The sequence below is a fragment of the Carboxylicivirga fragile genome, assembly GCF_050589805.1.
Lineage (GTDB): Bacteria > Bacteroidota > Bacteroidia > Bacteroidales > Marinilabiliaceae > Carboxylicivirga > Carboxylicivirga fragile.
In genome coordinates this window covers 1-57,671 of record NZ_JBNGOY010000027.1, presented here as the reverse complement: position 1 = coordinate 57,671, position 57,671 = coordinate 1, and the positions used below count along the sequence as shown (strand labels likewise).

The following is a 57,671-nucleotide window of genomic DNA, read 5'->3' as shown; positions in this document are numbered from 1 at the left end:
AATTACACCACCAGTAGTACCAAAAATAACCGCTGCACCAGTTGACTCACCCATTGGTTGATCGAAATCATCATCCTCAAGTGCTTCAAAGTTCAAGTTAGCGTTACGTATCATCTGAGCTAACTCACGCGTTGAAATCGATAAGTTAACATCAGGGTCACCATCTACCTTGAATTCATCACGCGAACATTCGTATTTCTTAGCCAAACAAGGCATAACAGAAACAACAACAATTTCTTCACGTTTCTTCTCCAACTGATCAGCAAAATAAGTTTTTGCAATGGCTCCAAACATCTGCTGAGGCGACTTAGCAGTTGATGGAATATCTAACATATCTGGGAATTGGTGCTCGAAGAAATTCACCCATCCCGGACAACAAGATGTCAAGATTGGTAATTTCACATCCTTATCACCAGCTAAATGTTTACCTAAACGGCCAAGTAACTCAGTACCTTCTTCCATAATGGTAAGATCGGCTGCAAAATCCGTATCAAATACATGATCGAATCCAAGCTTACGCAAAGCAGAAACCATTTTACCTGTTACCAAAGTACCAGCTTCCATGCCGAACTCTTCACCCAAAGCAGCACGTACCGCAGGAGCAGTATTCACGATAACTGTTTTAGTAGGATCAACAATGGCATCCATTACTTTAGATGAGCTATCGCGCTCGGTTAAAGCTCCAGTTGGACAAACAGCTACACACTGTCCGCAGAAAGTACAATTAGAGTGATCTAAATCCATTTCGAATGCAGGAGCTACAACTGACTCAAAACCACGGTTGATAGCCGAAAGTGTACCTACAGTTTGTACCTTGTTACATGATGTTTCACATCTGCGACACATGATACATTTCTCCATCTCACGGATGATTGCCGGAGACTCATCACTCTTATATTTATTTTTCTCACCTTGGTATCTAATTTCGCGAATACCTAGGTTCTGCGCCATCGACTGTAACTCACAATCGCCTGACTTAGCACATACCAAACAGTCAAATGGGTGATCTGATAGAATCAGTTCCATTACCGTGCGACGTGCATTCACAACGCGTACCGAGTGCGTGTTAATATTCATGCCTTCGTCACACTCCGACTTACAAGCTGGAGCTAAATTACGACGACCTTCAACCTCAACTACACACACACGACATCCGCCTGGCTTGTTTTCGAAGTTTGTATCATGAAGCTTCATGTGACAAAGCGTAGGTATATCAACCCCGATTGTTTTAGCAGCTTCTAAGATAGTTGTGCCTTTTTCAACAACTACCTTTTTATTATCTATGGTTAATTGAACGATTTCCATTCTTTTATTCTTTTACAGTTCAAAACTACTTTGTAAACTACTGGATGCTGATTGCAGCAAATTTACACTTATCATAACAAGCTCCACACTTAATACATGTTTCCTGATTGATGATATGAGGTGCTTTTTTATCACCTGTTATAGCATCTACCGGACAAACACGAGAACAAAGTGTACATCCCACACATGTTTCTTCACTAATAACATACTGCATCAATGACTTACACTGACCAGCCGGACATTTATCCTCTTTAACGTGAGCAACATATTCATCCCAGAAGTTTTCCATAGTAGAAAGAACCGGGTTAGGCGATGTTTGTCCTAAACCACAAAGAGAAGTATCCTTAATCACGTTACTTAAATTACGTAAGTGACCTAAATCTTCTTCTGTTCCTTTACCTTCTGTAATTTTGTCAAGCATTTCGTACAAACGCTTGTTACCAATACGACATGGCGCACATTTACCACACGATTCTTCAACGGTAAAGTCAAGATAGAACTTAGCCATCGAAACCATACAGTCATCTTCGTCCATTACAATCATACCACCCGATCCCATCATAGAACCACATGCCAATAAGTTATCGTAATCGATTGGAATATCAAGGTGTTTCTCAGTTAAACAACCTCCTGATGGACCACCTGTTTGAACAGCTTTAAATCCTTTTCCATCTTTGATACCACCACCAATGTCGAAGATTACTTCGCGAAGTGTAGTACCCATAGGTACTTCAATCAAACCTACGTTATTTACTTTACCGGCTAAAGCAAATACTTTCGTACCCTTACTTTTTTCAGTACCAATGCTGCTGAACCACTTAGCACCTTCCAATAGGATAACTGGGATATTTGCATAAGTTTCAACATTGTTAACATTGGTTGGTTTTCCTTTGTATCCGCTTTCCGATGGGAATGGTGGCTTAACAGTAGGCTCACCACGCAAACCTTCCATTGAGTGAATCAAACTTGTTTCTTCACCACAAACAAAAGCACCAGCTCCATAACGCATTTCAACATCAAAATCGAAACCAGTACCCATAATATCCTTACCTAATAAACCATACTCACGAGCTTGCTCAATAGCAATTTTCAAACGTTCGATGGCCAAAGGATACTCAGCACGAATATAAATTAAACCGATTGATGCACCAGTACAATAACCATTAATGGCCATTGCCTCAAGCACAGCATGTGGATCACCTTCAAGAATTGAACGGTCCATAAATGCACCTGGGTCACCTTCATCGGCATTACAAACTACGTATTTTTGATCAGCCTCAACTTTACGAGTCAATTCCCACTTCAATCCTGTAGGGAAACCTCCTCCACCGCGACCGCGAAGTCCCGAATCAAGAATCTCCTTGATTACTTCTTCAGGCTTCATTTCAGTTAATGCTTTACCTAAGGCAGCATAACCTTCACGAGCGATATACTCATCAATATTTTCAGGGTTGATAAAACCACAATTACGCAAGGCAATGCGAATCTGCTTTTTGTAGAAACCCATGTCTTTTGATTCTGAAATACGTTCTTTTGTTTCAGGATCGGTAAATAATAAACGCTCAACTTGACGCCCTTTAACCAAATGCTCCTTAACTATTTCAGTTGCATCTTCAGGTTTCACTTGTACGTAAAATGTATTATCAGGAACCATTTTCACAACTGGTCCTTTCTCGCAAAAACCGAAACATCCAGTTCTTACTACCTGTACATCATTCTCAATTCCATTCTCTTCAATGACTTGATTTAAATTCTGTACAATTTCCTCTCCTTGAGAAGCACGACAACCTGTACCGCCGCAAACAAGGACATGATTTTTATATTTAGCCATAGTGTTAAAATACTAGTCGTTCTTGTTTTCTTTAACAGTCTCGTAATTCACTGGTATGATACCATCAACCAGTTCTCCTCTGATAATGTACTTATTGATTATTTCTTCAGCCCTCTTTTGATCAACATGGCCATAAACAATTGGTGCATTATTAGGCAAAGTCACTTCAATAGTTGGTTCTGCATGGCAAAAACCCATACACCCAGTTTGAGTAACAAGCGCTTCGATGGCTTGGTTATCCATCTCATCAATCATATAGTTCATAATCTCTTTAGCTCCGGAAGCAATACCACAGGTAGCCATAGATACTTTTACTTGAACTAATTTCTCCGGGTTGTCACTTTGTTCCCGCAGATGAACTTTACTCTGCAGCTCATCCTTCATTTTACGAAGATCAGCTAGTGATTTAACTTTAGACATAGCAATTGGTTATTATTAATTACACATTCGTTTTATATAGTTGTATTCAATTCTTTTAAATTCTCAGCAATCATTTCTTTCAAAAAACTTGTTACCTGCGGTAAACGGATATCTACATCTCCCAATATCTCCTTCACTTCTCGACTATCCAATACAAACTTCTCTTCCTCCTTATTATAGGTGAAAATCATTTCCGTTTCAGGATTACCCGTAATAAGCATGGCTACTGTTGAAGGTAAATCACCCATGGGTGGTCGATCGATGTGATTTAATCCTAGCCTCACCTCAACAGTGGTTCCTTTACCAATAGTGGAACTAATCTTCAATTCGCCTCCTGTTTGCTCTGCACTTTGAGTAAATAAAGGGATTCCCAAACCAACCTTACGGGTTGTTCGTGAAGTGTAAAACGGATCGCTTACTTTCTTAACCGTTTCCTCATCCATGCCGCAACCATCATCCACAAAGGTAAAACTGAGTTGATCGCCAGTTTCATTTATAATGAGTTCAACCAATTTCGCTTTTGCTCTTACCGAGTTCTGAACAATATCAGTTATATGCATCGACAAATCCTTCATCTACCTACTTTTAAACTAAGCGTTTTACGTTTCTTCCATTCAACTTGTGCAAAGCCATTTTCACTTCTTCGAAACTGGCCTTTTCTAACTCTAAAACAGTATAGTGCGAACCTATGAGGTCTGGCTGATGTGCATCAGAACTTCTAATTAATTGCAACTTATTTAGTTCAGGATGCTTTTCCAATTCCTTGTCGATTTTAGCATTGGGACTCATCCCTATGGCGTCAGGCTGTAAATCAAATGGCATAAATCCGAGTTGACTGTACAAACTATTGCGAAGTTTATCAACGTGAGCTGGAATAAATAAACCATCTAAAGATTTAACTTTACGTTCTACCTCCTCAATCGATTGGTCAATGGCACTAATTAATAAGCGATCTTCTTGTCCCAGAATCTCCTCTTCTTCATTCACCCATACCTGATGTCCAAAATGATCCACATCATTCGGCACATTTGGTAAATGCTCATCCAGATACTTCTGGAAAGCTTCAAGTTTTTCAAAATTTTCAAAGAACGTTAAACAATGTACTTCTTCACGTGTAGTTACCTCGGCTCCACACAATACCGTTATTCCTTTTTTTTCTCCAACCAGCACTACCTCTTTACACTGATGTGTTGTGTTATGATCGGTAATACCAATAATATCTAATCCTTGTTTTACTGCTGATTCAATTATTCCAAGCGGACTCATCTCCAAACTTCCGCATGGCGATAAAACCGTATGAATATGGAAATCAGCTTTAAATAATTTCATACCTTACTGCAACAACTCGTATAGCTGCCCCGATAATTCAAACGTTTCCAAATCTGAGCTTAACAAAGGAATCCCTTCATCATTACTTTGACTAATGGTGCTTTCCTCCGCTTCTAAGCCTTTTACTATAATCACCGCTGCAACATCCTTTAGCGAAGCAACTGCCATTACATTACGATGTGTTTGGAGCGTTATCCAAACTTGCCCTTCATTGGCATTTCCCATTACATCACTTAACAAGTCTGATGTATAACCACCAACTACCTCATTCTGCAATCCTTCGGAACCACCAATTACTTTCAAATTCAGCTTTTCTACTATATCACAAACTTTCATTCTTTGCTCCCTTTTTTTTACAATCCTTATCCAAACGATCCTTACCCCATGTTTTTTCAATAATTCTTATGGAGTGCATCGGATCTAATTTCTTTGTTTTTTCCATCATGCGCTGCAGAAATACACAATTAGATAAATGTGCATCCTTCATAACAATGTCTCGTGCCAGGCTTTCACAATTGGGTGCTCCACAGGCTCCGCAATCAATACCTGGCAAATAACACATTATGCGACGAACCCGCTCCATTTTCTTTAGAGCTGTTCCCATATCTTCATCAAGGCTCATTACCGAACGAGGCTCAATTTTACCTAACTGTAAAGTATCCTTGATAAATTCTTTATGAACTGGTGTAATCTCAGTATAATAATCCTTCGTTTTCTCAAGGCGTTCAGCTCTTGTTTTCAAACGTTCTACCGTTAAAAATCGATTCTCAGTTAAAAGCACTCCACCTGCACAGCTTTGATCGCATGCACGTAGTTCGAGAAAATCTACATTAATGACCTCATCGTTCTCAACTTTCTCAAGAAAAGAAATAACATTATGAATCTCATCAATGGCCAAACAACGGCCTTTCATGTGATCTGATTCTCCATCTGTAAGGCTCCACTTTAAACCTTTAGGTGATATATATGGTACATTTTCGTCTTTCTGAGTATATTCTTCGCCACGTGTTTTAAGCACGTGGTATACTTTATTATATAAAAAATCCATATTAATGACCCCATCAACAAATGATGTGGATTCACCAACAGGATCTTTCACCGTTGCAATTTTTGATGCGCAAGGCGTAACATAAAAAATACCAATATCTTCAGCCTTCTTACCTTCATCTAAAAGTAACTTACGATAGTAGATAGCAGTACTGTCAATTGGTGGTTTTGTTGCTATTATATTATTTACAAGTCCCGGAAACTTAACTTGAATCAAGCGCACGATTGATGGACAAAAGGAACTAATCAGTGGTTTCTCATGATCGGCGTTATGAACCTCCAACATGGCTTCATTTAAGCTATCAACGGTTGCTTCGGCAGGCACAACGTGTGTAAAACCTAAACCTTTTAATACGTCGATTATCTCACCTTCACTTATTTGCTTCGAAAACTGACCAATAAATACTGAAGGTAAAACAGCCACTCGATACTTGTAATCAAATATATTCTGAAAATCATCCTGTTCCACAAAAATAGCTTCAACCGGACAAACCTTCATACATTCGCCACAATCAACACATAAATTTCGATGGATAGATGCAATGCCATCACGAATACGAATGGCATCAGTCGGACAGACATTCATACAATGCGTACAACCAAAGCATAGTTGCTCATCTACTTTTAATGCATGATAAAAGTGTTGTTTACGCATATCTAATATCCTTATTTTGACAAGTTAGTTGTGAGTTCTACAATTGTTCCTTCACCAACCTTACTTGATAATTTTAAAGAATCTGCATTTCGTTTCATATTTGGTAAGCCCATACCTGCTCCAAATCCCATTTCCCGAACCATAGCCGAAGCTGTTGAATAACCAACAGTCATAGCCAAGTCAATATCAGGAATACCTGGCCCTTCGTCTTGAATTCGAATAAAAATACGAGCAGTGTCAATATCCACCATGATATTGCCTTTATAAGCATGTGCCACCACATTCACTTCGCCTTCGTATAAAGCCACAACCACACGTTTGATCACCTTAGGATCAACATTAAGCTGCTTTAGCACTTTTTTAACACTGCTGGCTGCGTTTCCCGCTTTTGCAAAATTGCCGCCTTCAACTTCGTAGTTAAACTCCATACAAATAATTAGATCAATAAACAGGCTGTAATCCGGCCTGAAATAACATTCCTATGGTATTAAACATCGAGTACTTACACTCTAATAATACCATATCATTCTCTGCAGCTACTTCTCGCATTTCAGGGCTCACAATTTTATTGCGAACAAACACAATGCAATTTACATCAGCCATTTCTGCAGTTCTAACCACTTGCATATTCGCCAAACCCGTAATTAATGCCAAGTGCTCTGAATCCAATGTCAATACATCGCTCATCAAATCACTCGCAAATCCACAATTAATATCTCTATCAATGGATTCCTCGCCACAAACTACTCGTGCATCTAAAATTTCTGCTATTTCTCGTATCTTCATTAGCAACATCTGTTTTTTTCATGAAATGGCTAAAATAAATCCAACCATTAAAGAAAATTTTCCCGATTGACAGGACAAATGAATACTATTAATATCAAAAAAAAAAATGAAGAAGTCCATTTTCGATAATCCATATCAAATCTAAATTAAATTGCATCAAATCAACGACAATCAAGGTCGAATTGATTTCAAAATCTAAGATTTAAACAGACATTAGCGATAATTTAAAAGCAGACAAGGTTTATGATTTTTATCAGTGAATAAACTAACATTTTACATGTATTCAATATTCACTTCTTTCAGGAATTTTTCTTCCAATAATTTGACGATGCGTTTCACTACAGTACGCCTAATTTCAAGCTCTACAGGTAAGTTTGGATCTTGATGAGCTACATTAATTCTCGTTCCATTTAAAACATGGATTTTATCACTCTCGAGCAACATCTTAATTATCTGATCAGCAGGCCCTCGACCCAACCTTGTCTCATTATTATACTGCTCTAACAGTGTCGCAACTTTTCCAAGCGTTAAAATACCTTCGGTTACCAAATCAATTCCCTGCATAAAGGAAACCGGTGGTAAATCCGGATCATCAGACTCTAGTCCAGCATCAAATTTAAGTGCTAATTCACGGGCAATAACCTCGGCAGTTGTTCCTCCGGCAATAATTTTTTTGCCCTTATAATGTTGTACTTTTAAAGAAAATTTAAAATCGCTTTCATCTTCAAATGGAGGGCCGGATATGAGCAGTAATTTACGAGGCTCTCTGAAATAAATTACCCCACACGAAGAATCATCCTTTGGTTTGTCACCATCGTGCAACATCGCCATATTTACAACCTTATTAGCAATCTTTATGGCAGATGCAAAAGGCGTATAATTAACTATTTTCTTGACATATTCCCCAACAGCTTCTTCTCCCCATCCAAATGGAAATGCTCTTGACCCCATACCGGACTGCACAATACCATCAGACCAGAAAAAAACTCTGTCTTCTCGCTGTGCTTTAAACTTACAAGTTCTTATTTTTTTACCCTTATTTTGTTCACTCTGCAACTCAATGTAAGACCATTTTGGATCAAACATTTTTGCTCCACGCATGACTATGCATTGCGGATTATCATACTCCACAATGGTAGTCGTTCCATCATCATCAATATCGATAATTGTAAAAGTGCTATAGCTCACCTTGCGAACACTACACACAGGTAATGTATTCATGATAATTTCAGCAGTTTTACGCACTTCCCGATGCTCAACCGTAAAGTTCATTGCCATGGATGCAGTAAGCGTAGCAAGCACATTAGCCTTAACTCCACTGCCCATTCCATCAGACAATACAGCAATAGTTCGTCCTTCCTCCTTAATACGCTTAGAGAGGAATACATCGCCACAAATCAACTCACCAACATGGTTATTTTGACGACACTCGATATCGATATAGAACCTATTGTCCTGATTCATTTGAATCGCCTAATTTTTGAGCTTCAATTATACTATTTAGGGTCTTTTCAGTCTTGGAAGCACTCTCGCCAAGCAAGAATGCTATTTGCTGCACAGTTTGTAGATTTTCTTTAATCACGTCACGCGCACGCTTTATTACCTCTTCCTTTCTAACCTCTGGTGTTACTAAATCGCGAATAATACCACCAACTATTCCATTCTTCTTAATGGTAAAAACCGAAACATTAAAAATTGAATTTTTAAATGCAACGTCTCTATCCAACACATCTTGCCCCGATTGCAATACGGTTGTGAATACTTTATGAAAATCAACCAAGGTACTCAATTTAGCACCCTTTAAACCAGGCACCAATTCAGCAATTTCACTTGCATCGTCTCCTAACATTTCAATAAACTTAGCGTTGGCTTCGATCACATCCAACTTAGCATCCACAATCACCACTCCTGCCCTTAATTTATTGAGCATTGAAGTAGTAGTTTCAGAAGCAGCACGAGCAGCTCGCTCCTCCAGCCGTGCTTTCTCTTCACTTTTTAATAAAGCATCTTGGGTAACCCTATATTTTTCATTGGACGCATTAACCTTCTTCACATAACTACGAAGCGTTTTTAAAGAATAGGTATAACATTGCTCGTAATCCGTTAAACCTTGAAGGTGAGCAACAGCAAATTCGCGACACGTAGGATAACCACACGCACCACATCCTAACTGATCTTCACGCTTCTTCTTTCCCATGTCTTCCAAAACCTTATCAACAGCCTCATCTTCTGGATTAACCAATCGTAAATCAACCGAACGAAAATTTCGAGTTAAATCAAGGTTTTTAAATTCTTCCACATCAAGTCTCCATTGATAAACATCAATGTCTTTCATGCGTTTATTTACATATTTAATTACCTGCGATCGTCTTGTAAACTTCTTACCTCCACTCGACATACCAGGCCCCATGATACAACCTTTGCAATAAAACAGATCAAGGTGTTGCTTCAGCTCTTTCTCCGCTTTAAATTCTCGAATAGACTGTAAAAAATTAGTTCGCCCTTCTGTTATTAAGATATTACCTTCTAACAAGCCCTGATTAATATCGACTGCCTGAAATAGGCCATGAGCAATTGGAAATAAACCGCCTTTACGCCCCAACGGAGGATCAAACTCACTATATTCAACCGTATTTTCAGATATACGTTTCATGGCAAATAGCTCTCGTAATTCCAGAAATGTTATAACAGAATCAACCTGACCATCGCTACCATAGAAACGCTTTGCATCATCCTTAGAAGCAGTACAGGCAGTTAAATACACAACCTTAGTGTCTGTTCCATATCTTTTCTTAACCACTTTTGCCATTGCAATATATGGCGGAACAATAGTCGCTAAATTCTCAACTAAATCCGGCTCGTGTCTCTCAATGTACTTAACAACTGCCGGACATTTGGTGGTAATAAAATGCTTACCTTGAAAGTTTTCAACCAAATTCTCATAACGATAAGCAATTAAATCAACTGCAAAGGACATTTCAGTTACATAATCAAAACCTAACTCTCTGATCATCGCTACAAACTTTCGATAATCAGTAACATCAGTAAATTCGCCAGATATAGCTGGATCACAAATAACTGCAACTTTATCTTCAGATTTGATTAACTCCAACACTTGCGTCTTCTCATCCCTAAAGCTAATTGCTTCTTGCGAACACATAGTTACACAATGCCCACATCCAATACATCTGTCTGGCAATATCTGAGCATGCTTATCCGCTATTTTAATGGCTTTAGCGGGACAAACCCTAACACAGGTATAACTTAGGTTACACTTATCCTTATCACTTACTATTAACTGACTCATATCACTAGAAACTTAGCTGCTAATTTTCATTAATCTCAAAATACCCACTCAAAATATCGAAAACATTATCCACTTGAACATTCGAAAATAGTTGTTCATCGATCTTAAGAACCGGGCCTTCGGCACAGTGACCATTACATAAATCACCATGAAAAAACACATCAACACTAAGCTGATGCTTGTCAATAAATTTCTTAATCACCTCCAATACTTCCTTATTACCACGCGAAAAACAAGAGCTTCCGAGGCATATAGTTATTTCATGTTTTGCATCCATATTCAAGGTTTAAAAAATATAATCGAATTTAAATTAAGAAAATAATTCGTTAATGAAGAATGCTATTCATCAGCTCATTGCAATTTATAGCCATCCTAAATAACTCAAGCCTTTATTTATCAATATAATAGATTTAAATCTAAGCCTAATACAACATTTGTTCTTTTAACAAATTTAGTTATTTTAGAGCACCTTTAAATCGCCAAATAATGAATTCTTTTTTATCATCTGTACTCGTACTTGTGCGCAGAAATGATAATGATGATCTTGTCATTGAGCAAGGCCTAGCATTATCTGAAGCACTAAACCAGAACATTGCAATCATTGCCATTATTCCGGATCAAAGTTCTCAAGAGGCCTCTGATGCAATTGTTGACTACCTTCAGGACCTAAAAGATCAGCTGAGACTAAAAACACGATCGAGCATTACCACCATTGTAAAGCAGGGGCGCATAATGCCTGTTTTATCAAGCCTTTCTGACGAACTAGAAGCGGCATCCATCGTTATGGAAATGCCCCAGGAATCAAAACTCAAATTCTACAAGGACGTTCAATTAATGAAACAAAGCAGGCAATTTAAAATGCCTTTCCTCATGGTTCGTCCAAACACCAAAGCTCCGAACTACAATACCATCTATATTCCAATCAGCTTTAGAAAGGAAGAAAAAGAAAAATTCATTTGGGCAAGTTACTTTGGTCGATTCAACAATTCGGACATTGTATTAATTCCGGCTCATGAAAAAGATGTGACAGCGAGAAACATCATCAAGAATCATTTATTATTCGCACAAAACCTACTCACTAAATTAAATCTTTCATATAAAATCATTCCGGGCTGCTACAATAGCCTTTCGATAGCCCGTGAAGCAACAGAATTAGCTGCCGCGAATAAAAATGGCATTGTACTGATTTGCTCAACAAAACACTATGGGCCTGATCAGGAAATAGTTGGTCCACCAGAGCTTAAGGCTATTAAAAACCGGGAACAAGTCCCGGTTCTATGCATTAATCCTCGAAAGGATTTATATGTACTTTGCGAATAATCAATACCTGTTTCGCTTAGTATAATGCGTATGTAGTAGTTCGTGTGATTTTTCACCCAAAGGTTCTTTCAAGAATTCCTCATAAATATGGATCACTTCTGGATTCTCATGCGATTTTCGAATTGGCTTCAACGAATCCTCTTCGTATATGGCCTTACTTCTTTGCTTACGAATTGCCAGTGAAGTTGGTATTGGCTGACCACCGCCACCTAAACATCCACCAGGACAGGCCATAATCTCAATGAAATGATATTCTGCCTTACCATCACGTACTGCTTCCATCACTTTTTTAGCATTACTAAGGCCGTGTGCTACACAAGTCTTTAACTCTGCTCCTTCTAAGAAACTCCATTCAGGCAATACATTTTCTATCTTGATAGTTGCTTCCTTTACATCTTCCATTCCACGAACGGCGGTAATATTCAAATTCTTGAAAGGCACTTCGCGCCCAGTAACAACCTCGTACGCTGTTCGAAGGGCAGCTTCCATTACTCCACCTGTAGCACCAAAAATAACGGCGGCTCCGGAAGATTCACCCATGATGCTGTCATATTCATCATCAGGAAGAGAGCTAAAATCAATACCTGCCTGCTTAATCATTAAAGCCAACTCTCGAGTAGTCAACACATAATCAACATCCTTATAACCACTACTGCGCATTTCTGGTCGATCGGCTTCGTATTTTTTGGCGGTACACGGCATAACCGATATACTCACCATATTTTCTGGCTCAACACCAATTTTCTTTGCATAAAATGTTTTAGCCAGGGCTCCAAACATCTGCTGAGGCGATTTAGCTGTAGAAACATTTTCGAGGTACTCAGGAAAAGCATGTTCAATAAACTTAACCCAGCCAGGAGAACAAGATGTGGTTAAAGGTAACTTAACACTTGTATCGCCATCAACCAATACTTTCTTAAGGCGTTGTAATAACTCGTTACCTTCTTCAATAATGGTTAAATCAGCTGTAAAGTCAGTATCTAATACAGAATTAAATCCAAGACGACGTAGTGCAGCAACCAATTTACCCGTTACAATTTCACCAACAGGCATGCCCAAAGCTTCACCAAGAGCAATACGAACAGCAGGTGCTGTTTGAACCACAACATGCTTCTTTTCCGAATTAAGTGCCGACCATACTTCATCAAAATAGGTCTTTTCGGTAAGAGCACCTGTAGGACAGCGATTAATACATTGTCCACAATTGGTACAAACCACTTCGTACATCGGCTTTTCGTAGAAAGATGATATTTTCATATGCTCTCCCTTATAGGCTACTGAAAGGGCGCCAATGTTCTGTAATTCGTTACAAGTTCGAACACAACGCTGACAGCGAATACACTTACTATCATCTTTGATGATTGACGGTGAGAAGTTATCGATGCTATACCCTTTTAATGGAATTAAATCGATGTAGCCATTTTCACCAACAATATATTCCGAAGACAGATCCTGCAATTCGCATTTACCATTTTTATAACAACGAGTACATTCTGCACGGTGTTCGCTCACAAGCAACTCAACCACTTGCTTTCGAGCACTGCGAACTTTTAAACTATTGGTCATTATCTCCATACCTTCAGATACAGGCATGGCACATGATGGTATCAAACGATCGCTTCCAACTTGCTCCACCATACATACCCTACAATTACCTGCCACACATAAATCTTCGTGATAGCACAATGTAGGAATGCGAATATTTATTTTTTGTGCTGCTTCCAATATCGTTGAACCCTCATCGATATTTACAGCGATATTATCAATTTTTAAATTAATCTTTTCAGCCATGATTCTTCATGTTAGGTTAGTAAATCATTTCCTCTTTAAAGTTCTCAACAATTGATGAGAAAGAATTTGCCACTGACTGGCCTAAACCACACTTGGCGGTTATTCTCATTGCTTCGGCCAAATCCATTAACTTATCGAGGTATGAAGATGGCTGCTCACCTTTTTTAACAGCTTCAACACCTAATAATAACTGCTGGGTTCCAACCCTGCATGGTGTACATTGCCCGCATGATTCTTCCACAAAAAAGTCGAGGTAGTTATGAAGTACGTTATACATCGAACGTGAAGAATTAAAAATCATCATTGATCCCCCTGTTGGTAAGGAAGTACCACGTAATTTTCCCTGGTAACCTATTACAGTTTTATCAAAACGCTTACGAGGTACACAGAAACCTGATGCACCACCCACTTGCACAGCTTTTGCATCACCATCGGCAAAATCATCAACAAACTTCTGTAAGGACATACCAAATTCCAATTCGTAAATACCAGGTACAGGGGTATCTCCCGAAACAGAAAACACCTTTGAACCTCTTGAATCTTGAATTCCTAAATCGCGGAACTTCTCCGGACCATATTTAAATATTGAATAGGTGTGCGCTAAGGTTTCTACATTATTAATTACAGTGGGTTTATCTTTATAGCCCTGAGCAGTTGGGAAAGGTGGTTTATTACGTGGTTCTCCACGTTTACCTTCCATACTTTCAAACAAGGCACTTTCCTCGCCGCAAATGTAAGCTCCGCTACCCAAGAAAATTTCAACTCTAAAATCTACTTTCATTTCATCTAACAAGCTGTGAAACTTATCAATGGCTTCTAACAATTGAGGTTTCAAGAATAAATACTCGCCTCGTAGATAAATAAATCCTTTTTTCGCCCCAATAATACGAGCACATACCGCCATTCCCGCTAATACTTTATGCGGAACGCTAGACAAAATCTCACGGTCTTTAAATGTTCCAGGTTCTCCTTCGTCGGCATTACAAATAACATATTTAACTTCTGTCTCTTCTTCTGATGCCAGTTTCCACTTTAATCCTGTTGGAAATCCAGCTCCACCCCTGCCTTTTAAACCAGAACTTATTAAGTCATTTATAACGTCATCGTTACTTCTTTTAAAAGTTTTCTCCAGTATAGCTTCTGTGTCATGCTCATTCTTAAAGATTAGGTCGAGCCTTTGCAGATGTTTCTTTTTCATATGATTATGTTTTCTTTTAATTACCATATGGAACTCGCCTAAGAAATAATTGTCTTAGTATGAAAATATTTTCTCACGGCTCGTTTCATAGCTTTAGGTTTAAAGGTTAGTTGGCACGAACTTCTTCGTGACGATACATCATAATTATTTCTCGTACCTTCTCAGGGGTAAGTTGTGTATATGGCTTATCGTTGATAAGCATGGCCGGACCTTTGTGACATTGTCCCAGGCAATTAGTCTCAAGTAAAGTGAACTTTCCGTCATGGGTAGTCTCACCTAAATTAATTTTCAGAACCGTTTCCAGTTCTTTAATGATTTGATTTTTTCCGTGCATCATACAAGTTATGGTCTTGCATACACGAATTACAAACTTTCCGAGCGGTTTAGTATGTAAAAACGAATAGAAGGTAGCAGTACCATACACCTGAGCCGCTGAAATATTCAACTCACGGGCTACCTCGACCATCGCATCCTCGGAAATGTGTTGCTCCTGGCTCACTATTCCTTGAAGAATTGGTAAAAGACTTTCTTCATTTCGACCGTGTTGTTCGGCCAAACCTTTTACCAGTTGTTTCACTGCTGTCATAATAGCTAAAATTTAAAGGTGATAAACCTCTCTTAATTAGAGATTCTTTTCTGTAATTTAATATTTTTTAACGTTTTTTACACATGACAATTATCATATTCTTTACTTTTAAGTATTATCAAGACTTATTCTTAATAGCTACGCTTCAATATTTTAAGCACTAACAGGTATTTGTAAGTCCTAATAACACTGACAATACACGATATTATCAAAATTTTAAACCTAACTAGTTTTTTACGACCTTAGCGCAAAATATAAAGCTGTGAGTTCAAAAGAATTATTAAATATGATTGGGCAGGGAGAACACCAAACCCAAGATTTCAAATTTGCTATTACCGACTCCAAGAAAATAGCCAGATCCTTAGTCGCTTTTGCCAATACCGATGGTGGCCGACTTTTGATTGGTGTAAAAGACAATGGTAATATTGTAGGCGTTGAATCAGACGAAGAATACTACATGATTGAAGCTGCAGCTAAAAAACATTGCCAACCTGCCATTCCGTTTGATACGATTAAATGGGAAGTGGAAGGTAAAACAGTACTTGAAATAGTCGTTAAGAAGAGTAAAAGAAGACCGCACAGAGCACCTGATCCCGATGGGCAAGCAACAGTCTACCATAGAGTAAAAGATATGAATATGGTTGCCAACCGTATTTTAATTGAAGTTTGGAAGAAAGAACGCGAAGGAACCGGTGCCTTACTAAAAATTAAATATGCCGAGAGTAAACTTTTAACCTACCTCGAAATCAATGGCTACATCACATTTTCAAAGTTTTGCGGAATGGCCAATATCAGTCCGCGTAAGGCCGAAAAAATACTTGTTAACCTCATTCACATGAAGGTGCTGGAAATGGACTTTACTGAATCACAAGTGTTTTATAAAATAAATACCAAACCTCAATTACCTGATTCGAACGAAGATGTGATTTTAGGTGATTTTTAAAAAAACGTATTAGTTTAGTTTCTCTTGGCCAAAGCATCGTAAAATACTTGCTGTATGGATGGCCTGATATTTTTTTGATAGATCAAACGATTCTCTCTTGTTGGATAGACTCTGTTCGACAGAAAAATATACATAAGTTTCTTGTCAGGATCTAACCACACAAATGTACCTGTAAACCCACCGTGTCCAAAACTAGTGATACTCACTGCAGGTGCAGGATAGCTATTTTCAATACTTAAAGTATCATTTCCAAAAAGAGGTTTATCAAAGCCTAGTGCCCGACGATTGTTATTTTCAGGAAACTGCACGCGAATAAATTCCTCAACAACTGCTTCATCGAGGTATCGTTTGCCAGCATATTCACCTTTTTGCAAGTACATCTGCATCAGTTTAGCCAAATCATTTGCTGATGAAAACAAACCAGCATTACCCGAAACTCCACCCATTACTGCCGCAGCTTCATCGTGCACAGTTCCTTGAATCTGTTTTTTACGATAATACTTATCATACTCCGTCGGCAAAATCCTGTTCGCACTCATTCTATCTAATGGATTATAACAAAGCGACGATGCCCCCAGAGGTTCAAAAAATGTTTGGTACAATAGTTCAGAGTAATCAGTTTCAAAAAGCTCAGTCAGCATTTCAGGGTAAATCATGAAAGATAGCCCACTATACTTGTACGCCTTCTTATCAAGTAAGGGCGATTTCCTAATGCTTTTATATATCTGCTTCTTAAACTTAGAATTTAAATACAGGTGCTCATCAATCTTTAAATTGTATGTTTCATCGGCTGAACTACTGTAATACTTCGACTTGTATTTACCGTGCTTCATGGTTGAAGGGTAATAATTTATATAAGGCGTCAATCTTCCTTGATGAGCTAAAATCTCGCGAAAGCTAATATCCGATTTATTTGAAGGATGAAGAAAGCCCTTCTTCCAATCAGACCAGGCCTCAGAAAAAGGCTGATCCAAGTCAATTAAACCCTGTTCGTAGGCTTTCATTAGTAAAGGAAGTGGTCCACTTATCTTAGTCACAGATGCCAAATCAAATACATCGTTCTGATGTACCTTCTTTCGTCTTTCATAAGTATGAAAACCATATGTCTTATTAAAGATTACATTTCTATCGTAAGCCACTAAGACATGACAGCCAGGAAAAGCCTTCATATCAAGCCCCGCAAGTACAACCGAATCAACTTTATTATTAATCCAATCCGAATCTAGTCCACTTGCTTCAGGTAGGGTATAGTGCAAACGACCTAAGGCTGAAACTTCAATGCCCATGCCTTCTTTATAGTTAGCATTTATACCGACTGGTAAAACACCATTTGCAGGAATAGCTCCGAACAACATTTGTGTAACTAAATCACGTGTATTTGCATTATTCTGATAGCTTAAAACCAAAGCATTCGTTTTACTCAAGTTATTTAGCCTCGTTAAATCATAAGGACTACCTCCATAAACCAAGCAACATTTACGTGAATCAATTAAGCTATCCAATTGAGATTGATACTTTTTAATAGTAGCCAAATCCTCAACAAGCAATAAAACTATAGTCTCACTTTTGGTATCAAGAAGTAAATCGTTTATTGCTTCTTGCCCTTTTAGATCAATGGCTGTATAACGCCAAAGTAAATCTCGCCATTCCGCTTTATTCTTAAAGCAAACAGCCGTTACATCAAGAGATTCAAGCTTATTAAATGGTAATATTGAATCCTTGTTCTCAAGTACCGTAATAGACTGTGCAAACAACTGACGAATCAGCAATTGAGCTTTATTATTTTGAAGTTTGGCTTTATTAAGGCGAACAGGCGTATATTCTGATAATCCGCACCAATACTTGGCAGCCAATACCTTTTTACATTTCTCTTCCAGCTCAGCCTCATTAAAATTCCCTTCCTCGATGGCCGCTTTAACAGTTTGAATAGCAAGAGGCAAATCCTTAGTAAATTCAACAACATCGTTTCCAGCCATCAAACATTTGAGATCAACCACACCGGGCTTATCGTAATTACTAAGCCCACGCATATTAACTGCATCAGTTATAACCAATCCCTTAAAATGCATCTCTTTTTTCAGTAAATCGGTAACAATAGCTTTTGATGTACTCGAAGGTTTATTTGGCTCAGGTTCCAACTTAGGAACATTTAAATGCGCAGTCATTACCCCCATAATACCATTATCAATAAGCTGGCGAAATGGATACAATTCTATGGAATCTAATCGCTCTTTTGTGTAAGGAATGACAGGCAATGCTTTATGTGAATCCACATCGGTATCTCCATGACCAGGAAAATGTTTGGCTACCGCAATAATGCCTTCACTTTGCATACCTTGTGCATATAACAAAGCTTTATTAGCCACTTTAACCGGGTTTTCACCAAACGATCGTTTACCAATAACAGGATTATCCGCATTATTATTAACATCAACAACGGGCGCAAAATTAACATGGATCCCCATTGCACTAAGCTGCCTCCCTACTTCCTTACCCATCTCAAAAATTAAGCTATCATTAGCGATAGCCCCTAAGGTCATTTGATAAGGAAAGGATAATATTGAATCGAGTCGCATTCCCAAGCCCCATTCGCCATCGATGGCAACCATTAGTGGAGTTTTAGATAAGGATTGATAATGGTTGTTTACGCTAACTAACTGCTGAGGATTTGTTTTAAAAATTACAATTCCACCTGGCTGGTGCTGCTCAATTAGTTTTTGGTATTTATAATTCTGGGTAAGGTTTTCCGAATTTTCAATGGCTATCCAAAATAACTGGGCAATACGTTCCTCCATATTTAGGGAAGCATAAACACTATCTACCCAAAGTTCAGTCTTTGGTGATACTTGAAATAAATGATTAGCCGAATGATTTTGTGCTTGAATAAATAGAAACGAATGCAAAAACAGAATAAATGCAAAATATCTCATACTAAGGAAATAATTTAATTTGGGTACAATAAGTATTTATTACGAAGTTGCGAATAAGCTTCTAACTCCTCTTGCCAACTCTCAACTATCTCCTGTTCTGTCCAAGCGCTGTTAACTTTTTCCAATAATCGATTGTTACCAGCCAATAGATTAAACCATCTTTCATTTGTTAATATTTCATCCTGTTCAACACAAGCATTCAGGAATTGAAGAAAATAGCTTAAGGTAAATTGATGACTAAGTTCCTCTTGACGTAAATCAAGCCCATAACATGTAAGCCCTTTCTGTGGCGGATGTTTTGACATCCCTTCAATACTTTTCGGCACAAAACTAAACTCCCCCATACAGCTATCCGGATAACCTATCACCTGAAATGGCATATATGTACCGCGCCCAATGCTTACCGTTGTTGCCTCGAAAAAGCACAATGAGGGATACAAACGTATTGATATGTCATTAGGTAGGTTTGGAGATGGTTTCACAGGTAAGGAATAAGACAGTTTATGCGTGTAATTCAACATTTCTATTACCTCCAAATCACATTGAACACTATCATTCAGCCAATACTCATTATTAATCATTAGAGCCAGCTCCCCAACAGTTAAACCATGAACTACAGGAATAGGATGCATACCAACAAAAGATTGAAACGCCGTATCCAAAACTGGCCCATCAAAATAGTCTCCGTTTGGGTTTGGGCGATCCAACACTATGAACCTAACGTTATTTTCAGCACATGCCTCCATCATATAATGCATGGATGATATATAGGTGTAAAAACGAACGCCAACATCCTGAATATCGAAAATAACAACATCTAAATCAGCGAGTGATTCAGCCGATGGTTTCTTCGACTTACCATACATCGAAATAACAGGTAATCCCGTTAAGGCATCCACATCTGAATTAATGTGCTCACCAGCATCAGCAGTTCCTCTGAAGCCATGCTCAGGAGCAAATATCTTTGTTACCGCAATGTTCTTTGCCAACAAGGTATCAATAAGGTGAGTACTATCAATTAATGAAGTGTGGTTCACCAATACGCCCACACGTTTATTTAGGAGTTGTGGTATGTACTCCTCAAAGCGTTCGCATCCTAATGATAGCTCAATGTGCTTTTCATTAGTTCGCGCTTGACACGAAAACAATGTTAATAAACCAAGAAGTAATAGGAAGCTAGTTGAACGTAAGTAAAGCATACTTTTTTTAGTAAAAATAAAAAAAACGGAGCAATAATGCTCCGTTTTTCCTTATGCTTGTCCTGTAGGACCAAAATTCATTGGCATGGGTGGAGCCGAACCATTGTCGGTTTGTTTGATAGGGCCATGTATCGACTCATATCGAACAATATTGTCTTTTAAGGCATTCATCAATCGCTTCGCGTGTTCAGGTGTGATAACAATACGAGATTTCACCTGTGCCTTTGGAACTCCTGGCATTATACGAACAAAATCTAATACGAATTCTGATGGTGAATGTGTGATTATGGCCAAATTAGAATAGGTCCCTTGAGCTACTTCCTCATTAAGCTCAATATTCAACTGATTTTGATTTTTCTTATCTTCCATACTATTTTTTTCAAAAAAGGGGAAGTCACAAACCGTGCTCCCCCTCATTCATTTATCTCAATAAAGTTTTATTCTTGCTCTTGCACTGATTCTTTGCTTACAAGACGATCAAACTCTTCTTTAGAACCAACAACCATCTTACGGAACTTGCGTAAACCTGTACCTGCTGGTATTAGGTGTCCACAAATAACGTTTTCTTTCAGTCCAACTAAGTTATCAATTTTACCTTGAATAGCGGCTTCATTAAGTACTTTAGTTGTTTCCTGGAAGGAAGCGGCTGACATAAAGCTCTTGGTTTGAAGTGCAGCACGAGTAATACCTTGCAGTACCTGACTCGATGTTGCTGGAACCGCTTCACGAGCAGTCACCAATTTCAAATCACGACGCTTCAACTGAGAGTTTTCATCGCGTAGACGACGAGCTGTAATTATCATACCTTCTTTCAAAGATTGAGAATCACCCGCATCTTCAACGACTTTCTTGCTCCAGATATTATCATTCTCAGCCATAAACTCTAGCTTGTCAACAATCTGTTTCTCTAGGAATTTAGTATCCCCTGGATCAGCAATGTCAACTTTACGCATCATCTGACGAACAATAATCTCGAAGTGCTTATCATTGATCTTCACACCCTGTAAACGATATACATCCTGTACTTCATTTACAATGTACTCTTGAACAGCAGTAGGCCCTTTAATTCCAAGTATATCAGAAGGTGTTGTTGCACCATCAGACAATGGTGTTCCAGCACGAACATAATCATTCTCCTGAACCAGAATCTGTTTAGATAATGATACTAAGTACTTCTTAACTTCATCATTTTTCGTAGTCACCAAAATTTCGCGGTTACCACGTTTGATTTTACCAAAAGTAACTTCACCATCAACCTCAGAAACTACTGCAGGGTTACTTGGGTTACGCGCCTCGAACAACTCAGTTACACGTGGCAGACCACCGGTGATATCACCCGCTTTACCAACTGCACGCGGAATCTTCACTAAGATCTGACCCATGGTTACTGAATCACCCTCTTCAACTGACATATGGGCACCTACAGGTAAGTTATAAGTCTTCAGAACTTCACCATCATCACTTAAAATACGTAATGCAGCATTCTTGGTCTTATCACGCGTTTCGATAATAATCTTTTCGCGGAAACCAGTTTGTTCATCAGACTCTTCCTTATAAGTAACACCATCAATCATATTATCGAAAGAAACCTTACCAGTTTTTTCAGTAATAATCAAGGCATTATATGGATCCCACTCACAAATCACATCACCTTTTTTGACCTCTGCACCATTCTTAATGAATAGTTTAGCACCATAAGGAATCGGGTTAGTTGTCAACGCAATATTTGTATTCTTATCGATGATACGTAATTCAGCCAAACGCCCAATTACAACATCAACTTTTTTACCTTCTTCTGTTTTCGCAGGAACAGTACGTAATTCTTCAATTTCAACAACACCATCGTATTTTGCAAGGATGTTATTCTCTGAAGTAATGTTACCCGCTGTACCCCCTACGTGGAAGGTACGAAGTGTTAACTGTGTACCCGGTTCACCAATCGACTGAGCTGCAACAACTCCAACGGCTTCACCAATCTGCACCATGCGTCCAGTAGCCAAGTTACGTCCGTAACATTTACCACAAACACCTTTCTTCGACTCACATGTTAACACCGAACGAATTTCAACACGTTCTATTGGAGAACTATCGATAATTCGAGCATGTGTCTCAGAAATCTCCTGACCAGAACTTAAAATTAAGTCTCCAGTACTTGGATGGTAGATATCGTGTACCGATACACGTCCTAAGATACGCTCATATAAAGAAGCAACAACTTCTTCGTTATTCTTAATATCCGTAGCTGTCAAACCTCTTAATGTTCCACAATCATCTTCATGTATTACAACATCTTGAGAAACATCAACCAAACGACGCGTTAGGTAACCCGCATCGGCAGTTTTAAGAGCCGTATCCGCAAGACCTTTACGAGCACCGTGAGTAGAAATAAAGTACTCAAGTACCGATAGACCTTCTTTAAAGTTCGAAAGAATAGGGTTTTCAATAATCTGACCACCTTCAGCTCCAGACTTTTGAGGTTTGGCCATCAGACCCCTCATACCAGATAACTGACGAATCTGCTCTTTCGATCCCCTCGCACCTGAATCAAGCATCATATAAACAGAGTTGAAACCTTGTCTATCTGAACTTAACTGATTCATTAAGGTCTGAGTCAATTTCGCATTAACATGCGTCCATATATCGATAATCTGGTTGTAGCGTTCATTGTTGGTAATGAAACCCATGTTATAGTTATTCACTACATCAGCAACTTCAGCATAACCTTCGTTAACCAATGTTTCCTTTTCAGCCGGAATAATTACATCACCAAGGTTAAACGATAGTCCACCCTCAAATGCCATACGGTATCCAAGGTTCTTGATATCATCAAGGAAAGCAGCTGTACGTGGTGTACCACATACTTTATGTACTTTACCAATAATATCACGAAGTGCTTTCTTCGTTAATAACTCATTGATATATCCAGCTTCAGTAGGAACAAACTCGTTAAACAAGATACGTCCAACAGTAGTTTCAATCATTTGAGTTTCTATCTCACCAGCTTCATTTAAGTCCTGCGTTTTAACTTTAACGATGGCATGTAAATCCACACGTTTCTCATTAAATGCAATCTTACTTTCTGCAGGCGAATAGAATACTAAACCTTCACCCTTAGCACCTTCACGTGGCTTGGTCATGTAATAAAGACCCAAAACCATATCCTGAGAAGGTACAGTAATAGGTGCCCCATTAGCAGGGTTTAATATATTTTGAGAAGCCAACATTAACATCTGTGCTTCCAAAATTGCTGCATTACCTAATGGTAAGTGAACAGCCATCTGGTCACCATCAAAATCGGCGTTAAATGCCGCACAAGCTAATGGATGTAATTGAATTGCTTTTCCCTCAATTAATTTAGGTTGGAATGATTGAATACCTAAACGGTGAAGTGTAGGAGCACGGTTTAACATTACCGGATGCCCTTTCAACACATTTTCCAATATATCCCAAACCACTGGGTCTTTACGGTCAACAATTTTCTTTGCTGATTTAACCGTTTTTACCACCCCACGCTCAATAAGCTTACGAATGACAAATGGTTTATACAGCTCAGCAGCCATATCCTTAGGAATACCACATTCGTGCATATTCAACTCAGGACCTACAACGATTACAGAACGTGCTGAATAATCAACACGCTTACCAAGTAAGTTCTGACGGAAACGACCTTGTTTACCTTTCAAACTATCACTTAATGATTTTAAAGGACGGTTTGAATCAGTTTTAACGGCATTTGATTTACGTGAGTTGTCGAACAATGAATCAACAGCCTCTTGTAACATACGTTTCTCATTACGTAAAATCACTTCAGGAGCCTTGATTTCGATCAAACGCTTCAAACGGTTATTACGGATAATAACACGACGGTAAAGATCGTTCAAATCTGAAGTCGCAAAACGACCACCATCCAAAGGTACCAAAGGACGTAATTCTGGTGGAATTACCGGAACTACTTTTACGATCATCCACTCAGGACGATTAATACCTTGTGAATCACGGAACGAACCTACCACTTGCAAACGCTTCAAAGCCTCATTTTTACGTTGCTGTGAAGTTTCTGTATTTGCTTTGTGACGTAAATCGTAAGATAATGAATCCAATTCAATGCGGCTAAGAAGCATATGCAAGGCATCAGCTCCCATTTTCGCGATGAATTTATTTGGATCATCATCATCTAAATGTTGATTGTCTTTTGGAAGCGCTTCAAGAATATCAAGATATTCCTCTTCTGTCAAGAAATCCATTTTATTGACACCATCTTCAGCCTTAATACCAGGTTGAATTACGACATAACGTTCGTAATAGATAATAGTATCCAATTTTTTGGTTGGTAAGCCCAAAAGGTAACCTATTTTATTAGGTAACGATTTGAAATACCAAATATGTGCTACAGGTACAACCAATGAGATATGTCCCATTCGTTCGCGACGTACTTTCTTCTCCGTTACTTCAACACCACAACGGTCACAAACAATGCCTCTATACCTGATACGCTTATATTTACCACAGTGACACTCATAATCCTTTACAGGACCGAATATTCTTTCACAGAATAAACCATCACGTTCAGGCTTATAAGTACGGTAGTTAATAGTTTCAGGTTTAAGCACCTCACCACTTGACGACTCCAAAATTTCTTCTGGAGAAGACAAACCTATGCGGATTTTGCTGAAACTACTTTTTGTTTTCTGATCTCTTCTAAATGCCATACTGCGTAGAGTATTATGTAATTTATATAATATGGATATGAAGAGAATGGTGACCAGCACCAATCTCTTCGATCAGACTATTAATCTAGGTTCACGCTAAGTCCAAGACCTCGCATCTCGTGAAGCAATACATTCAATGACTCCGGTATTCCAGCTTGTGGAAGTGGATCACCTTTTACAATCGCTTCATAAGCTTTGGCTCGTCCTATAACATCATCTGATTTCACAGTTAAGATCTCTTGTAGGATATTAGCGGCACCAAAAGCCTCTAATGCCCATACCTCCATCTCACCAAAACGCTGACCACCAAACTGAGCTTTACCACCCAATGGTTGCTGCGTAATTAATGAGTAAGGTCCGATTGATCTAGCATGCATCTTATCTTCAACCATGTGCCCCAGTTTAAGCATATAAATAATACCTACTGTTGCTGGCTGATGGAAGCGCTCACCTGTTCCACCATCGTACAAGTATGTACGACCATAGCGAGGAACTCCTGCTTTATCAGTCCACGAATTCATATCATCCATAGAAGCACCATCAAAAATTGGAGTGGCAAATTTGACACCCAAGTTCTTTCCGGCCCATGCTAATACAGTTTCATAAATCTGTCCAAGGTTCATCCTTGAAGGCACACCTAGTGGATTCAATACAATATCTACTGGCGTTCCATCTTCAAGAAATGGCATATCTTCGGCACGTACAATTTTGGATACAATACCCTTGTTACCATGACGACCAGCCATCTTATCTCCGACAGTAATTTTACGTTTCTTAGCGATATAAACTTTAGCTAACTGAATAATACCAGCTGGTAGCTCATCTCCAATCGTCACATTGTATTTCTGACGTTTTTCGTGGGCTTCCAATTCTTTGTATTTCATACGGTAATTATGAATTACCTTAGAAATTAGCTCGTTTCTATCTTTATCAGTTGTCCACTTATTTGGATTAACATTTAAGTACTCAATGTCGTTCAGAATTTTCTGAGTAAACTTGGTACCCTTTGATACGATATCAACTTCAAGATAATCCTTAACACCTTGCGATGTTTTGCCATTAACCTGAGTAAATAACTTATCTATTAATCTTCCTTTAAGTTCATCTGCTGATCTTGCAAAATCCTCATCAATCTTCGTAATCTGACTTTTCTCAGTAGTACGCGATTTACGATCTTTAACAATACGAGAGAACAACTTCTTATCTATTACAACTCCTTTTAGCGATGGAGAAGCTTTTAATGATGCATCTTTTACATCACCAGCTTTTTCACCGAAAATAGCACGAAGTAATTTTTCTTCTGGTGTTGGGTCACTTTCACCTTTTGGGGTAATCTTGCCAATTAAGATATCACCAGGCTTAACGTGAGCTCCAATACGAATTAATCCGTTTTCATCAAGGTCTTTTGTAGCTTCTTCACTAACGTTAGGAATATCTGAAGTTAATTCTTCCAATCCACGTTTAGTGTCACGCACTTCTAATGAGTACTCATCGATGTGTACCGAAGTAAATACGTCATTTCGAACAACACGTTCAGAAATTACAATCGCATCCTCAAAGTTATAACCTTTCCAAGGCATAAATGCCACTTTCAGGTTACGTCCTAATCCAAGTTCACCTTTCTCGGTTGAGTAACCATCAGTCAATATCTGACCTTCAGCAACTCTGTCGCCTTTTCTAACTAAAGGCTTAACATCGATACAAGTGTTCTGGTTAGTTTTTTGATATTTAATGATAGGATAACGCTTAGTATCACCTTCGAAGGTTACAAAGCGATCATTATCTGTTAAATCATAACGAATTACAATCTCATCAGCATCCACATACTCTACAACACCCTCGCCTTCAGCAACAATATGTGTACGTGAATCTTGAATCAACTTACCCTCTAGTCCAGTTCCAACAATCGGTGACTCAGGCTTCAATAAAGGTACAGCCTGACGCATCATGTTAGATCCCATCAGTGCACGGTTGGCATCATCGTGCTCAAGGAAAGGAATTAGAGATGCAGCAACAGAAGCAATCTGGTTAGGTGCAACGTCCATCATGTGAACCTTAGTCGGTTCTACAACCGGGAAGTCACCTTCTTCACGTGCCTTAACTCTTTCGTTAATAAAGAATCCATCCTCACCCACTGGCGCATTTGCCTGTGCAATGATTTTTTCTTCTTCCTCTTCTGCCGTTAAATATGAAACGCCTTCGTTAGATAAATCAACTTTACCTTCCTCAACACTTCTATAAGGTGTTTCGATAAAACCTAGGTCGTTAATTTTAGCATAAACACATAATGAAGAAATCAAACCAATGTTTGGTCCCTCAGGTGTTTCAATCGGACATAAACGGCCATAGTGTGTATAGTGAACATCACGTACCTCAAAACCTGCTCTTTCACGAGACAGACCTCCAGGCCCTAATGCAGACATACGACGTTTGTGTGTTATCTCGGCAAGTGGATTGGTTTGATCCATAAACTGAGATAAAGCATTTGTTCCAAAGAAACTATTAATAACCGACGAAAGTGTCTTGCTATTAATCAAATCAATTGGAGTAAATACCTCGTTGTCACGTACATTCATTCGCTCACGAATAGTACGTGCCATACGTGCTAAACCAACACCAAACTGATTAGACATTTGCTCACCAACAGTACGTACACGACGGTTACTTAAGTGATCAATATCATCAACATCAGTTTTTGAGTTAATTAACTGAATCAAGTGTTTAATAATCGCAATGATATCATCACGTGTTAACACTTTATTTTCAGCTGGTGTATTTAGATTCAATTTCTTATTCAAACGGTAACGACCTACTTCTCCTAAGTCATAACGCTTGTCTGAAAAGAATAATTTATCAATAACGTCACGTGCTGTAGCCTCATCAGGTGGCTCAGCATTTCTCAACTGTCGATAGATGTGAACTACAGCCTCTTTTTCAGAGTTACAAGGATCTTTCTGTAGTGTATTATAGATGATTGCAAAATCAGACAAATTCTGATTTTCCTTGTGCAATAGAATGGTTTTTGTACCGGAGTCAATGATTTCTTCAACGTGTTCTTCAGCAATAACTGTTTCACGATCGATCACAACTTCATTACGCTCGATGGAAACAACCTCACCTGTATCTTCATCCACGAAATCCTCAATCCAGGTTTTCAAAACACGTGCAGCCAGCTTACGGCCAACCACTTTTTTCAAACCTGCCTTATTGACTTTAATTTCATCTGCCAAGTCGAAGATGGCTAAGATATCCTTATCCCCTTCGTATCCAATGGCTCTTAATAGTGTTGTAACAGGAAGTTTTTTCTTTCTGTCGATGTAAGCATACATCACACTATTTATATCGGTAGCAAATTCAATCCATGATCCTTTAAAAGGTATAATACGCGCAGAGTACAATTTAGTACCATTGGCATGTACGCTTTGGCCAAAGAATACACCAGGTGAACGGTGTAACTGACTTACAACAACACGCTCTGCACCATTAATGATAAAGCTACCTTTATCGGTCATGTAAGGAATTGTGCCCAAATATACATCTTGTACAACTGTATCGAAATCCTCATGTTCAGGATCGGTACAGTACAATTTTAATTTGGCTTTTAGAGGTACACTAAAAGTTAAACCTCTTTCTATGCACTCTGAGAGGCTATATCTCGGGGGATCAATAGAGAAGTCAAGAAATTCTAAAACGAAGTTATTTCTTGTATCCGTAATTGGAAAATTCTCATTGAAAACCTGATATAAACCCTCAAGTTTCCGCTCTTCCGGGGTGGTTCCCTTTTGGAAGAATTCGCGGAAAGATTTTAATTGAACCTCCAACAAGTCAGGGTAATTCAACCTATTCTGTATGGAAGCAAAACTAATCCTCTCGGTAGTATTTGGAGTCATCTATCAACAAATTTATTGAACCTAAAACATTAAAGCACAAAAAGGTTTAGGAGCCCAAAAGGGTTCCTAAACCGTATCCTTATATAGGAATTTGATTACTTAAGTTCAACTTCTGCTCCTGCCTCTTCTAATTGAGATTTTAATGCTTCAGCTTCTTCTTTAGTGATCTTTTCCTTCAATGCTGTAGGAGCTTTGTCAACTAATTCTTTAGCGTCTTTAAGACCTACACCAGTCATTTCTTTCACTAACTTAACGATAGCTAATTTAGAACCACCAGCAGAGTTTAAGATTACATCAAACTCAGTTTGCTCAGCAGCAGCATCACCTTCGCCACCAGCAGCAGGACCAGCAACAGCTACAGCAGCAGCTGCAGGTTCGATACCGTGTTCCTCTTTTAATACTTCAGCAAGTTCGTTAACTTCTTTAACAGTCAAATTTACTAATTCTTCTGCAAGCTTTTTGATATCAGCCATTTTTCTATTTATTAAATATTGTTTGTACTTTTTTTATTCTCTTTCTCCTAAGGTCTTCAATACACCGTGAATAGTGTTTCCGCCTGATTGTAGTGCAGATACAACATTCTTCATTGGTGACTGAAGTAATCCAACGATTTCGCCAAGTAGCTCATCCTTAGACTTGATATTACATAGTGCTTCAAGTTGATCTTCGCCAATGTAAAGACATTCCTCTACAAATGCACTCTTAAGCGTTGGCTTAGCGTTAGCTTTAGCAAACTCTTTAATCAACCTAGCAGGAACATTTCCAGTATTGGAGAATAATACCGCTGTAGTTCCTTTAAAGGTGCTAAACATTTCTTCGTACTCACCATCCACTTCTTCCAAAGCTTTGCGTAAAAGGGTGTTTTTAACCATCACCATTTTTACTTCTTTCTTAAAACACTCACGACGTAAGTTACTACTTACCTCAGCGTTTAAGCCTCCAGCTTCAGTTACATAGAAGTGACTGAACTCATTAATGTTAGCAACTAAATCGTTGACAACCGTATTTTTATCTTCTTTTCTCATGATTCCTTCTTTCTTTAAAGATTAAACATTAAGCATCAACCGATTTAGGTTCGATGCGAAGACCAGGACTCATGGTACTCGAAAGACTAACACTCTTAACGTAAGTTCCTTTTGCCGATGACGGCTTAAGCTTCATGATCATTGCCATGAATTCTTTTACGTTTTCAACGATTTTATCTTCAGTAAACGATACCTTACCAACAGATGTGTGGATAATTCCGTACTTGTCAACTTTAAAGTCAATTTTACCTGCTTTAACTTCGTTAACAGCCTTTGCTATATCCATGGTTACAGTACCACTTTTCGGATTCGGCATTAGTCCACGTGGGCCTAATATACGTCCTAAAGCACCTACCTTAGCCATTACACTTGGCATGGTTATAATCACGTCCACATCGGTCCAACCACCTTTGATTTTTTCGATGTATTCGTCTAGTCCAACATAATCAGCGCCTGCTGCCTTTGCTTCTTCCTCCTTATCAGGAGTACACATCACAAGTACGCGAGTTACTTTTCCCGTTCCGTGAGGCAAAGTGACAACACCTCTAACCATTTGGTTCGCTTTACGCGGGTCTACACCCAAGCGAACGTCAACGTCTAGTGATGCATCAAATTTGGTAGTGGTAATTTCCTTAACCAATTTTGCTGCTTCTTCAATCGTATACTGTTTTGAGGCATCGATTTTTTCTAACGCTAACTTTTTATTCTTTGTTAGTTTTGTCATTTTCGCAAAAAGGTATTAATTAGTTACTACCAGGGAATTCGCCTTTCATGGTGACACCCATACTTCTGGCGGTACCAGCGATCATCCTCATTGCAGATTCTACTTTAAAACAATTCAAGTCAGCCATCTTATCCTCAGCTATTGTACGTGCCTGTTCCCAGGTAATAGAACCAACTTTCCTACGATTAGGTTCCGGAGAACCACTCTTAAGTTTTGCCGCTTCCAAAATTTGCACAGCTGCCGGAGGTGTTTTAATGATAAATTCAAATGATTTATCTTTATACACCGAGATGACCACAGGTAAAACTTTACCAGCTTTTTCCTGTGTTCTGGCATTGAATTGCTTACAGAACTCCATAATGTTCACCCCTTTTGCACCTAATGCAGGTCCAACCGGAGGTGAAGGATTCGCAGCGCCACCTTTTATCTGAAGTTTGATAAAAGCTTCTACTTCTTTAGCCATTGTAGCAATTCGTATTTATTAATAAAAAATGAGATAAAATAAGATTGATTACTTGTAGATGCAAACATTACGTTTACATGGAAGTCTTTATACTACTAAGCAACTACTCTTTTTCTACCTGCATAAAACTCAATTCCAAAGGTGTTTTTCTTCCGAAAATTTTCACCATTACTTTTAATTTCTTCTTCTCTTCGTTGACCTCTTCGATTAAACCGTTAAAGCCATTGAATGGACCATCAATCACCTTCACTGTTTCACCAACAAAATAAGGCACATTGAGTTCTTCGTCTGTTTCATTCAATTCATCAACCTTACCTAATATACGGTTTACTTCGGATTGACGTAATGCTACAGGAACATTTTTATTGTCACCCAAGAAACCAATTACATTTGGTAAATTACGTAGAATATGTGGTATCTCACCTACCATTGCAGCTTCAACCAAAACATAACCCGGTAAATAAGGACGTTCTTTACTTACCTTTTTACCATTACGTATTTGATAAACCTTTTCAGTAGGAATAAGTACTTGATTGACGTAATCAGTCAGTTTTAAGCCAACTATTTCGCTTTCCAAATACTCTTTTACCTTCTTCTCTTTTCCGCCAATTGCACGGAGCACATACCACTTCTTTTCGACTTCGGCCATTATAAAAGTACTATATGATTAGTAAAGACGTGAGTAAACAAATTCAGTAAGTTTCTCAAAAGAAATATCCATACCGAAAATAATACCCGCAACGATCAAAGAGGCCACCATAACAACAATTGCGCTGTTAGTAAGCTCAGGCCATGTTGGCCATGAAGTCTTATGGATCAACTCATTTTGAACGTCTTTAAAATATGCTGTTATTTTACTCATAATCTTGTTTCATTAATTGGCCGATTTCAAAACAATAATGATTCGAAATCGGCTTTTTTGCACGGGAGGAGAGGCTCGAACTCCCGACACCTGGTTTTGGAGACCAGTGCTCTACCAACTGAGCTACACCCGTAAAATAACCGGAAACAAGGTTTCCGGTTACATATATATTAAACTAAATTAGTCCATAATTTCAGTTACCTGACCAGCACCCACTGTACGACCACCTTCGCGAATAGCGAAACGAAGACCTACGTTTAATGCTACTGGGTAAATCAAGTCAACAGTGATTGTAACGTTATCACCAGGCATAACCATTTCAGATCCTTCAGGAAGAGTGATCTCACCAGTTACATCAAGCGTACGTAAATAGAACTGAGGACGGTACTTGTTGTGGAAAGGAGTGTGACGACCACCTTCTTCTTTCTTCAACACATAGATCTCACCTTTAAACTGAGAGTGAGGATTGATTGAACCTGGCTTAGCTAATACCATACCACGCTTAATCTCAGTTTTGTCGATACCACGTAGCAATAAACCTACGTTATCACCAGCTTCACCACGATCAAGAATCTTACGGAACATCTCAACACCAGTACATACAGTTTTCTTACCTTCTGCACCTAAACCAATGATTTGCATTTCCTCTCCAGAGTTGATAACACCTGTTTCGATACGACCTGTAGCAACAGTACCACGACCTGTAATAGAGAATACATCCTCAACAGGCATTAAGAAATCTTTCTCAACATCACGTGGAGGAAGTGGAATCCACTCATCTACCGCGTCCATCAATTCCATAATTTTGTCAACCCACTGAGGATCGTTGTTCAATCCACCAAGAGCAGAACCCATGATAACAGGAGACTCATCACCATCAAACTCATAAAAGCTTAATAGATCACGAACTTCCATCTCAACAAGCTCTAACAATTCTTCGTCATCAACCATGTCAACTTTATTCAAGAAAACAACGATTTTAGGAACGTTTACCTGACGACAAAGTAGGATATGCTCGCGAGTCTGTGGCATAGGACCATCAGTTGCAGCACATACTAAGATAGCGCCGTCCATTTGGGCAGCACCAGTTACCATGTTCTTCACATAATCCGCGTGACCTGGACAGTCAACGTGTGCGTAGTGACGATTTGCAGTTTCGTACTCAACGTGAGCAGTGTTAATAGTAATACCCCTTTCCTTCTCTTCAGGAGCATTGTCGATTTGATCAAAGTCTTTAACTTCACAAAATCCTTTTGATGCCAATACAGTTGTAATTGCAGCAGTCAATGTTGTTTTACCATGATCAACGTGACCGATGGTTCCGATATTAACGTGAGGCTTCGTCCTTTCAAATTTTTCTTTAGCCATAACTCGAAATATTAGACAATTAGATATAAATTGTTTCTTAAACTAACTCTTATTTATAGGATTGTCAAACAAATTTGAATAATCCCTAAATTTTATTCTTTCCATTCTACTCATGTAAAAGTAAAAGAGCGAAAGACGGGGCTCAAACCCGCGACCCTCAGCGTGGAAGGCTGATGCTCTATCAACTGAGCTACTTTCGCATTCACAAAACCACATCGAATTACTTCAATTCAGTTTGAGAAGTAGAATTTCAATACAAAAATTCGTGGGGAGAGCAGGATTCGAACCTGCGAAGACATAAGTCAACGGAGTTACAGTCCGTCCCAGTTGGCCGCTTTGGTATCTCCCCAATATTATTTTTTAAAAGCAAATGCACTTTTGCAAGCTTTCTTTCATTTCAATAGGCCGATCACCTCAGTCAATCAGCCTATTAAAATCGATTTTAAAACGCACTGGACGCACTATCCTAAAAACGGTGTGCAAATGTATAATTTATTTTCAACAACACAAAAAAAACACTTTTTTTTTTGCCTATTTGGCACGCACCTTTTCTTTCCATTTTATCAACTGTTTACGCAAGGCATCAACAGATAAATCTACGGCTGCTTCAAAAGTTTTTGATTGTTTTTTCGCAAACAAATCACCACCTGGTACATTTAAGCTAATTTCAGCCACTTTATTCTCTGTTGAATCAGACTTCTCCAACTTCAAAATAACTTCCGCAGCTACTATACCATCAAAAAACTGATCCAACTTATTTACCTTTTGTTGAACAAATTGCTCCAACTGTTCTGAAGCAGTAAAGTGTACAGATTGAATTGTTACATTCATATGCAATCCTCCATCTTTTTAAGCTCTCGGATGAGCTTGTTTATAAATAGCATTTATTTTCTCATAAGAGTTGTGTGTATAAATTTCAGTCGCAGCTAAATTAGCATGCCCCAACAACTCCTTTATTGCATTTAAATCAGCACCTCGATTTAACAAGGCTGTTGCAAAAGAATGCCGAATAACGTGCGGACTCTTCTTTTGTACAGTTGATACAACATTTAAATATCGATTTACAATTCGATACACCATTTTATGATATATCGGCATTCCTTTATCTGTTAAAAACACGTACACGTTTTCAACATTAGGAAAACAATTGTTTCTCTCCTTTATATAACCAACAATCGCAAGCTTTAGTTCTTTAGTAATCGGAATAATTCTTTCTTTCTTGCGCTTACCATAAACCTTAATAATATCACCCGCTAAATCTATCTGAGACAATTTCAAATCAACTAATTCAGACAAACGCATACCGGTGAAATAAAAAACATCTATAATCAAACGATTACGAACACCCTGATACCCCTCTTCAAATTTCACTCCATCCAAAAGATTATCCATTTCCGTTTCCTTTACAAACACAGGCAAACGTTTTGGAATCTTCGGAGTAATTACTTTCTCAGCAGGATTTAACTCAAGTACTTCTTCCCGAATTAAAAAACGAAATAAAACTTTTAATGTTGAAACCTTACGCTGAACAGAACGAGCAGAAACACCTTTGTCCAACATATTCACCATCCAGAGACGGATGACTTTCGAAGAAACATCTTCCCAAAGCTTGATTCGCTCATCTTCCAGATATTGACAAAATTGACCAACATCATTCTTATAAGCCGTAATGGTGTGAACCGAATTACGCCTCTCAAACTCCAGATATTTATAGAATGAATTTAAATGTTGCATTAACAGAGGGTGCCATTTTAAGCTTTAAACGAATATACAAAAAATCGCAACAACAGACACCCCCAAAAGGAAATTAATCCTCCTCGCGCTGTAATTGCTCGATGTATATTGCTTTTTTAACTTGTTCTCTTCTTACAATCGAAGGCTTAGTAAATGCTTGACGAGATCTTAACTCACGCATAGTACCAGTTTTTTCGAATTTTCTTTTAAATTTCTTTAAGGCTCTTTCAATGTTTTCGCCTTCTTTCATTGGAATTACTATCATAACACTGTTCTTTTTTATTCTGATCGCAAAATTAATCAATAATCATTCAAAAATCAACCATATGCACTTTAATCAAAACACACCTCTGATTTTTGCAGGTGCAAAGAAAATGAAGTTTCGCGACTACAGCAAATTTTATTCATCCTTTTTTATAACAATAAATTAAAAAGATAACTAATCTTCGAAATAAACATAGCGCTTTATTAGCGAAGTATCTTTATTGGCAAACGAAGCGAGGTTAAAAACTGAATGAAAAGTATTTATAACACCGTCTTTCTTTCGCAATTCATAAATATCTTTGGCCATATAAAAATCAATATATGGATGATTCTTCATGCTTTTTAAACTTGCCTTATTAATATTAACAGGCTTTATCTGATCCGGATCAACCTTAAGATGCTCTTGGTTATCACTAAGAACCACTGGCGATACCCCTTCTACTTCCAATAATTGCTTAACATCGTAAAAACCACCAAGTCGATTTCGATAATATACAATACGCCTGGCCAATACCGAACCAATGCCGCGCAATACAACTAATGCTGCTGTATCAGCCTCATTCAATTCAATTACAAACTCATCGTTGAGCGAATCAACGCGCTTTGACACTATACTGCCAGCCTTAATCTCGTGCCATGTTGCAAGAGAGTAGCCCATTAGTGAATCACGACTATAGCGTTGTGTAAAATAATTGTTTTGTCGGGATGAGAGAATATCATTAACTAACAGAGGATGAATTGACCATTTGATTAGCTTAGCCGAATCAACACTATTCAGATCAATGTAAAAATCAGCATAACTCTTTTTGTAATCTTCTTGTTGATCAACTTCGACTTTATCAAATACGATGTACGATTGAATCCTACGCAAATGAGAAGAGTCGACACCATAAATACCTTTAAACTTGGAAAAACTACTGATCTTACCTCCAGCATCGCGATACTTAACAAGATTAGCTATTGCGTACTCGCTAAACCCTAATTGTTTTAATTGCTTTGCAGAAGCCTTGTTTGGATTAAATGCAAAGAACTCAATGCGAGAAGACTCCACAGCAATTGTTCTATTCAGCTCATTCACCTCCGAGACCCATGCGTCCAATTCGGGATCTTGAATTATTTCAGCCTCATCAGATCGTAAGAAAAATACAACGATAAGACAGAAGAGAATAACGATTAAGCTTAAAAAACCTACTTGCTCGCGCCGTGATAAAGTAAAATAGTCTTGCCGTAAACCCATAGTCTGTTACAATAACATGAGAATATCAGCTTAATTTACAACAATCCGATGCCATTTAAAAATACAATTCCAATGGCAATTGGTGCTATCACCTTAAGTATAATCATTAAAAAACCAACCAAACGTGCCTTACCCCCATGCGCTTCTAACTCATCTTTCGTTTTGGCTTTACCCAAAACCCATCCTACAAAAATGGCAATAAAAATACCGCCAAGAGGTAGCAATACATTTGATGATGTTTTATCGAAGAAAGTGAATACTTTATCATAAATAACACAAACCACACCTAAACCAGTAATAACGGAGGCAGCGATTACAGTTGCTAACTTACGATTCATCTTTAACTCTTCTGAAAAATAAGCAACTACAACTTCCAACAATGAAACCGAAGATGTTAAAGCTGCAATAACCAATAAAAGGAAGAAAGCTACCGAAAACAGATAACCCCCAGACATCTGGTTAAAAACATTCGGTAAAGTCTCAAACACCAAACCCGGACCGGCACTTGGATTAATACCAAATGCGAAAACTGCAGGAAATATTGCTACACCTGCTAACACTGCAATCAATGTATCTGCAATAGAAACAGAGATAGCCGTATTTAATAAATTTTCTTTCTTTTGAATATACGAACCATAGGTAGCGATAACTCCCATACCAATACTTAGCGAAAAGAATGCCTGACCTAAGGCTTCAAGAATAACTGATCCTGTGACCTTTGAGAAATCAGGTTTAAACAAAAAAGCAAAACCTTCGCCAGCACCCGGTAACATCGCTGAATTGATACACAACACAACGATTATCACAAATAGAATAGGCATCAATATTTTAGTATAACGCTCAATACCTTTTTTAACTCCGCCAATAACAATACCAGCTGTAAGCGTCATAAATAAAACCATCCATCCAATGGGGCCTGCGGTAGATTCTGAAAAAGATTCAAAAAAAGCCGACAATTCAGCCGATGACTTATCTAATAAATTATCACCAATGGCCATATAGGTATATTCTAATGTCCACCCTGCTACAACTGAATAAAATGCCAAAATCATAAAAGCTGCACCAACCCCCATAATTCCAACAATCATAAAAAATGGTTTATCTGGTGCCAATGTTCGAAAGGCTCCAAATACATTTTTTTGTGATCGACGACCAATCAATAGTTCCGAAACCATAACTGGTATTCCAATTGCAAATATGAATAAGATATAAACCAACAAGAAGGCTCCACCACCATTTTCACCAACCACATAGGGAAAACGCCAAATATTTCCTAATCCAACTGCAGAACCAGCAGCAGCAGCAATTACACCAAATTTACCTGTAAAACTATCTCGTGATGTTGTAGTCATGATTTCTTATTCAAGGTTAGACTTGCCCAAAATATAAAAAAAGAGGCACATTGTGTAAACAAGTGCCTCTTAATATTTTGTTTTGTAATAATATTACAAACGATCGATGCAATTTAAGTCTTCAAAAGCAACCTTCAAACGGTCAACCAAAGTAACCTGACCAGCACGTAACCAAACACGTGGATCGTAGAATTTCTTATTTGGCTTATCAGCTCCATCAGGGTTACCAATCTGTCCTTGCAAGTAGTCATGATTTTTAGCTTCAAAAGCACGGATACCGTCCCAAGTTGCCCACTGCGTATCAGTATCAATGTTCATTTTAACAACACCATAACCGATTGCTTCGCGAATCTCTTCTAAAGAAGATCCAGAACCGCCATGGAAAACAAAATCAACTGGCTTTTCAGCAGTATTGTATTTGTCTTGGATATATTTTTGTGAAGCATCAAGAATAGCTGGCTTTAGGACAACGTTTCCTGGCTTGTATACACCATGCACGTTACCAAACGAAGCTGCAACAGTAAAACGAGGAGATACTTTTAAAAGCTCTTCGTAAGCATATGCTACTTCTTCCGGCTGAGTGTATAACAATGAGTTATCTACATCAGTATTATCAACTCCATCTTCTTCTCCACCAGTAATACCAAGCTCAATCTCAAGAGTCATATCGATTTTACTCATACGAGCTAAATACTCTTTACAAATACCAATATTCTCTTCAATTGGCTCTTCAGATAAATCTAGCATGTGAGAACTAAAAAGTGGCTTTCCTGTTTCAGCATAATGCTTTTCACTAGCATCAAGCAATCCGTCGATCCATGGTAATAATTTTTTAGCAGCATGATCGGTATGAAGTACTACAGGTACACCATAAGCTTCAGCCATTGTGTGAACGTGCTTTGCAGCAGAAATAGCTCCTAAAATCTGAGCCTCTTGTCCTTCTAATTTAAGACCTTTACCAGCATAAAATGCAGCACCACCGTTTGACAACTGAATCATAACAGGTGAATTCACTACTTTAGCAGCTTCTAAAATACCATTAATAGAGTCTGTTCCTACAACATTTACTGCAGGCATTGCAAAACCTTGTTCCTTGGCTATCGCAAATAATTTAGTTACATCATCTCCAGTAACCACTCCAGGTTTTACCACGTCTAAAACTCGTTTCATTGCTTTTATTTTATAGTTCGAATTAATATTAAACTCTGAAATTCATTACGAAATTAATAAAAAACATTGGATATTAATTTCATTTTTTATCGATACGATTGATTTCACTTTCAATTAGTACTGACTTTCGTCAATGATTTAAATCACAAAAACAAAACACAACCAATCCATCACTCTAATTACCAATACATCCAAAACAAACCGATGTGCTTTCATTCATTTTTATGGCTGCAAATTTACACTCTTTAAAGAGGAAAATCAAATTTCGATTTATTAGTTATTAAAAATATTTAACGATTATTCACAGCAAATCCTTATACAATTAAGCTGTTTAATGTTCTAGAATGGATAACCAATTGCAAAATTAAAAGCCGTATCAGACCATGTTAAACTGCGTGTACCTAGAATCCACCTTTCACCAGATGGAAGTGATGGATCACGTGCCTTAACCCCCATATCGAGGCGAAAAACAAAATAGTTAAAATCAAGACGAGCACCCGTACCTACTCCAATGGCAATTTGCTTATAGAAATTATTAACCTTAAATAAACCCTGCTCATCAAAAGATTCATCTCCAGAAGGTTTAATCGTCCATATGTTACCCGCATCCACAAAGAATGCACCTTCCAATAACCAAAACAATTTAAAGCGATACTCAGCATTGGCCTCTAACTTAATATCTGCCGTTTGATTATAATAGGTCGAAACTTCGTCCTTGAATGAACCCGGCCCTAATCCTCGAACCGGCCAAGCTCTCAGACTATTGGCTCCACCCGAGAAATACTGTTTAATAAATGGCATTGCCTGCGAATTACCATATGGGTATGCTGCACCTGCAAACAAACGATAAGCAAAGGAATTTATTCTGTTCATCCTAAAATGGTAACGAATATCTATATCTGCCTTAACATATTGGGCATAACGAATTCCGAAAATTTCATGATAACCCTTATTCCCCGTGGTGTTAAATGCGCTTACGGCAGCATTAAGAATATTACCTGAAGTTTCGAGGTTAGTTTGGAAATACCAATAATCAGACGATTTTGCAATAACCTGTTCATTGTAAATATATGAATAGGACATACTACTTATTAGGTGATCTTCATAACTATAACGCAAATATGTATCCTTAATATTGTTCCAAAAATCATCATCAATAACAGGAACATTAACCAAACTTAAATCAAAAGGTGCGAAAAAATGCGACACCAATCGGGATGAACGCCAATCGTAGCCCAATCGACCGTTAACCAAGATACGCGTATAATCAGGTCTACGCTGGTAATTATAAGCTGTCGAAAAATTTGTGGTAGGATTATACTTCTTTCTAAAACTCTCAACCTTCAATGGAATTAAAAACTTTGGAATGGTTAAGGCTGCATCAACACCAACCTCAAGGGTATTAAAATTATTGGCACTATTTTCCGTAGTTGTTTGATTCTCCATCGCCGTTCTCAAACGCATATCAAACACCTCGCCACCCCTCATAAAATTCTTATGCTTGTACTTAAAATTACCAGCCGCCCCCAGGTTACCGGAAGAGTTAGTGCCCTCAATTTCGAAAGTATAACCTTGTCGTTTAGATGTAGACAATTGAATAAAACAATCTAACAGATGGTTACCATGCTCATCATACTCTCCTTCGATCTGCTTAAAACGAATATTAATGAAACGAAATAACTGCAAATCGGACAATAGATCCTGAGTTCTCTTAACCTGATCATCGTTATAGTACTGCCCCGGGAATATGTAGTTTGAATTAATAAGTACTTCGGCTCTAAACTTCAAATCTTCACCATATAAGATATGACAATCTTGATACATCAGAGTATCAAAAGTGCTCATGTAATCATCTCTGTTCTCAAGTGCTTTTTTAGCATCGAAACCAACTAAAAAATAAACGTCCTTTATTTTTGACTTACGGTGATTTACCAAAGTATCTTGACCATCGATAAATTTTTGCTGATCTTTTACAATTATCAAAGAATCATTAATCGAATTATTTCGCAACGAGCTATCGGCCATGAAATAAATATACTCTTTACTAAAGTCGTAATACCCATCGTTTCGGATTAATCGCGTCAATCGCTCTCGTTCCTTATCATGCAAGTCTGAATCGAAGGGCTCACCTTTTTTTAATAAGCTATTAATTGTATCAGAATAAACAATGGAACGCAAGGAATCATCATCCACCTTAAAGTCAACACGATTTAAATGGTAGCGCTCTCCTGGATTCACGGTGTAACGTACCTTTGCTTTTTTAGCAGATGTATAAATAACAGTATCGCTGACCGTGGCATTGAAGTAGCCTTTACTATTTAGAAAAAGGGCTACTTGTTCTTTGGATTTTTCCTTGAGTATTTCATCATACAGAACAGGAGCTTCTCCGATACGGCGTAACCATTTATTGAAACCCTTTTCATCATCTCTACCAGAAAGATTATACATGCCAAGATGGAAGCGCCAAAAACCTATAATCTTAACATTCTCTCTTTGCCGTACGTAATACTTTATTTGCTCCTTCGAAACATCTTTAGCAGAATTCTCTATTTCAATTTTATTCAATAAAGAAGCACCTTCGGGAACATATTTGGTTGTACTACACCCCCAGCCTAACAGAATAAAAACAAAAACTATAACTACACGCCCTTTACTCACCACTATGAATAATTGAACCCAAAACAACTTGGGAATTTTCTACTAATACAGATTTTCATCAATCTAATAATCGATAGCCAGAACAATTGTATCGATAAAAGTGCGATAAAGATATTTAATTAGATGGAGAAGGTATAACTTTACGGCAACAATCACACATTTTTCAGATGTTAAGTAAAAACAAGCAGAAACACATAACCGCATTAGGTCGAAAGAAAATACGCGATCAGGAAAAACTATTCGTTGCTGAAGGTCAAAAATTAGTACTGGATTTATTACAATCAGACCTTAACTGCCAATACTTAATAGTAGATGAAAAATGGATCAGCACCCAGAGTTCGTTAAATACTGATGTGGAAATAATTAAGACGAGTAGCGATTCGATAAAAAAAGTTTCAGGTTTTAAAAGCACACCTTCTATCATTGGTGTTTTTGAGCAAAATAGTCATAGGCTTGAAATGAATACATTAAAAAACCAACTATGTTTGTTTCTGGATGATATACAAGACCCAGGTAACCTTGGAACCATCATTCGATTGGCAGATTGGTTTGGCATAAAATCAGTAATTTGCTCCAAAGCTTGTGCGGATGTCTACAACCCCAAAACCATTCAATCAACCATGGGTGCCATCGCCAGAATTCAAACTCATTATGTTGAAACGTTACCTTTCTTTGAAGAATACAAATCCTTAAACTGTCCGGTATATGGCACTTTCTTAGATGGTAAAAACCTATATCAAGAAGAACTTAATAACAATGGTTTAATAATTATGGGGAACGAAGGAAAAGGCATTCAGGATAAACTTGAACCTTACGTGAGCTCACGCCTTTTCATTCCTAATTATCCACCAGAAGTAGCAACGAGCGAATCATTAAATGTATCTGTTGCCACGGCTATTATATGTGCAGAGTTCAGACGCAGACTAGGCTAAGACTTCTCAGTCACTGATTTTCCAGATACGAATTCAAAAGCTTTTTCGGCGCAGCGTTCGCCATCTATGGCTGAAGACGCAATACCGCCCGCATAACCTGCTCCTTCCCCACAGGGAAACAGTCCTTCAATTTGAACATGCTGAAAAGATTCTCTATCTCTTGGTATACGTACTGGTGAAGACGTTCGACTTTCAACACCCAACACAACGGCTTCGTTTGTTACAAAACCACGGGCACGCTTATCAAAATGGGCAAAACCATTTCTCAAGCGCTCTCCAATATTCTCTGGTAACCAAAAATGTAAAGGCGAAGCAATAACTCCAGGCACATAGGAAGTTTCAGATAATTCGAAAGACAAGTTACCATCAACAAAGTCTGCCAAGCCCTGAGCCGGAGCAACAACCCCATTTCCACCATTTACAAAAGCCAAACGCTCTAATTCTTTCTGATATTCCAGTCCACCTAAAACACCTTTATTTTGAAACTCGCCAATATCCTCAGGTTTAACCTCAACCACCATACCTGAGTTGGCAAAAGGAGAATCACGACGCGATGGCGACATACCATTAACAACCATTTCATCCGCATCCGTCATAGCCGGCACGATGAATCCCCCGGGGCACATACAGAATGAATACACGCCACGATTGGCCATTTGACACGACATGCTATAAGTTGCAGCTGGCAAGTAATCACCTCTTCCTTTCTGCGAATGATATTGAATTTCGTCGATTAAATCTTGAGGATGCTCAACACGCACACCCATGGCCCATGTTTTTGCCTCTAACTGAATCGACTTATTATGTAGCATATAATATATATCGCGTGCCGAGTGTCCGGTTGCTAACACTACTGATCGACCCAATATTTTATCCCCACTCTCTGTTACAACTCCGGTTACTTTACTATTCTCAACAAGTAAATCGCTCACTTTAGTATCAAACAACACTTTCCCGCCTGCTTGTTGAATAGATTCGCGCATTGACTTAATAACGCTCGGCAACTTATCAGTTCCAATATGAGGATGCGCATCAATCATTATTTCCTGATCGGCACCATGATAATGAAAAACTTCAAGAACCTTTTTAAAATCACCCCGTTTGGTACTTCGTGTATATAACTTTCCATCTGAAAAAGTTCCAGCTCCTCCCTCACCAAAAGCATAATTCGATTCGGTATTAACTGCTTCATTTCGGTTAAGCAAGGCCAAATCCTTTTTCCGCTCATTTACACCTTTACCACGTTCCAAAACAATTGGTTTCATGCCAAGCTCAATTAAACGAAGCGCTGCAAAGTAACCACCCGGCCCAGCTCCAACCACAATTACTTCCGGCGAGTTACTTACATCAGGGTAATCAAACTTTACTTCTTCTTGTTTTGGAGGCTTAGCATTGGCGTATGCTTCAATCTTTAGTTGAACCACAATAGGTCTTTTCCTTGCATCAATGGAGCGTTTCATAATTCGCATTGATGTAATTTTATTAGGTGCCACCTTCATTTTCTTTGCCACTAAGGGCAAATAATATGCTTCATCTGAAGCTTCCTTAGGAGAAAGCCTTAAATCAATTTCACTTTTCATAAATACTGTAAAATTATGCACGAGAAGGTGCTAATTCAATGCCAATGCAATCGGAGACAAAGGTAAGTCAATTTATTCAAAATAGAAGGTCAAGCAGAATATTCGGGAACGAAGCGCATCCAATGCCTCTGTATAAGGTATATCCCTTTCCTCACCTGTGCCAGCAGGATTAAGCATATTAGCAAAACCAATAGAAGCCTTAAGCTCTAACGAAAAACGGAAGTAAGTCATGTAAAAATCAAAACCGGCCCCTGCTTCCAGGTACATATCCATTGAATTAAGTAGAAGTCTATCCTGTACATTCTTGGCCAAATCGTAGCGTGCATTTATTCCACCAATAATATAAGGTTTGGCGTTGTGCATACGTAAAGCATTGTACTTAATCAGTAAAGGAAATTCTAAAAAGGTTGATTTAATTTTCAAAGGTTCTTCACGTTCAATAAAATCACCATTCTCATCATAACGAATATAACTTAGGTCTCGCTGACCAAAACTAATACCTGGTAAAAATCGAAGGTTCAAATTTGGCTTTAATCTCAGGCTCGTAACAATACCAATATTCAATCCTGGCTGCAGAGAAATAACATCGGCATATAAACGTTCTCCTTCCTGATTTATGGAATTCCCATTATTATACACACGGAAATCCATTGTATTAATACCCAGCAAGAAACCAAAATGAAGCTTTCGCTCATCGAAACCACGCAAATTTGCTATACGCTTGTCAACCTGAGCATCGAGCGATGTTGAAAAGAAAACTAAAGCAATAAATATGTATATGAATAACTTCAATGAAATGTTTTTTGTGCTATGTATGTAAACTAAATAAAGCGTTTTTTATTGCTTAGGCTTTTCAGAAAAATAAATTGTTGCTATTCCCATTGTTTGCTTGTAGCGTTTAATAGGACTTAAACCTGCCTTCACAAGTTCAGAATCAAATGTTTTTCCATCCGGAAAATTCAATACCGACTCAGGCAAATAAGTATAAGCTGCTTTATCCTTTGAGATAAGCCCACCCAACCAAGGCAGAATATAGAGGAAGTAAAACAAGTACAGTTGTTTAAATGGAAAATAAGCTGGTTTCGAAAACTCCAAAACAACCATTTTCCCTCCAGGTTTTAAAACACGACCCATATCCGTAAGTCCCTTATTCAGGTTCTCAAAGTTTCGAACACCAAAAGCAACAATCACAGCATCAAATGTATCATTCTCAAAAGGCAGGTTTTCAGAATCCCCTTCTTGAACGCTAATTACCTCGGTCAATTCACGTTTTACCAATTTTTCATCAGCAACCTTCAACATCTCAGTTGATATATCTACACCAACCACCTTGCAGTTAAGTCGTTTATTGGCCTCAATCGCAAGATCACCAGTCCCGGTAGCTACATCTAAAATCAAAGGATTAGGAATATCCTTCAAAAGGTTAATAGCACGTTTACGCCATATCTTATCAATGCCTAAAGACAAAAAGTGATTCAAAAAATCGTATTTAGGCGCAATGTTATTAAACATTCCTGCAACCTGAGTTTTCTTCGAACCTTCCGAAGACTTATATGGTTTAACTGTCATTCTAAGTTTTATTTAGCGCAAAAATACAATTCGTCGCGAAAAAAAGGGAATAAAATCGATAAGACTTATTCCCTTCTTTTGATATTATTTTGCTTTTTATTTTAATTCGGCTTTTAAAACGTTCTTAAGTTTCTCAAATTCTTCATGGCTATACCCCACCGAACTATATACAATTTTACCTTCCTTATTTATAATATAATTGCGAGGTATTGATTGTTTAGCAAACTTCGAAAACATTTCTCGTTCAGGGTCGGGATAAAAAGGCAGATCCAGCCCCTTTTTCTTAGCAAATAATTTTAAATCTTCAATACTATGTTCACGACCTACAACCAGTAACACAAAGTTGTCATCATCCTTATATGTCTCCCAAACATCCTTTTGCAACACAGGCAATTCCTTAACACAAGGAGGACACCAGGTGGCAAAGAAATTAATCAAGACTGTTTTACCTTTCAAATCGGCATTTGTAATCTTGCTATTTTCGCCATTTAATGAGATTACCGGAATTTGATCACCAACCTTTACATAATCGTCGACCTCAGTTGAGATTGAAGACAAAGAAGATATCCCAGCTACCACACAAATTCCTACTATGACCAATACTTTATTTAACTTCATTTCTTCTTTTTAATTTATTCCGTATAACAAACGGTTCTTTCCTAAATTTGTTTTAACGAATAGAATATTATTCATCATCAACCCACTGTCCTAAACGCGCCTCAAAAAGCTTTTTTAAATCTTTTATGTATCCGTACGATTCATCATCAATACGAAGTTCTCCCTTCGTTACATGTCCGAGTATTGAAAAAGCAACTCCTTTATCAATCATAAAATCAACAAAATCGTCTTGCTTGGCCGGAGATACTGACACAATAACCCTACTCTGTGATTCACCAAACAAAAAGGCATCTTTTCGAACCTCAGCATCCGATGTAATATCAAAACCAAACTCCAATGGAATACCAGATTCCAATAAACTAAAGAACAATCCTCCGTTGGACACGTCGTGCACCGAACGCACCAAACCAACACGAATCATTTCAGATATGGTTGCCTGAAGTTCTAATTCTTCTTCTACATTATAATAAGGCGGAATTGATTTCTTAACATTTAAAACACTATGTGCATATTCCGATGAATTAACATCGTTACGCGATTTGCCGATTATAAAGATCATATCGCCTTTGTGACGGAACGATAAAGTAGAATGGTGTCGTTTATCTTCAACCAAACCAACCATCCCTATAACAGGGGTTGGCGTAATTGCTTTCAACTGCCCCTCTTCGGATCGTTGATTATAAAAACTCACATTACCACTTATAACCGGAATTTTAAAGTCCTGACAAGCCTTTGTTATCCCTTTAATCGAATCTATAAAAGTGCCATATATTTCTTCATCCTTCGGATTACCAAAGTTTAAACAATCAGAGATAGCCAATGGTACACCACCACCGCAAACAATATTTCGTGCCGCTTCGGCAACTGCTATTTGAGCACCTATATTGGCATCGGTTTGCATGTATGCTGAGTTACAATCCATGGTAGCTGCCAAGGCCTGATTCGTTCCCTCTAAATCAATGAAAGCAGCATCTGAAGGATATTGGTGACTGAGACCTTCTTTATTTAACGACCTTTCAAATTTATCTGTCAACCAGCGTTTCGATGTAACATTTAAATTCACTAACATTTGCTTAATCACATCCGGATAATGATCGGGTTCGTTATATAGATCAAGCTTAATATCAAGAGCTTCTTGTTTTATACTTTTACCAGGCAGATTGATATGCGGTGCTAATTCTCCTAAGCCCATATATTGAGATGGAAACTCACCAATACATTCACCCTTATAGTTACAGCTCACCAAATCACCTTCAACAACCTGCCCTAAGGTAGAAACCGACAAGTTGTACTTTTCAACCAAAGTGCTTAATTCTTTCAGGTCCTTAGGTTCAATACAAACCATAATGCGTGCCCATGTTTGAGACAATAAAACCTCACGAGCATTTAATACCTCATCCCTATGTTTTACATTTTCTAATTCTAAGTTTATACCAACCTTACCTTTGGTAGACATCTCACATGCAGCACCAATTATCCCATGTGTTCCGATTGTGTTAAGCCCTTTCAGTGATATACCTGAAGTTAATTCCTGCACCAAATCAACCAAATTACGCTCACTTGAAACATCCATTAATTGCTCCATAGCAACCGCTTTTGTACTTACTTCGGCTAATAAATCGGAAGCAAATACATCCGAATCAATTCCATCTTTACCAGTTAATGCACCAACAACAAGAATAAGGTTTCCTACTCCCGAAGCTTTGCCCTCAACTATCTTACTTTTCTCAACAACTCCTATTGATAAATTATTTACAACAGGACTTGAATTATATCCTTCAGAGAAATATGTTTCACCTCCAACTATGGGTACATTAAAACCTTTCTCAAATTCACTTAATCCATCCGAAACCTCAGCAAACAACCATCGAGCAGTATCGCGCTTGCCCTCACCAAATCGCATGGAGCTTAAAACTGATAATGGTCGGGCTCCCATGGCAGTAATGTCACGAGTTACGGTACGCAATCCGGTTATACTTCCCAAGCGAGGTTGAATAGAACATGGGTGATTATGCGATTCAACTTTCATAACACAAGCTAAACCATTACCTAAATCAACGGCTCCAGCACTATCGTCTCCTGCCTTTACCAAAACTTTATCACCATCAACGGGAAGTGTTTTTAACCACTTCAATGAGCTCTTATAGCTAGCATGTTCAGACCACAACAGAGAAAATACCTCCAGCTCCAAACCATTGGGCTCTCGATTAAGTATTTCCTTTATTTTATCAAATTCCTCCGAACAGATATTTAATCTTTCAGCTTCTTCCTTAATTGGTAAAGATGTTTCCATAACTACAATTTTTGAGCTCTTCAGATGATATTAAACTAAAAAACTAGTCTATTTTTGCACTTAAACTTTTGGCGTACACATTTTATATGATGAAAGTAAATAAAATAACCCAAAATCCAAACTGAGCGTAGAACTACAAATATTTAGAACATGAATAAAATAGCAATCGTAACTGGTGCAACATCTGGCATTGGAAAGGCAACTGCCCTGAAATTGGCACAATTGGACTATCAATTAATTATAACAGGTCGACGTTCGGAGCGTTTAAATGAACTAAAGATCGAAATAGAGGATAAATTCGAAATAAAAGTTTTACCACTTGCCTTTGATATCCGCGACAAAGAGGCCACATCCATAGCTATCAATCAATTACCCAGCGATTGGAATAAAATTGACTTACTTATAAACAATGCGGGTTTGGCAGCAGGCGCTGATCCAATTCAAGATGGACTTTGGAGTGATTGGGAGCAAATGATTGACACCAATGTAAAAGGCTTACTTTGGCTATCGAAACAGATCATACCGGGAATGATCGAACGCAAAAGCGGTCAAATTGTAAACATATCATCCATTGCTGGTAAGGAAGTATATGCTAACGGAAATGTGTACTGTGCCTCAAAACATGCGGTTGATGCCATTACAAAAGGCATGCGCATTGATTTACTTCCACACGGCATTAAGGTAAGCTCTGTTGCTCCAGGCATGGTAGAAACTGAATTCTCAGTGGTGCGCTATCATGGTGATGAAACTAAAGCAGATAATGTTTACAAAGGCCTAACTCCGCTTTTTGCTGAAGACATTGCGGACACCATTGAATTTGTTGTGACACGCCCACCACATGTCAACATCAACGATATATTAGTGATGCCAACAGCACAAGCTACAGCAACGTACAACCATCGCGATTAGCAACAAAACTCAAAGATGAACCCATAAAAAAAGTGTTACCATAGCGGTAACACTTTTTTCTTATAATAATTTACTTTTAGATAGTAGTTCCATAAACAACTGTACCACTAACAAATACTTCAAGTTCAACATTTACTTCAGAACCTTCAGGAGTAACATCTCCTTCAATTTCAAACTTAATATCATTGCTAGCAGTTCCCAGAGCCAATGCATTAATTTGCTCTTTTAAAACAAGTATACCAGCCGCTTTTAACTCTTTAATGAAATTGACTTTACCTTCCTTAATATCAAAAGTGAAGTCATCAAGAATAGCTTCATATTCTTCAGTTCCCCATTTCTTGATACTCAAATTCACTGTCATTGATTGAGCTGTATTTTTAGATTTTGGCGTTAACTCAAACCATATTCCTTCAATAACAACACGCTCAATATCGCCATCTCCATCAACAGCTTCGTCAACTGCATTTGAAATAGCTGAACTATAAATTATAGCTGACTCCTCAAAATCACCAGTGGTTATGTCGACCTTGGCACTTTCCTCGATGCTCGGGTACAAATTAATTTCTTTCTCTTCGCAAGCAGACATCCCTATTACAAGTGCTGCTATAAATAGTAACTTACGCATAATCATTTCTATTTTATATTATTATTTTTCATTAATTCCGATTCCCAATCCAAGTGCAAAAGTATTTTGCTTGGCCATGTTATAATCACCATGAATTTTAACTGGGCCAAGGTTCAGTGTTAAACCAAGTGTGAAACGCATTGTATTGGCACCTTCCATATTAAAACTAATCTGGTCACCTTCACTGATATCTGTTTCAGAAATATCAGGACCTTCGTAAGTATATTGCACATCCACCTTACTATTTTCATAACCTAAACCGCCATAGAAAGTTAAGAATGGAATAGAGTAACTCGTTTGAAGATTAATTACATTTGCCTTAGCATCCATGTATTCACCAATCTTAAAAGTCTGATTATAGTAACCTACCGTTAAATCAACAGGTAGCACATCCAAATATTGATCAATACTATGACGAAGTCCCCAACCAAATACTTTAACCTTACCCACATCAGTAACATCAACAGACGCATAACGAGCCGTAAAATCGGTTCCAAATACTGATCCAATGGTTATTTGTGGCATGGCTAATGGCATGTAATCCAAATCGAAACCTCCTGGGAAAGCATATTCTAAGCCATTCCCAACATCAACAACTTTACCTTCAGATGGACCGAAAACAGTTGGAACACTATATGGCCCTTGAGGTGGATATAACGAACTTTCGGTATATGCATTAAAATGCTTTGCACTCGACGGAATAACTGCCACCTGTGCAACTACACCAATGTACAATTGAAAACCCATTTTTTTAACACGTGCATTGTGAAATAAACCACTGTTAAAGTCGGCTGAAAAAGCATCAGCAAATGGTTGAAGGTATTGCTTACCATTTTCTTGTGTATACTTCGACAAATAGTCTTCCAAAGACTGGGCTTGTGCGAAGTTAAAACATAGTATCGCTGCTATTGCGAAAACGATTCTCTTCATATGATATAGATTTAAATTTCATAGTCTTCATTGATTCCAATTGTCGTGCTGAATTATTGAAATCATATAAACTAATAGCAAGATAATAGACTTAACAGATGATAGCAATAAGAAATTGACTAACGACCCAAAAGTAAAGGCAAACACATCAAATGCGCTTGCCTTTATCTTTTTTCTAACACTAAATTTTAGTAATTCTTAAAAGTGTTCTACATAAACCCTTGTTTTTTCAGCACTTCTAAAAGAACACCACTAAAGTGCTCATTGTCTGCTTTTTTATAGCGAACATCAGTAAATACCTGCGCAAGGCTTTCTTTGTTATTTTCAGCAACAAATGCCTTATTTTCTTCCAATTGCTCTTTTTCAGCATACAAACGATTAATATCCTCATTCGAATAATCTTTGTACGTTTCAAAATGCACAACCGCTTCCAGCGGTAAGCGATCTGTTAATTCTGGCTTTTCATCAGGATAACCAAGCGTTACGGTTGTTACCGGCACTACCCCTGCTGGTAATTTCAATAAATCAATAATTTTATCTGCCATATAAGTAGTTGTACCCAAATAACAAATTCCTAAACCCTTAGCTTCAGCAGCCACACAAACATTTTGCGCAACTAACAAGGCATCAATAGATGCAGTTACGAACGATAAGAAATTATCATATCCAGGTTGCGCGTTATTCTGAACACACCACTTGTTAAAGCGATTAAAATCAGCACAAAATGTTAGTGTAACGGGTGCATTTTTCACCATTGGTTGATTAAAATGGAAAGGTGCCAAGGCTTCTTTTCTACCTTCTTTGCGGGTTACAACAACACTATATACTTGCATATTACCAGTGGTTGAAGCTCGAATACCAGCCTCTAAAATTTCATTTAACAAGTCATCGCTAATGGTTTCATTAGTATATTTTCGTATTGATCTGTGATTATTGAGAACATCAAGCATAATATATGTGTTTTAATTTTTGAAATTTAATTGTTCGATTTAGTGAAAAAATACCGATTAAAAAATGATATCTTCACTTGATACAAATTTCCTATTATTCCATCTAATATCAATAAAAATTCAGTATTTTATTAATCATGAAACTACTTAAAATAACTGTCAAAACAATTGGCTTGATATTCCTTGCCATAACTACTTTTCTTCTTATCACCTATTTTTCTGTTGAGCCCCAATTTGAAATTCCCAAAACGGTGGCTAACGATGCAAGCATACCGCATATAACCATTGACAGTGTCACTTTTCATGCTGAAACATTTGGAGTAGACACTGCTCAAACCATCATAGTTGTTCATGGAGGTCCAGGGCAAGATTATCGTTATCTACTTCCCTTACAAGCTCTATCTGACTCATTCAGAATTGTATTTTATGATCAACGAGGAACAGGCCTTTCACCGCGTGTTGATATAAGTGAGCTCTCGATGGAGTCCTCATTAAGTGATTTAAACAGCATTGTTGATTATTACAGTCCCAATGGCAAAGTTCACCTAATTGGACATAGTTGGGGAGCCATGTTGACTTCTGGGTATATTGCAGCACATCCTGATAAAGTTGATAAAGCAGTATTAGCTGAGCCTGGTTTTCTTAACACAGAAACAGCCAATTCATTTATGGAACGAAGCAACGGAATGATGCCTCCAATGACTTTCAAAACAGTCTGGCGTATGCTAAAAGCTGTTTTAGAATCAACAAAGGTAAACGCCCCTGATGAAGAAGCTGGTATGGATTACCTAATGGCTCGTATTATTGGCATGAACGATATTGAAGATCATCCAATGGCAAAATATTTTTGTAATGAAGACCTAAGTTCTGATTCAACAAAATTTTGGCGTCTTGGAATGCAAGCATCTCAAGGCATACGTAAATCAGGTGTCAATAGCAAAGGAGAATTGGAAATGGACCTAGTTTCAGGACTTCAGAACTTCAATAACGAAGTTTTATTTTTAGTAAGCGAATGCAATACCCTCATTGGAAAAGATATTCAGGAATATCATATGAGTTTCTTTCCTAAGGCAAAAATGGAGATTGTAAAGAACGCTGGTCACAACATGATTGGGGAAAAGCCCAACGAAAGCCTAGCCGCAATACGTCAGTATTTAATTCAGTAAGTTATGCAATAAAATGGGTAGAAAAACACACTGTTAATCTACCCTTTATTTATTTTAACTAACACAGTTATTATACCTGGAATTTCCCTATTGCTTTCTTCAGTTCATCAGATTGCTTAGTCAACTCAACAGCTGTCACAGAAAATTCCTCAGCTGAAGCTGCACTATGTTGCGTGCTCTCATTTATATCCTGAATAGAATTATTAATTTGCATCGCACCATTGTTTTGTTCCATGCCAGCCGTAGATATCTCGCGTACATATTCCGTCGTTTTCTGTATCTCCGGTAATAATATTTCGATTTTCTCCCTTGCTTTTGATGAGCTTGTCAGCACATCTTCCGCCGATGATGAAATACTATCAGCAGCGTCACGACTACGCTCGGCTAATTTACGCACTTCGGCAGCAACAACAGCAAAACCTCTACCAGAATCGCCGGCACGACTAGCTTCTACAGCAGCGTTAAGCGCCAAAATATTGGTTTGAAAGGCAATGTCGGAAATAACGGATATTTTATCTACAATTTGTTGAATCTCTTCATGAGAACTTCGAACAGCTTCAACCGTATCACCTAATTCTTGCTGAGCAGTCATGGCAATTTCTTCCGTTTTTTTAGCATTCTCAGTACTTGCTGCAATATTCGCAGCCATCTCCTCCATTGAAGAGGCTACTTCCTCTACAGCTGCTGCCTGACGATTTGCTAGGCCTGTCAAGGATTGAGAACTATCATTTAAATACTTTGAAGTATCAGTAATTTCATCTCCACTCTTATGCAAACCTAAGGCCATTTTATAAATGGAATTAGACATGGCTTTCAACGCTCGTCCTAGTTCCCCAATTTCATCATTTCGCTCAACATCCACCTCAGCTTTTAAATTACCGTCATTTATTTCATTGGCAAAAACAGTGAATCTTTCTATAATGTTAACAACACTATTAGCTATTCTACGTACCAAAAGACCAATTAATATCAATCCAAGCAAACCAACAAGAATCATAATCGCTTGGGTACTTCTTAATTCTGATATAATTTCACTCTTCGAGGTTACCAAAACTAATGACCATGGAGTTATACTTTCCCCTAGTACAATAGGAGCAAATGAACAGTATTTTTCGACCCCCTTATCTTCAAACATAAAGGAAAAATTCTCACCTTCCTGAATCTTTTCAATGATTTCATGGGATTTCATATCAGGGAAAAATTCATAAATATTTTTACCTAACATAGCTGGATCAGGAGCTGTAACAAACTGACCATCGTTAGAAATCAATAGCGCATCCGATGATTCAAATGGCTTTATTTCTCTTGTTATTTTATCGTAGCGCTGTAAATCAATATCTAAACCAGCTAAACCAATGTAATTATCATTTTCTAATATGGGAACACAAACACTAGTTATAAGGGTCATATTCTCACCGTCTTCTGTCAATGAGTACCAATATGGGTTATCAAATGCTTCTCGTTTCGCAGTCTTAAGATTATGATAGGAACTACCTACAACATCACCATCCAAATTTTTAGTGTACCGATTTAATTTAAACTCCTCACCAATACGCATTGCAGAAATAACGTCCCTGCCATAAGGTTTGTCCCATGAATCCACAAAAGCACTTCGCTCAAAACTTGCCCAGATACTTACATAATCAGGTGATTTTTTTTGGGTATCAAAAATAATCGTTTCAAACACCTTCATTTGTTTCTCTGGTTCAATTGCCCTATAAGCACCTATGGTATGAGCTAAGGAACGTGACAAACCGATATCCACATTTAAATCAGCAAGTACTTTATGCGCATTATCACTTACTGTAATATCAACTAGTTTAAACGATTCACGGGTAGTTTGATTAGCATAACGCACTAAAAAATACCCAAATGCCGCAGCATAGATTAACGCTGTAGCACCTAAAATGTACAGTTGAATTTTACTTCTATACTTCATAAATGAAATGTTTGAAAATAACAAAAAGTTTAATATGGTTTTGGAATTTAGGTATCTGCTTCACTTTCTACGGTAAATAACCTGTGTAAGTTTCATACCATCACTGAAAAACGCTGTAAACATATAAGATTTATAAAAGAGACATGGCACTAACAAAAAAAAAGAGAACCTCCTTTGAAGCTCTCTTTTCTATCCATCAACAACTTTAAAATTATATTATATAATCTCAAGTTTTTTTAATTCATTTAATAATAATGCTTTATTAGCTTCTTCCATGCCGCACATAGGAGAACGAAACACCTCTCCTACCTTGCCCATTAAAGCCAGAGTGGTTTTAACAGGTATAGGATTAGACTCAATAAACATCAAATCCATTAAGCGGAGGTATTTATAGAATATTGCATTCATTTCTTTTACTTGTGCATTCAAGGAGTATTTCATTAGTTGAGCAAACTCCTTTGGAATAACATTGGCAATAACCGATATACAACCATCTGCACCCAGCACATTGGCCGATGCAGCAAGAAAATCATCACCACTATATACTTTAAAGCCTGCTGGTCGCAGGGCAATAAGTTCTGCGAACAATGTCATATCTCCCGACGCCTCTTTGATTGCAACAATATTCTCAAAATCATTGGCTAAACGAATAGCAACTCCAACCGATATACGAGAACCTGTTCGAGATGGAACATTATATAAAACAATAGGCACATCAATGGCTTCGGCAACAGTTGCGAAATGCATGTACATCCCTTTCTCTGTAGGCTTATTATAATAGGGTCCAACCACCAAAACCGCATCTACACCAATTGCTTCAGCTTTACGACTATATTTAATACACTCTTGGGTAGAGTTACTACCTGTACCAGCTATCACCGGAATTCTACCATTAACTCTTTTTACAGCACGCTCAATTAAAAAAGCATCTTCATCGCCCGTTAAAGCAGGCGTTTCTCCTGTTGTTCCACAAACAACGATACCATCAGTGTCATTATTCAAATGAAAATCTATAAGTGCATCAAATGCATCAACATCTATGTCTCCATTTTCTAAAAATGGTGTAACTATCGCGACAATTGAGCCCTGTAAATCAAATTTCTTCATACCCATCCTGTAATTATATGCGTCAAAAATATGAAATGCTTGTAGGTAATGAAAATTTTTAAACAAATAAAACTTCTTTATAACACTTTGTTAATATCTTAACAATGCATATATTTGTCTCGAATTCATAAATTAATGCACATTTGAATACACCTTAATCAAAGCGGTATGAAAACAGTTAGTCAAGCAGTTGAAGCTGTAATAAAAGTAAAACCTTTTGTAATTGAAGCCCTATGCGAAGGATTAATTAATATCTCCTCCTTGGCTCGCCAAATACAACCAATGGTTGAAAAGCTAACTGAAAAACCAGTGAAACAAGGCGCCATTGTCATGTCGCTAAATAGGTTGGCACCGCAGTTAGACTACACATTAAATAAGAACCTTCAAAAGTTACTTGAATCTCTTGGAGATATTATCGTACGTTCAAATCTTACCGACTTTACCTTTAGAAACAGCAACAGCATCTTTAAGAGCCACACCCGCGTAATGCAGGAAATTGGTATACAGCAGGATGTATTCTACACTCTGGTGCGAGGAGTATTTGAATCGAACTTAGTAGTTAGCTCAACCTACGAAGATTTGGTTGAGAAGTACTTTGCCGAGGAAGAATGCTTATTGAAACAAAGTGAACTTTCAGCCATTACCTTAAAATTACCAACAGCCAATGTGGCTGTAACTGGATTTTACTATCACATACTCAAAGCCATTGCCTGGGAAGGCGTTAACATTAAAGAAGTGATTTCAACTACCAATGAGTTTACGATTATTGTAAATGATGAAGATGTTGATAGAGGATTTACTATTTTGAAGAATCTGAAAACGGCCTATAAGCAGAAATAAATAAGACTAAAATATAAGAGGGTGTCCAAAAAGTAAAAATCACAATCTAGGTTACTTTTAATTTGTAATCAAATATCCTTTTTTACTACCCCTAAATCCCCTGAAGGGGA

General features: G+C 37.9%; 50 protein-coding genes and 3 tRNA genes (1 of these 53 running past the window's edge). 6 read left to right on the top strand and 47 right to left on the bottom strand.

Going from position 1 to position 57,671, the window contains the following annotated elements; translation table 11 throughout:
• The 12 genes from ACRD7B_RS13200 to ACRD7B_RS13145 form a co-directional block, all read right to left on the bottom strand.
• On the bottom strand, positions 1-1,305 hold the 5' portion of the coding sequence (locus tag ACRD7B_RS13200) for an NADH-dependent [FeFe] hydrogenase, group A6 (protein WP_430825041.1). 462 nt of this gene lie to the left of the window's left edge; the window shows 1,305 of its 1,767 coding nt (coding positions 1-1,305); the start codon lies at positions 1,303-1,305; its stop codon lies off the left edge, out of view.
• 37 nt (positions 1,306-1,342) lie between these two features.
• Positions 1,343-3,136: an NADH-ubiquinone oxidoreductase-F iron-sulfur binding region domain-containing protein gene (locus tag ACRD7B_RS13195; protein WP_430825040.1), complete on the bottom strand. Its 1,794-nt coding sequence runs from the start codon at positions 3,134-3,136 to the stop codon at positions 1,343-1,345.
• Positions 3,137-3,148: 12 nt separating this feature from the next.
• The gene (locus tag ACRD7B_RS13190; protein WP_430825039.1) at positions 3,149-3,556 is read right to left on the bottom strand and encodes a (2Fe-2S) ferredoxin domain-containing protein; all 408 of its coding nucleotides are present in this window, start codon (positions 3,554-3,556) and stop codon (positions 3,149-3,151) included.
• Between the two features lie 32 nt (positions 3,557-3,588).
• The gene (locus ACRD7B_RS13185) at positions 3,589-4,131 is read right to left on the bottom strand and encodes an ATP-binding protein (RefSeq protein ID WP_430825038.1); all 543 of its coding nucleotides are present in this window, start codon (positions 4,129-4,131) and stop codon (positions 3,589-3,591) included.
• A gap of 10 nt (positions 4,132-4,141) precedes the next feature.
• Positions 4,142-4,885 (bottom strand): PHP domain-containing protein, encoded by a 744-nt coding sequence (locus tag ACRD7B_RS13180; RefSeq protein ID WP_430825037.1) that lies wholly within the window; start codon positions 4,883-4,885, stop codon positions 4,142-4,144.
• A 3-nt stretch (positions 4,886-4,888) separates the two neighbouring features.
• Complete coding sequence (locus tag ACRD7B_RS13175; protein WP_430825036.1) at positions 4,889-5,221, bottom strand: DRTGG domain-containing protein; 333 nt, start codon at positions 5,219-5,221, stop codon at positions 4,889-4,891.
• On the bottom strand, positions 5,208-6,587 hold the full coding sequence (locus ACRD7B_RS13170) for a [Fe-Fe] hydrogenase large subunit C-terminal domain-containing protein (RefSeq protein WP_430825035.1): 1,380 nt from the start codon (positions 6,585-6,587) through the stop codon (positions 5,208-5,210). Before ACRD7B_RS13170 ends, ACRD7B_RS13175 begins: the two co-directional genes overlap by 14 nt.
• Before the next feature lie 11 nt (positions 6,588-6,598).
• Positions 6,599-7,015 carry an ATP-binding protein gene (locus ACRD7B_RS13165; protein ID WP_430825034.1) on the bottom strand — a complete coding sequence of 139 codons (417 nt, stop codon included), beginning with the start codon at positions 7,013-7,015 and terminating at the stop codon, positions 6,599-6,601.
• A gap of 13 nt (positions 7,016-7,028) precedes the next feature.
• Positions 7,029-7,373, bottom strand: coding sequence for a DRTGG domain-containing protein (locus tag ACRD7B_RS13160; protein ID WP_430825033.1), 345 nt, complete (start codon positions 7,371-7,373; stop codon positions 7,029-7,031).
• 273 nt (positions 7,374-7,646) lie between these two features.
• A complete protein-coding gene (locus ACRD7B_RS13155) occupies positions 7,647-8,837 on the bottom strand; it encodes a SpoIIE family protein phosphatase (protein WP_430825032.1) in 1,191 nt (396 codons plus the stop codon).
• On the bottom strand, positions 8,821-10,680 hold the full coding sequence (locus ACRD7B_RS13150; protein ID WP_430825031.1) for a [Fe-Fe] hydrogenase large subunit C-terminal domain-containing protein: 1,860 nt from the start codon (positions 10,678-10,680) through the stop codon (positions 8,821-8,823). Before ACRD7B_RS13150 ends, ACRD7B_RS13155 begins: the two co-directional genes overlap by 17 nt.
• Before the next feature lie 19 nt (positions 10,681-10,699).
• Complete coding sequence (locus ACRD7B_RS13145) at positions 10,700-10,957, bottom strand: NAD(P)H-dependent oxidoreductase subunit E (RefSeq protein ID WP_430825030.1); 258 nt, start codon at positions 10,955-10,957, stop codon at positions 10,700-10,702.
• Between the two features lie 209 nt (positions 10,958-11,166).
• On the opposite strand from ACRD7B_RS13145, the gene ACRD7B_RS13140 reads away from it, so the two are divergent.
• Positions 11,167-12,000, top strand: coding sequence for a hypothetical protein (locus tag ACRD7B_RS13140; protein ID WP_430825029.1), 834 nt, complete (start codon positions 11,167-11,169; stop codon positions 11,998-12,000).
• Here ACRD7B_RS13140 and ACRD7B_RS13135 read toward each other — a convergent pair whose 3' ends face one another.
• The 3 genes from ACRD7B_RS13135 to nuoE all read right to left on the bottom strand — a co-directional run bounded on the left by ACRD7B_RS13135 (position 12,001) and on the right by nuoE (position 15,575).
• On the bottom strand, positions 12,001-13,791 hold the full coding sequence (locus tag ACRD7B_RS13135; RefSeq protein WP_430825028.1) for an NADH-dependent [FeFe] hydrogenase, group A6: 1,791 nt from the start codon (positions 13,789-13,791) through the stop codon (positions 12,001-12,003).
• 16 nt (positions 13,792-13,807) lie between these two features.
• The gene (locus ACRD7B_RS13130) at positions 13,808-14,989 is read right to left on the bottom strand and encodes an NADH-ubiquinone oxidoreductase-F iron-sulfur binding region domain-containing protein (RefSeq protein WP_430825027.1); all 1,182 of its coding nucleotides are present in this window, start codon (positions 14,987-14,989) and stop codon (positions 13,808-13,810) included.
• Positions 14,990-15,095: 106 nt separating this feature from the next.
• Positions 15,096-15,575, bottom strand: a complete 480-nt coding sequence (gene nuoE / locus ACRD7B_RS13125) for an NADH-quinone oxidoreductase subunit NuoE (RefSeq protein WP_430825026.1) — start codon at positions 15,573-15,575, stop codon at positions 15,096-15,098.
• A gap of 262 nt (positions 15,576-15,837) precedes the next feature.
• Here nuoE and ACRD7B_RS13120 point away from each other — a divergent pair, with 262 nt between their 5' ends.
• Positions 15,838-16,518, top strand: a complete 681-nt coding sequence (locus ACRD7B_RS13120) for an AlbA family DNA-binding domain-containing protein (protein ID WP_430825025.1) — start codon at positions 15,838-15,840, stop codon at positions 16,516-16,518.
• 14 nt (positions 16,519-16,532) lie between these two features.
• On the opposite strand, the gene ACRD7B_RS13115 is transcribed toward ACRD7B_RS13120, so the two are convergent.
• The 22 genes from ACRD7B_RS13115 to tamL form a co-directional block, all read right to left on the bottom strand.
• Positions 16,533-19,448, bottom strand: a complete 2,916-nt coding sequence (locus ACRD7B_RS13115; RefSeq protein WP_430825024.1) for a serine hydrolase domain-containing protein — start codon at positions 19,446-19,448, stop codon at positions 16,533-16,535.
• A 14-nt stretch (positions 19,449-19,462) separates the two neighbouring features.
• Entirely contained in the window at positions 19,463-20,647 is a 1,185-nt protein-coding gene (locus tag ACRD7B_RS13110; protein ID WP_430825023.1) for an exo-beta-N-acetylmuramidase NamZ family protein, read from the bottom strand.
• Between the two features lie 51 nt (positions 20,648-20,698).
• Entirely contained in the window at positions 20,699-21,016 is a 318-nt protein-coding gene (locus ACRD7B_RS13105; protein WP_430825022.1) for a DUF3467 domain-containing protein, read from the bottom strand.
• Positions 21,017-21,084: 68 nt separating this feature from the next.
• Positions 21,085-25,356 carry a DNA-directed RNA polymerase subunit beta' gene (gene rpoC, locus ACRD7B_RS13100; protein ID WP_430825021.1) on the bottom strand — a complete coding sequence of 1,424 codons (4,272 nt, stop codon included), beginning with the start codon at positions 25,354-25,356 and terminating at the stop codon, positions 21,085-21,087.
• Positions 25,357-25,436: 80 nt separating this feature from the next.
• Entirely contained in the window at positions 25,437-29,246 is a 3,810-nt protein-coding gene (gene rpoB / locus ACRD7B_RS13095; protein WP_430825020.1) for a DNA-directed RNA polymerase subunit beta, read from the bottom strand.
• Positions 29,247-29,341: 95 nt separating this feature from the next.
• Complete coding sequence (gene rplL / locus ACRD7B_RS13090) at positions 29,342-29,719, bottom strand: 50S ribosomal protein L7/L12 (protein WP_430825019.1); 378 nt, start codon at positions 29,717-29,719, stop codon at positions 29,342-29,344.
• A gap of 33 nt (positions 29,720-29,752) precedes the next feature.
• Positions 29,753-30,271, bottom strand: coding sequence for a 50S ribosomal protein L10 (gene rplJ / locus ACRD7B_RS13085; RefSeq protein ID WP_430825018.1), 519 nt, complete (start codon positions 30,269-30,271; stop codon positions 29,753-29,755).
• Between the two features lie 28 nt (positions 30,272-30,299).
• Positions 30,300-30,995, bottom strand: a complete 696-nt coding sequence (gene rplA, locus ACRD7B_RS13080) for a 50S ribosomal protein L1 (RefSeq protein ID WP_430825017.1) — start codon at positions 30,993-30,995, stop codon at positions 30,300-30,302.
• Positions 30,996-31,014: 19 nt separating this feature from the next.
• Positions 31,015-31,458: a 50S ribosomal protein L11 gene (rplK, locus tag ACRD7B_RS13075; RefSeq protein WP_430825016.1), complete on the bottom strand. Its 444-nt coding sequence runs from the start codon at positions 31,456-31,458 to the stop codon at positions 31,015-31,017.
• Positions 31,459-31,561: 103 nt separating this feature from the next.
• Entirely contained in the window at positions 31,562-32,107 is a 546-nt protein-coding gene (nusG, locus tag ACRD7B_RS13070) for a transcription termination/antitermination protein NusG (RefSeq protein WP_430825015.1), read from the bottom strand.
• Positions 32,108-32,125: 18 nt separating this feature from the next.
• Positions 32,126-32,320 (bottom strand): preprotein translocase subunit SecE, encoded by a 195-nt coding sequence (gene secE / locus ACRD7B_RS13065; RefSeq protein WP_430825014.1) that lies wholly within the window; start codon positions 32,318-32,320, stop codon positions 32,126-32,128.
• Positions 32,321-32,380: 60 nt separating this feature from the next.
• Positions 32,381-32,453 (bottom strand) — tRNA-Trp (locus tag ACRD7B_RS13060).
• Positions 32,454-32,500: 47 nt separating this feature from the next.
• The gene (gene tuf / locus ACRD7B_RS13055) at positions 32,501-33,688 is read right to left on the bottom strand and encodes an elongation factor Tu (RefSeq protein ID WP_430825013.1); all 1,188 of its coding nucleotides are present in this window, start codon (positions 33,686-33,688) and stop codon (positions 32,501-32,503) included.
• Positions 33,689-33,815: 127 nt separating this feature from the next.
• Positions 33,816-33,888: transfer RNA gene (locus tag ACRD7B_RS13050), tRNA-Gly, on the bottom strand.
• 66 nt (positions 33,889-33,954) lie between these two features.
• Positions 33,955-34,037, bottom strand: a tRNA-Tyr gene (locus ACRD7B_RS13045).
• Positions 34,038-34,219: 182 nt separating this feature from the next.
• Positions 34,220-34,519 carry a ribosome hibernation-promoting factor, HPF/YfiA family gene (gene hpf, locus ACRD7B_RS13040; protein ID WP_430825012.1) on the bottom strand — a complete coding sequence of 100 codons (300 nt, stop codon included), beginning with the start codon at positions 34,517-34,519 and terminating at the stop codon, positions 34,220-34,222.
• Positions 34,520-34,537: 18 nt separating this feature from the next.
• On the bottom strand, positions 34,538-35,422 hold the full coding sequence (locus ACRD7B_RS13035; protein WP_430825011.1) for a tyrosine-type recombinase/integrase: 885 nt from the start codon (positions 35,420-35,422) through the stop codon (positions 34,538-34,540).
• Between the two features lie 73 nt (positions 35,423-35,495).
• Positions 35,496-35,687: a 30S ribosomal protein S21 gene (gene rpsU, locus ACRD7B_RS13030; RefSeq protein WP_430825010.1), complete on the bottom strand. Its 192-nt coding sequence runs from the start codon at positions 35,685-35,687 to the stop codon at positions 35,496-35,498.
• A 174-nt stretch (positions 35,688-35,861) separates the two neighbouring features.
• Positions 35,862-36,923, bottom strand: a complete 1,062-nt coding sequence (locus tag ACRD7B_RS13025) for a helix-hairpin-helix domain-containing protein (protein WP_430825009.1) — start codon at positions 36,921-36,923, stop codon at positions 35,862-35,864.
• Between the two features lie 35 nt (positions 36,924-36,958).
• On the bottom strand, positions 36,959-38,275 hold the full coding sequence (locus ACRD7B_RS13020; protein WP_430825008.1) for a sodium-dependent transporter: 1,317 nt from the start codon (positions 38,273-38,275) through the stop codon (positions 36,959-36,961).
• Positions 38,276-38,368: 93 nt separating this feature from the next.
• On the bottom strand, positions 38,369-39,445 hold the full coding sequence (gene fbaA / locus ACRD7B_RS13015) for a class II fructose-bisphosphate aldolase (RefSeq protein ID WP_430825007.1): 1,077 nt from the start codon (positions 39,443-39,445) through the stop codon (positions 38,369-38,371).
• A gap of 339 nt (positions 39,446-39,784) precedes the next feature.
• Positions 39,785-42,103: a translocation and assembly module lipoprotein TamL gene (tamL, locus tag ACRD7B_RS13010; RefSeq protein ID WP_430825006.1), complete on the bottom strand. Its 2,319-nt coding sequence runs from the start codon at positions 42,101-42,103 to the stop codon at positions 39,785-39,787.
• A gap of 167 nt (positions 42,104-42,270) precedes the next feature.
• Between tamL and ACRD7B_RS13005 the strand changes: the two genes are divergently transcribed.
• Positions 42,271-43,035: an RNA methyltransferase gene (locus ACRD7B_RS13005; protein WP_430825005.1), complete on the top strand. Its 765-nt coding sequence runs from the start codon at positions 42,271-42,273 to the stop codon at positions 43,033-43,035.
• On the opposite strand, the gene ACRD7B_RS13000 is transcribed toward ACRD7B_RS13005, so the two are convergent.
• From ACRD7B_RS13000 to purL, 5 genes are all read right to left on the bottom strand, one after another.
• Positions 43,032-44,615 (bottom strand): NAD(P)/FAD-dependent oxidoreductase, encoded by a 1,584-nt coding sequence (locus ACRD7B_RS13000; protein ID WP_430825004.1) that lies wholly within the window; start codon positions 44,613-44,615, stop codon positions 43,032-43,034. The genes ACRD7B_RS13005 and ACRD7B_RS13000 overlap by 4 nt on opposite strands.
• Positions 44,616-44,687: 72 nt before the next feature.
• Positions 44,688-45,407, bottom strand: a complete 720-nt coding sequence (gene porT, locus ACRD7B_RS12995) for a type IX secretion/gliding motility protein PorT/SprT (RefSeq protein WP_430825003.1) — start codon at positions 45,405-45,407, stop codon at positions 44,688-44,690.
• A 45-nt stretch (positions 45,408-45,452) separates the two neighbouring features.
• The gene (gene ubiE, locus ACRD7B_RS12990; protein ID WP_430825002.1) at positions 45,453-46,184 is read right to left on the bottom strand and encodes a bifunctional demethylmenaquinone methyltransferase/2-methoxy-6-polyprenyl-1,4-benzoquinol methylase UbiE; all 732 of its coding nucleotides are present in this window, start codon (positions 46,182-46,184) and stop codon (positions 45,453-45,455) included.
• A gap of 96 nt (positions 46,185-46,280) precedes the next feature.
• The gene (locus ACRD7B_RS12985; RefSeq protein WP_430825001.1) at positions 46,281-46,802 is read right to left on the bottom strand and encodes a TlpA family protein disulfide reductase; all 522 of its coding nucleotides are present in this window, start codon (positions 46,800-46,802) and stop codon (positions 46,281-46,283) included.
• A gap of 67 nt (positions 46,803-46,869) precedes the next feature.
• A complete protein-coding gene (purL, locus tag ACRD7B_RS12980; RefSeq protein ID WP_430825000.1) occupies positions 46,870-49,095 on the bottom strand; it encodes a phosphoribosylformylglycinamidine synthase subunit PurL in 2,226 nt (741 codons plus the stop codon).
• Between the two features lie 150 nt (positions 49,096-49,245).
• Here purL and ACRD7B_RS12975 point away from each other — a divergent pair, with 150 nt between their 5' ends.
• Positions 49,246-50,004: an SDR family oxidoreductase gene (locus ACRD7B_RS12975; protein ID WP_430824999.1), complete on the top strand. Its 759-nt coding sequence runs from the start codon at positions 49,246-49,248 to the stop codon at positions 50,002-50,004.
• Between the two features lie 76 nt (positions 50,005-50,080).
• Here the strand turns inward: ACRD7B_RS12975 and ACRD7B_RS12970 are convergent, their stop codons facing one another.
• The 3 genes from ACRD7B_RS12970 to ACRD7B_RS12960 form a co-directional block, all read right to left on the bottom strand.
• Complete coding sequence (locus ACRD7B_RS12970; RefSeq protein ID WP_430824998.1) at positions 50,081-50,629, bottom strand: hypothetical protein; 549 nt, start codon at positions 50,627-50,629, stop codon at positions 50,081-50,083.
• 21 nt (positions 50,630-50,650) lie between these two features.
• A complete protein-coding gene (locus ACRD7B_RS12965; protein ID WP_430824997.1) occupies positions 50,651-51,559 on the bottom strand; it encodes a DUF6588 family protein in 909 nt (302 codons plus the stop codon).
• A gap of 209 nt (positions 51,560-51,768) precedes the next feature.
• The gene (locus tag ACRD7B_RS12960) at positions 51,769-52,509 is read right to left on the bottom strand and encodes an NADPH-dependent oxidoreductase (protein ID WP_430824996.1); all 741 of its coding nucleotides are present in this window, start codon (positions 52,507-52,509) and stop codon (positions 51,769-51,771) included.
• 137 nt (positions 52,510-52,646) lie between these two features.
• Here ACRD7B_RS12960 and ACRD7B_RS12955 point away from each other — a divergent pair, with 137 nt between their 5' ends.
• Positions 52,647-53,675 (top strand): alpha/beta fold hydrolase, encoded by a 1,029-nt coding sequence (locus ACRD7B_RS12955; RefSeq protein ID WP_430824995.1) that lies wholly within the window; start codon positions 52,647-52,649, stop codon positions 53,673-53,675.
• Positions 53,676-53,745: 70 nt separating this feature from the next.
• Here the strand turns inward: ACRD7B_RS12955 and ACRD7B_RS12950 are convergent, their stop codons facing one another.
• Entirely contained in the window at positions 53,746-55,614 is a 1,869-nt protein-coding gene (locus ACRD7B_RS12950; protein WP_430824994.1) for a methyl-accepting chemotaxis protein, read from the bottom strand.
• A 216-nt stretch (positions 55,615-55,830) separates the two neighbouring features.
• On the bottom strand, positions 55,831-56,721 hold the full coding sequence (dapA, locus tag ACRD7B_RS12945; RefSeq protein ID WP_430824993.1) for a 4-hydroxy-tetrahydrodipicolinate synthase: 891 nt from the start codon (positions 56,719-56,721) through the stop codon (positions 55,831-55,833).
• Between the two features lie 168 nt (positions 56,722-56,889).
• On the opposite strand from dapA, the gene ACRD7B_RS12940 reads away from it, so the two are divergent.
• Complete coding sequence (locus ACRD7B_RS12940; RefSeq protein ID WP_430824992.1) at positions 56,890-57,561, top strand: hypothetical protein; 672 nt, start codon at positions 56,890-56,892, stop codon at positions 57,559-57,561.
• The last annotated feature ends 110 nt before the right edge of the window (positions 57,562-57,671 follow it).

Coding starts and splice junctions, on each gene's coding strand:
- ACRD7B_RS13195 (WP_430825040.1), bottom strand. CDS start 3,136: ATGGCTAAATATAAAAATCATGTCCTTGTTTGCGGCGGTACAGGTTGT.
- ACRD7B_RS13190 (WP_430825039.1), bottom strand. CDS start 3,556: ATGTCTAAAGTTAAATCACTAGCTGATCTTCGTAAAATGAAGGATGAG.
- ACRD7B_RS13185 (WP_430825038.1), bottom strand. CDS start 4,131: ATGAAGGATTTGTCGATGCATATAACTGATATTGTTCAGAACTCGGTA.
- ACRD7B_RS13180 (WP_430825037.1), bottom strand. CDS start 4,885: ATGAAATTATTTAAAGCTGATTTCCATATTCATACGGTTTTATCGCCA.
- ACRD7B_RS13175 (WP_430825036.1), bottom strand. CDS start 5,221: ATGAAAGTTTGTGATATAGTAGAAAAGCTGAATTTGAAAGTAATTGGT.
- ACRD7B_RS13170 (WP_430825035.1), bottom strand. CDS start 6,587: ATGCGTAAACAACACTTTTATCATGCATTAAAAGTAGATGAGCAACTA.
- ACRD7B_RS13165 (WP_430825034.1), bottom strand. CDS start 7,015: ATGGAGTTTAACTACGAAGTTGAAGGCGGCAATTTTGCAAAAGCGGGA.
- ACRD7B_RS13160 (WP_430825033.1), bottom strand. CDS start 7,373: ATGAAGATACGAGAAATAGCAGAAATTTTAGATGCACGAGTAGTTTGT.
- ACRD7B_RS13155 (WP_430825032.1), bottom strand. CDS start 8,837: ATGAATCAGGACAATAGGTTCTATATCGATATCGAGTGTCGTCAAAAT.
- ACRD7B_RS13150 (WP_430825031.1), bottom strand. CDS start 10,680: ATGAGTCAGTTAATAGTAAGTGATAAGGATAAGTGTAACCTAAGTTAT.
- ACRD7B_RS13145 (WP_430825030.1), bottom strand. CDS start 10,957: ATGGATGCAAAACATGAAATAACTATATGCCTCGGAAGCTCTTGTTTT.
- ACRD7B_RS13140 (WP_430825029.1), top strand. CDS start 11,167: ATGAATTCTTTTTTATCATCTGTACTCGTACTTGTGCGCAGAAATGAT.
- ACRD7B_RS13135 (WP_430825028.1), bottom strand. CDS start 13,791: ATGGCTGAAAAGATTAATTTAAAAATTGATAATATCGCTGTAAATATC.
- ACRD7B_RS13130 (WP_430825027.1), bottom strand. CDS start 14,989: ATGAAAAAGAAACATCTGCAAAGGCTCGACCTAATCTTTAAGAATGAG.
- nuoE (WP_430825026.1), bottom strand. CDS start 15,575: ATGACAGCAGTGAAACAACTGGTAAAAGGTTTGGCCGAACAACACGGT.
- ACRD7B_RS13115 (WP_430825024.1), bottom strand. CDS start 19,448: ATGAGATATTTTGCATTTATTCTGTTTTTGCATTCGTTTCTATTTATT.
- ACRD7B_RS13110 (WP_430825023.1), bottom strand. CDS start 20,647: ATGCTTTACTTACGTTCAACTAGCTTCCTATTACTTCTTGGTTTATTA.
- ACRD7B_RS13105 (WP_430825022.1), bottom strand. CDS start 21,016: ATGGAAGATAAGAAAAATCAAAATCAGTTGAATATTGAGCTTAATGAG.
- rpoC (WP_430825021.1), bottom strand. CDS start 25,356: ATGGCATTTAGAAGAGATCAGAAAACAAAAAGTAGTTTCAGCAAAATC.
- rpoB (WP_430825020.1), bottom strand. CDS start 29,246: ATGACTCCAAATACTACCGAGAGGATTAGTTTTGCTTCCATACAGAAT.
- rplL (WP_430825019.1), bottom strand. CDS start 29,719: ATGGCTGATATCAAAAAGCTTGCAGAAGAATTAGTAAATTTGACTGTT.
- rplJ (WP_430825018.1), bottom strand. CDS start 30,271: ATGAGAAAAGAAGATAAAAATACGGTTGTCAACGATTTAGTTGCTAAC.
- rplA (WP_430825017.1), bottom strand. CDS start 30,995: ATGACAAAACTAACAAAGAATAAAAAGTTAGCGTTAGAAAAAATCGAT.
- rplK (WP_430825016.1), bottom strand. CDS start 31,458: ATGGCTAAAGAAGTAGAAGCTTTTATCAAACTTCAGATAAAAGGTGGC.
- nusG (WP_430825015.1), bottom strand. CDS start 32,107: ATGGCCGAAGTCGAAAAGAAGTGGTATGTGCTCCGTGCAATTGGCGGA.
- secE (WP_430825014.1), bottom strand. CDS start 32,320: ATGAGTAAAATAACAGCATATTTTAAAGACGTTCAAAATGAGTTGATC.
- tuf (WP_430825013.1), bottom strand. CDS start 33,688: ATGGCTAAAGAAAAATTTGAAAGGACGAAGCCTCACGTTAATATCGGA.
- hpf (WP_430825012.1), bottom strand. CDS start 34,519: ATGAATGTAACAATTCAATCTGTACACTTTACTGCTTCAGAACAGTTG.
- ACRD7B_RS13035 (WP_430825011.1), bottom strand. CDS start 35,422: ATGCAACATTTAAATTCATTCTATAAATATCTGGAGTTTGAGAGGCGT.
- rpsU (WP_430825010.1), bottom strand. CDS start 35,687: ATGATAGTAATTCCAATGAAAGAAGGCGAAAACATTGAAAGAGCCTTA.
- ACRD7B_RS13025 (WP_430825009.1), bottom strand. CDS start 36,923: ATGGGTTTACGGCAAGACTATTTTACTTTATCACGGCGCGAGCAAGTA.
- ACRD7B_RS13020 (WP_430825008.1), bottom strand. CDS start 38,275: ATGACTACAACATCACGAGATAGTTTTACAGGTAAATTTGGTGTAATT.
- fbaA (WP_430825007.1), bottom strand. CDS start 39,445: ATGAAACGAGTTTTAGACGTGGTAAAACCTGGAGTGGTTACTGGAGAT.
- ACRD7B_RS13005 (WP_430825005.1), top strand. CDS start 42,271: ATGTTAAGTAAAAACAAGCAGAAACACATAACCGCATTAGGTCGAAAG.
- ACRD7B_RS13000 (WP_430825004.1), bottom strand. CDS start 44,615: ATGAAAAGTGAAATTGATTTAAGGCTTTCTCCTAAGGAAGCTTCAGAT.
- ubiE (WP_430825002.1), bottom strand. CDS start 46,184: ATGACAGTTAAACCATATAAGTCTTCGGAAGGTTCGAAGAAAACTCAG.
- ACRD7B_RS12985 (WP_430825001.1), bottom strand. CDS start 46,802: ATGAAGTTAAATAAAGTATTGGTCATAGTAGGAATTTGTGTGGTAGCT.
- purL (WP_430825000.1), bottom strand. CDS start 49,095: ATGGAAACATCTTTACCAATTAAGGAAGAAGCTGAAAGATTAAATATC.
- ACRD7B_RS12975 (WP_430824999.1), top strand. CDS start 49,246: ATGAATAAAATAGCAATCGTAACTGGTGCAACATCTGGCATTGGAAAG.
- ACRD7B_RS12970 (WP_430824998.1), bottom strand. CDS start 50,629: ATGCGTAAGTTACTATTTATAGCAGCACTTGTAATAGGGATGTCTGCT.
- ACRD7B_RS12965 (WP_430824997.1), bottom strand. CDS start 51,559: ATGAAGAGAATCGTTTTCGCAATAGCAGCGATACTATGTTTTAACTTC.
- ACRD7B_RS12960 (WP_430824996.1), bottom strand. CDS start 52,509: ATGCTTGATGTTCTCAATAATCACAGATCAATACGAAAATATACTAAT.
- ACRD7B_RS12955 (WP_430824995.1), top strand. CDS start 52,647: ATGAAACTACTTAAAATAACTGTCAAAACAATTGGCTTGATATTCCTT.
- ACRD7B_RS12950 (WP_430824994.1), bottom strand. CDS start 55,614: ATGAAGTATAGAAGTAAAATTCAACTGTACATTTTAGGTGCTACAGCG.
- dapA (WP_430824993.1), bottom strand. CDS start 56,721: ATGAAGAAATTTGATTTACAGGGCTCAATTGTCGCGATAGTTACACCA.
- ACRD7B_RS12940 (WP_430824992.1), top strand. CDS start 56,890: ATGAAAACAGTTAGTCAAGCAGTTGAAGCTGTAATAAAAGTAAAACCT.